We start from the raw sequence: 55,282 nt of genomic DNA, 5'->3' as shown, positions 1-55,282 counted from the left end.
GGCATACGGCAGCCCCACGGCGAACTTCATCAGTGAGGGTAGCCTCGGAACGAGCACGTCGTGTGCCATCGAGTACACCTCATCATCGCTGTGCTCGTAGTGGATGAGGTGGAGCTCATCGCCCTTTCCCATGTCCAGCATGCAGCGTATGAGGTTGTAGGTAAAGTTGCCAATGCCCGCTCTTTCCATGTCTATAATCCATGAGAGTATGCCGACCCTCATTGTCCCACCGATGGTGGATGGCAGTACATGGGCACACTTGAGTTCCACATGACCAAGACCCTACAGCTCCCTCAATGTGGGCCATCTCCTGTCCTTCTCCGAGAGTATGGGCTCGTCGATGGGCCATTGTATGCCCACATCTGGGTCATTCCATATCAGCCCAGCCTCGTGGTCTGGGGCATAGGGCGCGTCCACCTTGTACTGCACCTCTGCGACCTCTGAGAGCACACAGAAGCCGTGGGCAAAGCCCTTGGGCACGTAGAGCATGCGGTGGTTGTGCTCTGAGAGTATCGCCCACACGTGCTCACCGAAGGTGGGGGAGCCCCTGCGGATGTCCACTGCCACATCGAATATCACGCCCCTCGTGCACCTCACGATCTTCGCCTGCTCATAAGGGGGATGCTGAAAGTGCAGACCCCGCAGCACCCCGTGGGTCGAGCGGGAGTGGTTGTCCTGTATGAACTCTCCCCTGATGCCAGCCTCCTCGAACGCCTCCTTTTGGTAGCTCTCCATGAAGAAGCCCCGCTCATCCTCGAACACCTTAGGTTTGATGAGCACCACGTTCTCGATGCGCATTCTCTCGAACTCGAACGGCATAACACATCCCAGCCCTCTTATGAGTATCATGTATTTATACGATGCACACGCTATACGATGCACACGCGTAGGAGCTGTCATTACAGTATCCCCCGTGTATGCTCATACTGGGGGTTAGCTGTGTATCAGAACGCCTTTTATAGCAATGGCGCATCCATTCTGAGGGGGACTCGGATGATAGGGTTGATACTGTGTGGTGGTAAGGGAAAGCGGCTGCGTCCGATAACAGAGGACATCCCCAAGCCCCTCGTGGAGATAAAGGACGGCTACACCGTGCTGGACAGGCAGCTTCTCGACTTCTCTGCCACCGATATCGACACCGTGATACTCATCACGGGGTACCTCGGAGAGAAGATAGAGGAGAGGTTTGGCAGCGAGCACAATGGGCTTGCGCTGGAGTACGTGCACGAGGAAAAGCCCAGCGGTACGCTAAACGCCCTCAGGGCAGGAATCGAGCGTGCGGGGGACGATGTGCTCGTCAGAAACGGGGACGTGGTGGCGGACATCAACCTCTCCAAGATGATGGAGCACCACTATACCTCCGAGCTGCTCTCAACGATGTTCATAACCCAGATGAGAAGCCCGTACGGCATCGTGGAGTTAGCCGATGGCAGGGTGAGGTCATTTAGGGAAAAGCCCCTTCTGGACTACCACATCAACGGGGGCGTGTACTGCCTTGCGTACGATGTGCTCGAGCACTTCGAGCAGTTCACGGGTGGAGAGGTGGAGAACACTGTGTTCCCACTGCTCGCCAGGATGGGGCAGATGGGCTACTACGAGGAGTCCTCCACATTCTGGAAGTCCATAGACACCATAAAGGACCTGGAGGAGGTGCGAAGGGAGTATGCCAACCGCACAGACAAGCCATGGGGCTATGAGAAGGTGCTCATAAGCACCGACAAGTACCTCACCAGGGAGCTGTTCATCTTCGAGGGCTACTCCACCTCGTACCACTACCACCAGAACAAGGACGAGACGATGTACGTGATAGAGGGCAGGGGATATGTGGAGTTCGAGGATCACTCAGAGCCCTTCAGAAAGAACGACACCGTCAGGGTAGAGCCCATGACCCCTCACCGCATCGTGGCAACTGAGAACACCGTGCTGTACGAGGTGAGCACGCCGCACCCAGACGACACCGTGCGCATAAAGGACTACTACAGGGCACGGTAGCTCGCATTGGCTTTTTACAAAAGCCAGCAAAACAGCGCATTAATGGGGATGGCATAGCCATCCTCCATTAATCCACTCACGTCGGCTTTTTACAAAAGCCAGCAAAATAGCGCATTAAGGGGTGTGGCTTAGCCACACCCCATTAATCCACTCACGTGCCAGCTTCGTTAAGCTGTTCCCAACAAGACCGCAAACCCCTTAAATGTGCGGGGAGAGGTGGATACGATGGCGCTGTTTGGAACGAACGGAGTTAGGGGCATAGCCAACGAGTTCTTGACGCCAGAGCTTGCACTCGGGCTGGGATTGAGCTTTGGCACGTTTCTGGGAGAGGGCACCGTGGCAGTGGGCACGGACACGAGGGAGAGCCGCCACATGCTAAAGGCGGCAGCCATCTCAGGGCTTCTGTCTGCTGGCATGCAGGTGGTGGACGTGGGAATCGTGCCCACCCCGTGCCTGCAGCACTTTGTGAGGGAGCATGCGGATGGCGGGCTCATGGTCACCGCGTCGCACAACCCCAGAGAGTACAACGGCATAAAGCTCATCGCTGGGGATGGCACTGAGCTCTCGCACGAGGACGAGCAGAGGATAGAGCAGATATACCATGAGGCGAGGTACAAAAGGGCGGGCTGGAGCGGCTGTGGACACATCGCGAGCGCAGATGCCATCACCCCTTACCTTGACGCCATCATCGAGAGGGTGGATGCAGAGCGGATACGTAGAGCGAGGTTCACGGTTGCCGTGGACACGGGATGTGGGGCAGGAAGCCTCACGCTTCCATTTCTCCTGAGAAGGCTGGGCTGCCGTGTGCTCGCGCTGAATGCACAGGTGGATGGCACGTTTCCAGCCCGCAACCCAGAGCCGGTAGAAGAGGTGTTGGGAGAGCTTTCTGCAGTCGTAAAAGAGAGCGGCGCAGATATTGGTATAGCGCAGGATGGAGATGCCGACAGGGCGGTGTTCGTGGACGAGAGGGGGAAGTTCGTTGACGAGGACTCCATGCTGGCTCTGGTGGCAGACCACGTGCTCTCTCAGCCCTCTCGCAGGCAAAAGGTGGTGGTCACGCCAGTGAGCTCGTCGCTCAGGGTTGTGGATGTTGCAAAAAGGCATGGTGCGAGGGTGGAGTGGACTGGTGTGGGCAGCATATACGTTGAGCAAAAGATGCTCGAGCTCGATGCGGTGTTCGGTGGAGAGGGCAATGGTGGATTCATATTCCCAGACCACCAGTACTGCAGGGATGGCGCAATGGCAGCTGCGGTTGTGCTCGAGATGCTCTCTGCTGGCACCCCGCTCTCAGAGCTCTTAAATAGGGTGCCACAGTATCACTCTGCCAAGACAAAGGTCTCCCTCGATAATCCGAGGCAGGCAGTGGAGGGCATAAAGCCAGTGCTCGCCTCGATGCCAGAGGTGCAGAGGGTGGAGACCGTAGATGGTGTCAAGGCATGGTTCGAGGACGGCTGGGTGCTCATACGACCCTCTGGCACGGAGCCCCTCGTGAGGGTGTTCGCAGAATCAAAGAGCGAGGAGAGGGCAGAGCAGCTCATGCGGCTTGGGGTATCAATGCTCCAGAGGTAAAAGGAATGGCACATGGGCTCTGTGGTGGCTGTGGTGGCTGTGGTGGCTGTGGTGGCGGTGGAGAGCCCACGGGCACACCACCGGGGCGATGAGGAACGCCTTTGGGGAGCTGATACCCAAGGCATGAGCACCTCAACGCTTATCAGAATAATGTTCAAAGGGAGCCGCATGAGACACATAACCCATATCCTGTTCTCTATTCTCATAATAGTGGGAATCTATGAGATGTGTCCCTCTCTGAAGCTCTATGTGCCCTTTGTTTATGCTACGGTTCTTGCACCCATTGGAGCCTTGGTTCCAGACCTCGACCATCCCCATTCATACATAAGTCAGAACTGGAAATTTCTTTCTGTTGTCATTCGGAAGACAACCCCTCACAGGGGCTGGACCCATAGCCTGACAGGTGGTGCGTTTTTTACGGTGGCTCTGGGGGGCATGTTTTGGTACGCTCATGCCAGCACTCTCAACACAATCCCGTTTTTCGTGGGGTACGTATCCCATCTGTTGAGCGATAGCCTGAACCCCACGGGAGTAAACTGGCTGTGGCCCAAGAGCAGGAAGAAATACAGCATCTGCTCAATCAGGACGGGCTCACATGAAGAAAAGATATTTCAGGGAATCGTCTCATTCGGAATCGTGGGGTTATTTGTGTATGATGTGATGTTTAATGCTGGCAGTCTGCTGTCATAATCACTCCACCCGGTATCTGAGCAGCGCCGCCACGCCCCCGAAGGCGTTGTACAGCTGCTCGCCCTCCTCATAGTCGGTGCTGATGAACTGCACCCTCGTGCCCATCTGGTCGGCGATTGCCATGAGCTCCTCCACGATGTCCACCTGCTCCTCTATGGTGAGCTGGGATGCACACTTGGGGCACTCCCCAGCATCGATGCTGCCGCTTGGGGGCACGGGCAGTGTCCTCGTGTTCGCATAGCCACAGCTCGGGCACGCCACCCTCACCCTCGCCCTTCTGAGGTTCTCTGAGAGCAGCAGCACGTCCACCGCCCCCATCTTGAGCGCCCTTCTGACGTGCTCCTCGCCGTACGTGGCAAGCCCTCTGTCGCTCACAAGCTCACGCATGAACCGCTGGGCGATGCGCTTTTCTGCGAACTGCTCCACGTGTGCGAGCGCATCCTGTGCTGCATCCACCAGCTCATACAGCCCGCTCTCGTCGGTGTACGCAGTGTCGAATATGCCTATCACCTTCTTGCGTATCTCGTGGTGCAGGTACTCCCCGTTCAGGAACTCCTCCTTGGTGGGAGAGGGTCCCCCTATGAGCACACCCTGAAGCTCCTCGTGGGGAATCTGCAGGAATATCTCGGATGCCGACTCCGCAACCCGCTTGTAGTAGGCGTCTATCGCGATTAGCCTGAGCTGCTGGAACCTGCGGGCGCTCTGGCCTCCCTTTCTCTGCTTTCCGGGCACCGAGGAGGTGGTGTGCTTTACCACCTCGATGTGCCGTCCCCGAAGGATGCCGATAGTTGCCTCCCGCTTGTCCAGCACCAGAAGCCCGTACACCTTCTTCTCCCTGAGCATGTCGAGCAGGGGCTCGAGGTAGAACTCCGAGGAGCAGTGGTACTTGTACGACGTGATGGGCTCTGGCGGCTCTATCACCGTGGACACCATGGTGGTCCTGCCTCCTCCCCTGTCTATCGTGCCCACGAACAGCACCATACCGTTCTCTGGAGGTGTCCTGTAGTACTTGAGCCTCGAGAGCAGCGATTCTATGGCGCTCTGCACGTTGGTCCTCGTGCTCTTGCTCTTGATGTTGGATGCCTGCCCGTACTCCTGCCGAAGGTGCGATACCACCTCGTGAATCTGCTTGTCTGGTGGGATGTACAGCGATATGAGCTCAGTGCCCCTGCCCACCATGGACTGAAGCTCCTCGAGCCTGCGCTTGAACTCGTATTTTTTGAGTGCCGATTCCTGAGCCATGATGACCTCCAATTATGATAAAACAGGCGGGTCTGGCATCTGGGGGTGGCTGCTAAAACCCGCAGTGTGCCATGCCAGACATCACCTCTCTACCCGTCCCGATTCTATATAAATGTTGGGGGTGCTGTGGGCGCATCGTGGATCGTGGGCACACCATGGGAGTGTTTTTCCGTAATCAACTAGACCAAACATTAAATACCGCGATGTCAATCCAGCATCAGATGACGCTCAGGCTTGCCATATTCGGTTTTGGAGTGGTGGGGCAGGGGCTTGCGAGGATGCTCCAGAGGAAGGGGGCACAGCTCGCCTCCTGTGGCATCGACCTCAGGCTGGTGGCGGTTGCGGACTCGAAGGGGGTGTGGGTCGATGAGGGGGGCATCGCTCCACAGGATGCCATCGAGAAAAAGCGCAAGGAGGGCACCGTTGCCATGGAGCGGGTGCGGCCAGAGCGTGTGGTTGCGGATGTGCCGTGCGATGTGGTGGTGGATACCACGCCCACCAACATCGAGGATGGTGAGCCCGGAATGTCCATCATGCTCTCGGCGTTCGAGAGCGGAAAGCACGTGGTCACCTCCAACAAGGGACCCCTTGCCCTGAGGTTTCACGCGCTCTCTGAGCGGGCAGAGGAGTGCGGGGTGCACCTGATGTACGAGGCGAGCGTGGGGGGTGCGATGCCCATATTCAGCCTCGTAAGGTGCTCGCTTGCCCCGGCCCACATCACGAGCATAGAGGGAATATTCAATGGCACGTGCAACTACATCCTAACCAGAATGCGCGAGACTGGCTATTCGTATGCCGATATCCTCAATGAGGCTCGGGAGCTGGGCATCGCCGAGGCGGACCCCACGTACGACGTGGAGGGCATAGATGCGGCATGTAAGGTGGCGATACTCGCGAACGCCCTGTTCGGTATGGATGTGTGCTACAGAGATGTGAGCACCACGGGCATCTCACAGATAACCCCAGAGGCGATACACCTCGCTGCAGCGGGCGACTTCTCCATAAAGCTCATAGGCAAGGTGAGCCCCACAGAGCTCAAGGTCGCCCCCATGCTGGTGCCCACTGAGCATCCGCTCAACGTGGGGGGCACGCTGAACGTGGCGTCCATTGTCACCGACATAGCGGGCACCATCACGGTGATGGGCAGGGGTGCGGGCGCGGTGGAAACGGCGAGCGCGCTGCTCAGCGACATTGTGTGGATACACAGGAGCGTGAGCCCATGACGAGGTTTGGCTTCATAGAGCGCAGGACGAGAAGGGACATCAACCTCATGCCCCTCCAGACTGGAGGCACCCTCACGCCAGAGGCAAGGCGTGCACTCGTGGAGTGGGGAGATGGCTACTCGGTGTGCGACTTCTGCCCCGGCACGCTCGACGACATCAAGAGCCCTCCCATCGATGAGTTCGTGCACGAGGCGCTTCCCAAGTTCTTGGACATGGACCACGCACGGCTCACCGGCGGTGCACGTGAGGGAAAGTTCGCGGTGATGCACGCTCTTGGTGAGAGGGGAGGATGGATTGTGGTGGACGAGAACGCCCACTACTCCACGTTCGTGGCGGCAGAGCGGGCGGGGCTCGAGGTGCAGGTGGCAGAGCGCACGCCCTATCCAGAGTACAGGATAACCCCGGAGGCATACGAGAGAGCCATCGAGCAGGGCACAGAGCGGTTTGGAAGACCTCCCGTGCTCGGGCTGCTCACATACCCGGATGGCAACTACGGCAACCTTCCAGATGCCGCCTCGATAGGAAGGGTGCTTCACGAGCACGACGTGCCCTATCTCGTGAACGGTGCGTATGCCATCGGAAGAATGCCCTTCTCTGGCAAAAAGCTCGGTGCCGACTTCGTGGTGGGAAGCGGGCACAAGTCCATGGCTTCTGCTGGTCCCATCGGAGTGCTGGGCGTGAGCGATGAGTATGCGCCCATAGTGCTTCGTAAGTCCAAGCGGTTTCCCATCAAGGAGGTGGAGGCTCTGGGCTGCACCGCGAGGGGCGTGGTGGCAATGACGCTCATCGCCTCGTTTCCCCACGTGGTGGAGCGCACCACACCCGAGCGCTGGGAGAGGGAGGTGCAAAACGCCCAGTGGTTCTCAGAACGGCTCGAGGAGCTTGGGATGGTGCAGGTGGGCGACAGACCCCACATGCACGACCTCGTGTTCTTCATCACAGAGCCCCTGTACGAGATATCCAAGCGCACCAAGAAGGGCGGATACTTCCTGTACCGGGAGATGAAGAAGCGGGGCATTCACGGCATAAAGCCCGGGCTCACCCGCCACTTCAAGCTGAGCACCTATGGGGTGGAAAGGGAGAAGCTGAAGATGGTGGTGGACGCCTTTAGGGAGATTATCGAGAAGTACTCGTGATGTCTTTCCGCCACGGCAATCACCTCAATATCCTGGCGATGTCCGGTCCCTCCCTCCCGACGACGTCTGCAAATTCTATGTTGAGGCCAATTTCGTTTTCTGCTGTAATCTGCTCGAGTCCCTCCTCCCGCGCAACTTTTGCATAAAACTATAACGATTTCTTGTCTGACCTTCCCCGACGAACGCCTTCGTCAAGTTTTCAATCGTGGTCTTCATAGCCCCCACCCTATTTACCTGTTTCCATTTTAGCTTATTCCGGAGTGCGCCCTTCCTGAAACGGCCCATCAGCCATTCAGTTTCGGTTCGTTGAACTATTTCCCATAGCCACAATACTTATAATGTTCGGGAGGGAAGCCAATCCTTCACCCAATAGGGGACGAGAGCATGTATGAGTGGAAACTTCATGAAATTGTTGACAGTGGTTTGTGTGCAAAATGTGGAACGTGTGTGGTTGTATGCCCCAACAACCTTTTAAAATTCGAAAATGGTCCAAAAATAATTGAAGAATGCCTAAAAAAGGGAAGTGGAATGTGTTATGAAATATGTCCAAGAGTCTCATCTGATAAATATCAGATAAAAATTAGAGAGGGATTTAAAGAGGAGTGTTACTACGGAAGGGGGGACATAGAAGGTCAGGATGGAGGAGTGGTCTCAACATTTTTGAAGTATCTGTTGAACAGCAAAAAAATAGACGGCGCAATTGTGGTGGGGGACGAGTGCTGGAAGCCAGTTTCGATTGTGGTTCAGAATCCAGACGACCTGATCAAATGTGCAAAATCAAAGTACACGGCATCGATCCTCGACGCCCTGCGGGAAGCGGGGGAGATGGGATTGAAGAGGGTTGCGGCCGTTGGTCTGCCATGCCAAATAGCGGGTCTCAGAAAACTCCAGTACTTCAAGTATCTGGCAAAGCACGATGAAGAGCGTGCAAAAGATGGAAAAGCCGCGAATCTACCAAAAATCGAGTATCTTATTGGTCTTTTCTGTACAGAAAAATTTGAATACGACAGTCTGGTAGATGTTTTAAGCAAACATCATATCCAGATAAAAGATGTAAAGAAATTTGATGTTAAGGGGACAAAATTATGTGTATACGACGGTGAAGAGCATGAAATACCCCTAAAAGAAATAGAAATAACGTCAGGATGCAAAATGTGCAGGGACTTTGACGCGAGCATGGCCGATGTATCCGTTGGCTGTATTGGAAGTCCGGACGGGTGTTCAACGGTCATAGTAAGAACGAAAAGGGGCGAAGATATCAAAAAGGCAATTGAACTGGAAGAGGGCGTAAACGTCGAAGAGATCGATAAGCTGAGGAGGCTCAAAATAAACAGATTTAAAAAAGAGCTTGCGAGGAGGAGGAAAAACAACGAGAAAGTCTCATTCTACTGGCTTGCAGATTATGGTGGTATTGGAAAGAGGGGAGATGGAGATTATTTCGTGAGAATCAGGGCAAAGCCCGGTGGATGGTACAGCTCAGAGGAGATGAACTATATCTCAAAACTGGCAGAAGAATACAATGGAAGGATAAAGCTGACAAACAGGGGCGGAGTTGAACTGCATGGAATCACGGGATATGATGCGGAGGATGTTGCACTGAAGCTCATCGGCCGTGCCCTATTACCCGGCTCCGAGGGGCCACTGGTCAGAGCGACGCTGGCGTGTCCCGGGGAGGGGAACTGCGCAGGCGGGCTGATAAATACAACAGAACTATGCAATCTCATAGAAGAGAAGTTCAAAGAAAGACCTGCCCCCTATAAAGTCAAAATTGCCATAAGTGGCTGTCCGAACAAGTGCGTTAGACCCCAGATCCACGATATGGGCATCGTGGGAGTCAAGTTTCCAGAGGTGGACGAGGAGAAGTGCAACGGCTGTGGCAGATGTGCGGACGTCTGTAAGGTGGAGGCAATAGACGTGATGGGACAGCTGTCGCACACAAATTACAACGTATGCATTGGTTGCGGAAAATGCATAAAGGAGTGCCCCAGCGAAGCAAGAAATGTGAAGGAGGAAGGATATCTGGTCTACCTTGGAGGAAAAACCGGCAGGGAAGTGGTTGAAGGAATAAAGATGGGAATAATGGACAAAGGTGAGATCATCGACACGATCGATAAGGTGCTGCTTGTATACGGCAGATACGCCGAGAAACCTCAAAGGGAAAGGCTATCGGCGGTCATGGAGAGAGTGGGGAAGGGGAAGTTCCTGGACGAAGTCAGGGGGCTGATGAAGGAAGGGGTCAGGACCTGAATTTCTGCCTGTTTTTCGCAGTATGACACATAATTCATCATGGCCTTTTAGCGTTCTGGGTTGTGGGAATCTCCAAGCTTTTCGTAGAGCTTAGCAACGTCTTCCCAGAAAACTCCCTCCTCCGCTTCTTTGAGATAATACTCCCGTGCCTCTCTCCATGCCCTTTCAGACTTGGAAACAGTGGAAATGGCTGCCGTCCACTTGGCTTTTTACAAAAGCCAGCAAAATAGCGCATTAAGCGGCTTTTTACAAAAGCCGGCAAAACAGCGCATTAAGGGGGATGGCTGTGCCATCCCCCATAATCCACTCACGTGCCAGCTTCGTTAAGCTGGCTCATCCGTAAGCGGGTCAGCGTACCACTCACGAGAAGCAAAGCTTTAATAGGTATAACTCAGCTTGAAGGCTCGCTCATATTACTGTGCTGATGAGGTGAGGTATGATGAAATGGCAAGGCAAGTCCAAGAGAAAGCCCACTGGCGGAAGGCTCATCCTCTCAAGGGGCAAGAGAAAATATGAGCTTGGAAGGGAGCCCACCCACACGCATCTTGCACCAGAGAGAAGAAAGCGCATAAGGGGAAGGGGAGGCAACTACAAGCTCAGGCTGCTTCGAGGAGAGTTCGCAGTGGTGAGTGATGAGAATGGCAGAGCCAGAAAGGTGAGGATAGAGAACGTGCTCGAAAATCCAGCAAATGAGCACTATGTTAGGAGGAATATCATTACCAAGGGATGCATAATACTCACCGAGATTGGAAAGGCAAAGGTGGTCAGCAGGCCAGGGCAGGATGGCATTATAAACGCCGTTCTGCTAAATGAGTAGGGCTTGAGTAGGGCTCACCTTCCCCTGATGAGCCTTGCCATGTTGCGCATAAAGTCCATGAGCATGCCCATGTCCCTGTATCTTATGAGGTATAGCAGAGCCCACCTCGGAAGCACAGCCCCGAGCAGCAAGAGGTGATAGTAGTACACCCATCTGGGGAAGTTCCTCCTTATTAGGGTGAAGTAATCTGGAATGTTCCTGATGGATGTGAAGCTCTCCTTTCGCTTGCCCCTCGATATGCCCACCTTGTGCCATACCTTGGAGGAGGGCACATACACCACCCTGTATCCCTCCCGCCTCGCCTCAACACAGTACTCCACATCCTCGTTGCCAAAAAAGTACTCTGGGTTCAGCTGGCGGGTGGGCTGGCGGGTGGCAAGCAGCGCTGTGCTGAGCATGATGGCACAGCCCGTGATCCAGTCCACATCCCGGACTTCATCATACTGCCCCTCATCCACCTCTCCGATGCCCACGTGGCGATAGAGCATCTCCCTCCACACATCAATCTTCCCCCCCGCAAACCACAGCACGTCTCTCCTGCCATCAAAATCGTAATAGTATATCTTGGGCCCCAACACTCCGATGCTCTCGTCCTGCTCTGCCACCTTCACGAGCTCGCTCAAAAAGCGCACATCCACGACGGTGTCGTTGTTGAGCAGCACCACATATTCTGGCTTTAGCACCTTTAAGCAATAGCGGATGGCGATGTTGTTGCCCTCGGCAAAGCCAAAGTTCCTCTCGTTCTTTATCAGTATGAGACGTCTCGATGGTGGAATGGAGCCTGTGCTCTTTGCCACTCCAAGCTCTGCCTCCTCTCTGGTGTACTCTATGAGGTGTATGGGCTTGTTCTCCCAAGAGTGCTCAAAGAACATCGAGTTCACCTTTATCCTGCCCTCACAGTACTCCCTTATCATCTCAACCGATTCATCAACAGAACAGTTGTCCACCACTACCACATCATAACAGGGATAGTCTATGCGATAGAGGGACTCGAGGCACTCGATGGTGTCCTGCCAGCCGTTCCAGTTCAGAATGATGATGGCCACGCGGGAAGTGCGAACGGGCTCTCGTGCACCCATGATGTGGTAAAGAGCGTGAGCGATACTTAACCCTTTAGCAGCTGCTCACGCCAAAGACTATATACATAAAAGCCAAGGGAAAAACGGGATGATATCACTGCTGGAAGCCTACATCTCCGATATCGCAAACGGCACCCTCGTTCTCAGGCTAATAGTGGCCGCCATTGGCCTCGTAGTGATGTACATACTCGGAAGGCTCGCATCCAAGGCAATCGACAGACACTATGAGGCGCTCGTGGATAGGCTGGGTGAGCGGGGCGTGAACATCACGGCGGTAAACCTGATGAGGCGCATAGTCGTCCTATCCATATACCTCATGGGCCTCATGTTCATCATCTCGCTCTTTCCCTCCCTGAATTCCATCTCAATAACGCTGCTCGCTGGTGCTGGATTTGCCGGCATCGTGGTGGGCTTTGCTGCCCAGAAGGTGGTGGGCAACCTACTCTCTGGCGTGGCAATAAGCGTCTTTCAGCCCTTTCGAATAGGAGACTACGTCACCATCCAGGGAGAGTATGGCAGGGTGGAGGATGTCAACCTCCAGTACACAATCATCCAGACATGGGAGAACAAACGGCTGGTCATCCCCAACGCCGTGATCAGCGAGCAGACGATACAGAACTGGACGATTGGGGAGCCTCCAGTGTACTGGACGGTGGACGTGGGGATAAGCTATGACTCTGACATAGACCTCGCGAGGAAAATCATGCTGGAAGAGACCCGCAGGCATCCAGACGTGATGGGATACGAGCAGCTCGCAAGGTATCGCAGGGGGCTGGCACACGGCGATGATGAAATACGGGTGAGAGTGATAGAGCTTGCAGATTCCGCTGTGGTCATGAGGGTGGGCTTTTGGGTTAGAGACCGCCCCACGGCATTTGCCACTGGATGCGACATACGGGAGGCCATAAAGAAGCGCTTCGATGCAGAGGGCGTGGAGATTCCGTTCCCATACAGAACAATCGTGTACAAGATGCCCCGGCCAGAAAAGCTCAAAGAGGAGCTGGGAGAGGGGGGTGCGTCGTAGCCTCAGGGGTGCTTGATGTCCAGTATCTCAGAGACCACGTCTGCCCTCCTCACGAGCTCCACGGGCGCATATCTGCCCGTCAGGATGACCGCCATGTCCTCTGGAAGCTCATCGAGCAGCTCGAGCACCTCATCCACGCCTATGAGCCCAATGTGGCATGCGAGGTTTACCTCGTCCAGTATCAGCATATCTGGCTGCTCGATTTTTGCGAGTTCCTTTGCCCTCTCGAGGGCAGTGTGGGCAAGGTCTCTATCCTGCTGGGAGGGGTTCTCCAGATCCACCCATCCGGGTCTTCCACACTGATACACCTGAAAGTCTGGATACAGCCTTTGCTGGATGAGATATTCCCCTGTTCTGTTCCTGCCCTTCATGAACTGCACCATCACCACCCTCTTGCCCTCCCCCACGAACCTGATGGCTCTGCCCACGGCAGCGGTGGTCTTGCCCACCCCCGTTCCCGTGAACACATATATCCTTGCCCCTCTCAGCTTTGCTCCTTCGCCTTCCATAGCTACCTCCAAAACTACTCAAATATCCTGTCGAGAAGCCACTCGGCATCAAAGGGCACGAGGTCATCGTAACCCTGTCCAGTGCCCAAAAAGATGATGGGCTTTTCAGTCTCGTGGGCAATCGAGATTGCAGCCCCACCTTTGGTGTCGGCATCTATCTTGGTGAGGATGGAGCCATCAAACCCCGTGGTGGCGGCAAACTTCTTTGCTCTCTCCACCGCATCGTTGCCAGCCGTTGCCTCATCCACGAACAGCGTCAGGTCAGGGGGTGCCACCCTGCATATCTTTGCGAGCTGCTCCATCAGGTTCACGTTGGTGTGCATCCTGCCCGCAGTATCGGAGAGCACCACATCCCTGTGCTTCGCCCTCGCATACGCCAGTGCATCATACAGCACAGCAGCGGGGTCTGCCCCCTCCTGATGCTTTATGAGCTTCACCCCGAGCCTGTCCGCATGGGTCTGGAGCTGCTGTATCGCCCCTGCCCTGAACGTATCTCCAGCAGCGAGCACCACTGAATAGCCCCTGTCCATGAGGTACTTGGCAACCTTGGCAATCGTGGTGGTCTTCCCAGTGCCGTTCACACCCACAAACAGGATGTGCACGGGCTTTTCGTGTTCTTTCACAAACGCATCGAAATCAAAGTGCTCTATGGTGAGCACCTCCTCCATGGCCTGCCTCAGGGCATCCTCCACGAGCCCGTGCACACTCTCTCCGATACCTCTCTTCGTGCCCACCAGTCTCTCCTTCACGCTCGCGCATATCTTCTCTGCCACATCGAAGGCAACATCGCTCTCCAAAAGCAGGAGCTGAAGCTCCATCAGCACATCATCCACTGCCCCTTCCGAGATCACCACCTTGCCCTCGAGCAGGCTTTTGGCTTTATCTCTAAGACCCACCTTGGGCACGCGGGGCGGTTCTTTCTCAACTGCCTCCTCAACTGCCTCCTCCAGGGAGGAGGTTAGCTTCTTTAGCTTCTCCTTTAGCGAGCGGAACATCCTCATACTCTCATGTATCTTTCGAGCACCGAGCCAATCTGCTGCATCTGGCTCGTGATGCTGGCGAGGGTGGTGGTGCCTGCCTCATAGTTCTTCGAGAGTGCCTCCTTCCTGCGCTCGAGATATGCCCTGGCCTCATCCAGTGGTCGCTCTATGCTAAAGCCTGCACCTATACTCACCACCACTGTATCGCTCCTTTCCAGCGTTGCCCTCATCATGGCTCCCGAGCCCACTGGAACGAGCACCTCGGCTCCACCTTTTTCTTTCAGAGCATCCAGCCCGTCCACCGCCCTCTGAAGCTCGGCAATGGAGAGCCTCAGGATATCGAGCTGCTGGGCCATGGACTCTGCCTGTGCCCGAAGCTGCTGATACCTGATGTACATCTCACTTATCTCCTCTTTCGAGGGGGCACCCTGTTCACCCTGTTCACCCTGTACCATGTTAGACCTCCTCTACCTCGCGAATCTTGATGAGGTTCCTGTTGAGCTTGTGGTTGCTGCCTATGGTGGAGAGCACCTTCTCGATGGCGTTCTTCTCGTTCTCGCACTCCACGAGCTTGGTGAACCTCTCCCACTCAGTTCCAGCCTTGAAGCTTCCCACTACCCTAAATCTCTTTACAGGCTTCATAACGCCACCTCTCTATTCCACAAACTTGAGAGCCCTCTCGATTCTCCCGAGCTCAAATCCCGTGGTATCGCTACCCGCAAGATAGCCCTTGGTGTTGGCTATTATTCCCGCTCCCACGAGGCTTGAGCCAAAGTTCACGGTGCCCACATCTGCTGGCACCTTCAGCACGTCCTCAACAAGGGATACTTCGCTGCTCGTGGCTCTTGGATGGACGAGTGCGCCCTCGTTGGTGGCAACTGCCGCCATTCCCACCGTGAACAGCCCGCCAACGGTGCCCCTCACCACCCTGACGCCGAGCGTCTCCTCTATGAGCTCGATGGAGGTGTCGGATAGCTCTGGGTGAACGAGGGCACCGTGGTCGTTGGCAAGCACGATGTTGCCGCATGCCGTCATCCTATCGTGCAGGCGCTGTACAGCACACCCCGTGGCTCTCTCCAGCATGGCCACCTCCTCGTCTGATGCAAAGCGAGTGAGCACAATCCCAGAGGAGTTGGCACATGCAAGTGAGCCCACCACCACGCTGGAGCCAAGCGTAATCTCCACCACCTTCACACCCAGCCTCTGCTCAAGCTTGTGCACCACCGCCCTCGGGGAGGGGCACACGAGGACATACTCCTCGGTGCATCTTGCAAACACCCCTATGTTGGAGCTGCCCTCCAGAGATAGCCTTCTGGCCTCAAGTGCCCTCTCATCCATGAGCATACCTTTACTCTGCAAGCTCGGCCTCGAGGGTGCCGTCCTCGAACTTGACTGCCCTCACCCTTATTCTGGATGGGGGTTTTTGGATTCCGCGTTCCCACACCCTGTGATTTATGCTGGGGTCGAGCCTTATGTGCTCCAGAGGAGTCTTGGTATGTCTTGAGAGAAACAGGTAAATCTCCTTTATCGCCCTGTTCGCCCTCTTCCATCTGGGCGCCTTCTTGGCATCCCTCAGCGGAATCGTGTACACTCTCTCGTCCTCTGCCATGCTCCCACCTCACTTGTCGAGGGTCGTTCTTCTCCAGTGCCTGCGCTTTGGATGGGTGCGAACCCTGCGGTTTGTCCTGAGGATCACCCACACTGGCACTCTCGAGTTCTGCTTAGCAGCCTTTGCCAGCCTGAGCTTTACACCCTTCGTGACCTTGCTCATTCAATTCCTCCCTTTCTCATTCCTATCACATGTGATTGCACGTGGTGCTGGGGGAATATCCTTCCCACGGCAGAGGGGCCTCCCATCTCCTCCACCATGGCACGCAGCTCCACCTCGTAATCGGCCTTGCGCACCTGTGGACTCTCGCCCTGCTCGAACTCGAAGAGTGTGCGGGCAAGCTCATTTATCGTGGAGCTTCCAATCCCCCAGAGAGGGCACATATACTGGATGCCGAGCCTGTCCTCCAAGCTCCTCGCCTCCGATATCGTGAGCTTGGGCACCCTGTCGTCCCTCCGTGTGCCATCTGCTATGCGTGTGACGCCCAGCGACGAGAGCAGCTCTATGGAGCGCACATGGATGTGCTGAATCGCCCTGCTGGGATGGCCGTCCTCGAGACACATCTGTGCTGCTTCCTCCACAACATCGCTCGGAAGGTTCACCACCCTGTGGCTCATCCCAAGCGCGCGAGCACTGTCCCTCGCATGCACCCATGCATCACATACCCCAAAGCTCACCGTTATCAGCTCCACATCGAGCAGGTGTGAGAGCATGAGCCCAGCGAGGGAGCTGTCCTTGCCCCCGCTGAACAGCACGGCTACCTGCATCACTTTCTCGTTATCCTGAACTCTCGCTTTTTGGGCTGGAGCTGGAGCAGCAGTGCCTTAATCTGCTTGTCGGTGAGCTTTGCCTGAATCCTGCCACTCTGGGCGAGCGCCACCAGCTGTGCCTCAAGCTGGGCGACGAGCTCTGGCCTCGTGAGCCTGAGTGTGCTCAGCCTCTCCCTTGCCTCTGGTGTGAGTATCGTGCGCAAAATGGCTTGCTTGCGTGCCTCCACCTCAGCACGTAGCTGCTCCTCCCGTGCGGCAGCCATCTGCTCCCGCATCTGCTGCTCCTGAAGCTGGGCAAGCCGCCTTCTTTTCAGCTCCTCGAGTTCATCGTCCCCCATATTCCACCTCAGCAGTACCTCTTTAGCTCCGACCTTTCGACCAGTATTTCCTGCATGACCTCGTAGGCAACGTTGTCCAGAAGGGACCTCCCCTTCGGGCTTATTGCCCTTCCGCGCTCGGTGCTGACGACCAGTCCCGCTGCCTCGAGCTGCTGGAGGGCATGCCTTATCACCGAGCCGCTTCCTTTCGCAAACTTCGGGGGACGCACCCCCCGCCTGTGCCTTCCTCCATAGTACGTCCTCAGCCGAGACACACCCACCTGTCCATCCACGTACAGCCTCCTCAGCAGTGAGGCACATCTAACGTACCACCAGTCTGGGTCGTGGGGGGAGAACTCCCTATGCACCCCTGTCTTCACATACGCTGCCCACTCGGGAGGCTCTATCCTATATCCAGCCTCCCCGAACTCGCCCTCCTTCAGCTTCTTTGCGAGGGCCTCTATGAGCTTTCCCGCTGGAACGTCATAAACCGTGACCATGTGTTCACCCAGTGCGAGCCTTCAAGTTGGGGTTGAATGCGTATCTTGATATAAAAGTGTTGTGTATGAGGTGTCGTATATTGATGCATTGATGCGAGCCCCATAGTGAGGTGTGCCATCGGCGATGATATCCACTGACCCACACGTGCAAAAAAAGGTGCTCGAGATACTGCACATAATCAGAGAGAGCAGTGGCTCTGTGGGTGCTGGAAAGATAGCGGATAAGCTCAGGGAGAGGGGGTACGAGATTACCGAGCGGGGTGTGGGATACTACCTGAGACTGCTGGACGAGATGGGACTCACGAGAAAGGTGGGACATACGGGCAGGACAATAACCTCACGAGGGATACGAGAGCTCGAGGAGGCTCTGGCAGTCCACAGAGTGAGCCTCACGCTCTCGAGAATAGAGGAAAAGGTGTACATGACCAACATCGACATCGACTCCGGAAGGGGAGATAGTGTGGTCAACGTCACCTACATCCCCAAGGAGGCTTTTGAGCGAGCGTGGGACTTGATTCGAAGGGTGTGCTCGAGCGGGTTTGTTGTGTGCAGGCGGGTTGGGATAGAGGATGAAGACTCCGAGGTCGTGCACGTTCCGCCTGGCAATGTGGCCTTGCTCACCGTGTGCAGCATGACTGTGGATGGAATACTGACCAAGCACGGCATTCCTGTGGACACTCAGTATGCTGGCACGCTGTACGTCAGAGATGGAGAGCCCCAAGCGTTCGTGGAGCTTATAGGCTATGGAGGGGTATCCATAGACCCCATGAGGGTGTTTCTTGCAAGGCACACCACGTCGGTGCTCTCGGCACTCGACGGCAATGGGATAGTGCTCGCAAACGTCAGGGAGGTGCTGTGCACCAGTGTTGAAAAGACGAAAGCGGTGCTCGCCAAGGCACAGAGAATCGGCATCGGGGGTGTTGTGGGCTATAGTGAGAGTGGAAAACCCTATCTGAGGGTGCCCGTGAGGGCGCGCAAGGTCGCACTGCCCATATATGCCGGAGTCAATGTGGGTGCAGCCCTCAAGGAGGGGGGCATTGAGGCCGAGACATACCCAGTGTATACAGTGCTGGATTACGGCAGGCTAAGGGATGTGGATGATGCGGTGGGCTGAACATAGGGACCTCGAGGCAATCGTGGAGGTGCTAAAATGCGCGGATGATCTGTTCTTTCCACCCCTCTCCAGCCGAAGACGGGGCATCGAGGAAAGAGTGATGGAAGTGCTAAACGACGAGAACTCTGGCTATCTGCTCTTTGAGGAGGATGGAAAGTGCGTGGGGGTGGCAGGATACACACTCGGGAAGAATGGACGGGAAGGTGCATACATCAACATGCTGTGTGTTGTGCCCCATGCACAGGGCAAGGGAATTGGGGGGTGCATGCTGGACTCGCTGGAGCAAAGGCTGTATGAGATGGGGGTGAGGAGCGCATGGGTGTGCACATGGTCCACCAACGAGCGGGCGCTCACCTTATACCTTCGAAGGGGGTACACCATAGAGAGGATTATGGAGCACCACAGGGCAAGAGATGTGCACACAATCGTGCTATCCAAGCCTCTTGGAGGGATGGGCGATGGATGAAGATGTGCTGCTCCCATCCTCGAAAAGCAAAGAGTCCATGCTGAAGGCACAGAGGCTGGTAAGGGAGCACGTGAGGCTCGATGATGAGCTCGGGGAGGTGAGGAGGGTGGGCGGAGTTGACTGTGCATACACGTCGTACAACACGGTGGCTGCATGCGTGGTGCTCGATGCCCGCACATTTAAGGTGGTGGAGAGTGCATGGGCGATGGCTCCCACAGAGTACCCCTACGTGCCCACATTTCTCGCCTTCAGGGAGTGCAGGGCGTGTGCGAGGGCAGTCCGCTCGCTCGAGGCTGTCCCAGACGTGCTGTTCGTGGATGGTGCTGGAGTGAACCACCCCCGCATGGCAGGTCTCGCATCCCATCTTGGTGTGCTTCTCGACCTGCCCACCATCGGAATCACCAAAAAAGTGCTGTGTGGTACGGCACGCACCCCCACAAGAGTGAGACAATCCCACCCCCTACTTTACGGGGGGAAGGTGGTGGGCCATCTCGTGCTCACGAAGGCGAGATGCAAACCCATCGTGGTGGCGGCTGGACACAGGACGACCCACGAGAGGGCTCTGGCACTCTGCCTCGAGATGCTCGATGGCCACAAGCTTCCAGCCCCCATAAGGCTGGCAGATGCGATGTGCAGACAAATCAAAACACACTTAAACACGAATACAGATAATGAGCGTGGCGATAGGTGGCTGAGGTGGCGTTTTTAGAGCAAGTGACCTCTCCCCCTCGCTTCGCAAGGAGAAGTGAGGTAAGAAGATGGTAGATAGGATGGCAATCAACATACTGAGCCGTGATGAAAAGGGTCTGCTCAGAAACATCACGTCTGCCATATTCGAGCATGGTGGAAACATCACCTATACCCAGCAGTTCATCATCGACAGGGGCAAGCACAGGGGAAAGGCCGACATCTATATGGAAGTCGAGGGAATAGCCCATCCAGAGCAGCTGGTGGAGGAGCTAAAAAGACTGCCCACCATAGAGGAGGTATCACTACACGCTCCTCTCGAGCAGATATATGGCGGCAGAGTCATCATCATAGGAGGGGGGGCACTCGTGGCGCAGGTTGCACTGGGAGCAGTGACCGAGGCAGACAGGCACAACATAAGGGGTGAAAGAATCAGTGTGGACACCATCCCGCTCGTGGGAGAGGAGGCAATTGCAGACGCCGTGGGAGCAGTCTCGCGGCTTCACAGGGCTCAGGTGCTCGTGCTCGCTGGCTCTCTCATGGGTGGTAAGATTACCGAGGAGGTGGAGAAGCTCAAGGAAGAGGGAATACCCGTGATAGCCCTCAACATGGCTGGGAGCGTTCCCGAGCACGCAGACCTCGTGGTCACTGACCCCATACAGGCTGGAACGTTTGCAGTGATGCACATAGCCAAGACCGCATCCTTTGATATCGGAAGGGTGAGGGGGAAGAGGTTTTAGGAGTAAGGAGTAGGAGGAGGGGAAAACCGCCAAGGGTCGGCGGTGTCCCATGGCTTTAGAAAATTTTTTTGTGTTAAATAAAACTTATTTGTTTGTGGGTGGTCATTGTATTTAAAGATTGCGCTTATTAGCTGCTTTGGGAGGCTGTGCTGTCTTCCTTGCCACCACCGCCTCTGCTATCTGAAAATCCCTGTAGAACAGCACCTCGCATCCCCTCTCCAGTATGTGGGGCAGCAGGTCGGCTCCCCTCGCCCTCCATGCCCACGAGTAGAACCTGCTAAACAGTCCCATGGGGTCGAGGTATCTCTTCGTTCGCTTAAGATGCACGAAGCTCATCGTCCCCCCGACCTTGAGCACCCTCAATGCCTCGGCGAGCACCACCTCCGGTGCGTCCACTGTGTCCATTCCATATGTGCAGAACACGGCATCGAACGCCCCATCGGCAAAGGGCATCCTCTGGGCCATGCCCTGCACTAAGGAGAGCCTGTGCTGCCCCCTGTTTCTCATGGCGTTGATACGAAGGGTTGCTCTGGACACATCAAGCCCCACCACACAGCCATCCTCCACGTACCTTGAGAGCAGCTTGGCGTTTCTCCCCGTTCCCGTGCTGATATCGAGCACCCTCGCGTCTCTTCCAAGTCCAGTGAGGGAGAGGAGGCGCTTGCGGTAGTACTGCTTTATACCCAGCCACAGCACATCGTCCAGGTCATACAGGAAAGCGAGCCTGTTGTAGTGCCTCCACGTCTTTCTGATCTCCTCATAATCAGCGGCAACCATCTGAAAACCCCCATGCAGTGATGGTGTGAGCTGCCACATGCCACATCCTACAACAGCCGCTCTGGCAGGAGCTGGTTTGCGAGCAGATCGTCCACACCCTCCGCCCTTCGTATCAGCTCAGCCCTGCCATTGCTCACGAGGACCTCCGCGCATCTCGGACGTCCGTTGTACTGAGAGCTCATCGAAAAACCGTATGCTCCGGTATCCAGCACTGCGAGCACGTCCCCTCTCTCGATGGCGGGCAGCCACCTGTCCTTTGCCAGTATATCGCCGCTTTCACATATCGGTCCCACGATTGTGTACTTTTGTGCTGCTGGTGCGTCCGCCTTGTTGGCCACCACCACGTGATGATATGCATCGTACATAACGGGCCTCACCAGCAGGTTGAAGCCCGCATCCACGGCCACGAAGCTGGCATGGGCATGCTTTATAGTGTTCACACGCACAAGCAGCACTGTGGAGTCTGCCACCACATATCTTCCTGGCTCAAGGCACAGGGTGGGCGAGATGCCAAGACGCTCGCACTCCTCCCTAAAGATGGGGAGCACGGCACGTGCGAGGTCAGATGGTGAGGGGGCAGGTACCCGCTTGTCATATGGAATGCCAAGTCCAGAACCGATGTCCACGAACTCGAGCTCGATTCCCAGCTCACCCACCTGCTCCACGAGGGTCATCATCCTCCGCACAGCCTCAGCAAAGGGCTCGGTGGACAGTATCTGCGAGCCTATGTGACAGTGGATGCCCACGGGAACGATGCCAGGAAGGGACTGGGCAAGCTCGTATGCCCTTCTCACGTGCTCATGGGGTATGCCAAACTTGGAGCTTCTGAGGCCAGTGGCAATGTTGGGATGGGTCATGGGGGAGATGTCGGGATTCACACGAAACGCAATCCTGACCTCGCTGCCATGCTCGTGTGCTATGCTGGAGAGGCGCTCTGCCTCCATCTCCGAGTCCACGGAGACCATCACACCGCTCTCCACCGCTGCCAACAGGTCATGGTCGCTCTTGGAGTTGCCATTGAACAGTATTTTCTCCCTCGGGATGCGGGCGAGCAGCGCCAGATACAGCTCCCCTGCCGAAAACACGTCTGCCCCCATCCCCTCCTGAGCCACAATCCGCAAGATGGCAAGGTTGCCGTTGGCCTTTACAGCATACAGCAAATGTGCCTCTGGAAATGCCCTCTGTATGGTGCGGATGTTCTGCCTTATACGCTGCTCATTACTCACATACAGGGGGGTGCCAAAGCGCTCTGCGAGCTCCACACAATCCACATCCCCAATGTGAAGATGCCCATCCCTAACCTCCAGATGACCTGCAATCTCGAACTCTGCTGGCATTGATGCTGGATTTCAAAAAGCAGTATATAGGGCTTTGCACCCACCTTTCAAAGGGTTTTTATCCTCATCCCCGAGAGTAGTAAGCATGTCCAGCACTACCTATGAGAACATAGAGATCACATGGCTTGGTCATGCCTCCTTCAGGCTGAGCGGTGTCGGGAAGGTAATGTACATCGACCCATACGTGTTGGATGATGAGCCCCCCATGGCCGACATCGTGCTCGCCACCCACGAGCACTACGACCACTGCCCTCGCGACAACATCATGCGCATCCTCAGGGAGGACGGCGTGGTGATTACAACGAGGGGGTGTGCAAGCTCCCTTGTTGGCATTCAGTGCCGCAGGGTGAAGGACGGTGATGTCATTGATGTCGATGGCGTGAGGGTGGAGGCAGTGCCAGCATACAACATCGGCAAGCCCTTTCATCCAAGAGGGCTCGGTGTGGGCTTCATCATAGAGATGGGTGGTGTGCGCATCTACCACGCTGGCGATACCGACCTCGTTCCCGAGATGGAAAATGTGAGGGCAGATGTCGCCCTTCTGCCCATAGGGGGCACATACACCATGAGCCCCACGGAGGCTGTGGAGGCTGCGTGCAAAATCAGCCCCAAGGTGGTCATTCCCATGCACTACAACTACCTCTCAGGTCTCGAGCAGGACGCCCATAGCTTTGCGCTACAGCTCAAGCAGCGCGCCCCACATATTGAGGTGAGAATACTCGAGTGAGTGACATGAGGACGATACTGTACACTGGCAAGGGAGGAGTGGGCAAGACCACCGTGTGCGCTGCCACTGGAATACGGTGCGCAGAGCTTGGCAAACGAACGGTGGTCGTGTCCACCGACACCGCCCACAGCCTCTCAGACTCCTTCGATGTGGAGCTGCACGACGAGCCCACCAAGATAACGGAGAACCTGTGGGCAATGGAGGTCAACCCCATCGAGGAGCTGAAGAAAAACTGGGGTGCGATTCAGGACTACTTCATGACGTTCCTCAGGGCCCAGGGCGTGGAGGGAATGGAGGCAGAGGAGTTCATACTGTTCCCGGGGATGGAGGAGCTCTTCAGCCTCATGCGGTTAAAGGAGTTCGATGAGAGTGGAAGGTTCGATGTGGTGCTCGTGGACTGTGCCCCAACGGCAGGAACGCTGCAGTTTCTGACGTTCCCAGATGTGATTGAGTGGTATATGGAGCACCTGTTCGACATAGAGCGCAAGGCAGCAAAGGTGCTAAGGCCAGTGACCAAGCATGTAGGCATACCGCTTCCAGAGGACAGTGTGTTCGACTCGCTCGAGGACGTGTATGAGCAGGTGAGGGCGTTTGCCAGCATCCTCAAGGACCCCTCGAGGACCACCATCAGGTTCGTGCTCAATCCAGAGAAGATGGTGATCAAGGAGACCCACAGGTTCTACTCATACCTCTCCCTCTACGGGCTCACGGTGGATGCCGCCATAGTGAACAGGGTGATTCCCCCAGAGGAGGCAAGAGAGGGGTACTTTTCCAAATGGGTGAGGCTGCAGCAGGAGTATCTAAGGCTGATAGAGGAGTCGTTTTCGCCCCTTCCCATCTTCAAGGTCAAGCTGTTTGAGAGGGAGATGGTGGGCATCGAGATGCTGAAAAGGCTGGCAGGAGAGCTGTACGGCGATGTGGACCCCACGGGGGTGCTGCACACCGAGCCCCAGTTTACAGTATCCTCATCCGATGGGACGTACACGCTGAGAATGCACCTCCCCTTTGTCACCAAGGAGAGGGTGGAGCTCTTTCAGAGGGGCGAAGAGCTCGTGGTGGTCGTGGGTACATACAAGCGAATAATCGCCCTTCCGACCACGCTGGCGGGCAGACGTGCCACAAAGAGCACCCTCAAGGATGGAATACTCGATATAACGTTTGTGGAGGGATGAAATGGAGAAAGAAAGGACAGAATGCTGGCAGCTGTGCCCACTGTGCTGGCTTATAAACACGGTGTACAGCCCAGAGGCGGCAAGACATCTCAAGAACGCCAAGAGGGAGATGCTGCTGGCACTTAGGGCAATGGCCGCCAAGCAGCTGAGTGAGGAGAGGAGGGAAATCAAGAGGATAGACATCGAGGAGGAGTGAGTTACTCCCTCCCGCGGAGCACCTCGAGCTGTGAGAGCAGGTGCTCTCTCGCATCGTGATGGTTGCTCTGGATGAGTATCCTGCCATCCTCCATCACCTTTTCGAGCACTGGCTCCATTCCATCCACGTGTGCTCCAAAGGGCGTAATCCGCCCCTCAAGCGTATCCCAGTTCCTCCACACCTGCTTTCTTCCACCCCATTTACCCCGCTTGGCACACGGCACACCCTCTTTTTCCACGATGTCGAGGGCGAAGTCTATGGGAGGTGCTGCAGACACGCTGGTGCCCACCCCAAAGCCGTCCACAATGTCGGCAAGCTCTGCCACCGAGTGTTCGTCCATGCTTCCGCTGACGAATATGCCCACATGTGAAAAGCCCCTGATGTCGAGCTCATACCTCACCTCCTCCACTATCCTACGGATGTTTCCTCTTCTGGACGAGGTGGTGTCCAGCCTCACAGCGCTCAGCCTATCCCCAAGTGTCTGTGCCGCCATGATGCTCTCCAGCTTCTCGTCCCAGTACGTATCGCACAGACACACCCTTGGCACGTCCTCCTCCAGCACCTCATCGAATGCCCTCCATGCCGCCACCTGATCCCCAAAGCATATGATGAGGGAGTGGGGCATCGTGCCGCTCGCTGGAATGCCGAGAGCCTGTGCAGCACTCACGTTGCTCACACCATCCATGCCCCCAATCCATGCACTGCGCTCCACCACGTGGGCAAGGGCGGGATGCACCCTCCTCGTTCCAAACGAGATCACGGGCTTATCCCCGGCAGCCAGCTTGATACTCGCCGCCCTCGAGGCAATGCCGCTCGCATGGCACAAGAACCCCAGCAATGGGTTCTCATAGCGCGCGAAGGAGAGGTATCTTCCCACGATGTACAGCACGGGCTCCCTTGGATAGAATATTGTGCCCTCCCGCATGGCATACACGTCGATGGGCAGCCCCTCGAGAAGCTTGAGGGCATCGTGAAGTCCAGCAAACACGTTCAGGTTCGTGGACGAGGATGTCACCTCGGCAACCACGGAGGGGTTTACCCCCTTCTCCTCGAGAACTCTCTCGGTCCTGATAAAGTACACATCGGTGGTCCTCCCAGCTTTTATGTCGTCCTCTGATGGCATCTCAAACATGGCTCAGCACCTCTCACCCCTTTCCCTCAGCAACCTCTCAGCTATCACAACATCCTCTGGACGATTGATGTTCATGGCAGCGTCCTCCCTCTCCACGATGAAGTGAAAGTCCTCCTGCTCCTCCTCGATGTAATCCGCATCGAGTATGTTGATGCCGCTGGGCACGATTAGCTGCCCATTGTAGTTGAACACCGTGTCGGGATATATGCCAAGCCTCCTGCACAGCTCAAGCGGAACGTGCACCGAGAGGGCTCGGCTGCCGCACTCCATGTATTTGCCTATCACGAGGTCCACGAGCTCGGTGTTCATGAGGGGAAGGTCTCCCATGGTCATGAAGAACGGTCCCCTCATGTTCGCCCTTCTGACTGTGTGCCGCATATCGGTGATGTAGCCTCTACCTTCCGCAGCCAAGACGTGCACCTCTGGGTAGTGCTCCTCTATCCACCGCTTGGTGTTGGGCACGTTGGGGGATGTCGCCACCACCACCCTGTGGATGTGTGTGCTCGCCACCACGGCATCGAGCACCCTCTGCACGAGGGGCTTGCCGCACACCACGAGTATCGGCTTTTCTCCCATCCTCAGGCGGGTTCCAAGCCCCCCAGCCATCACAAGAGCCTCCATGCACCACCTCCCACCGCTGCGCCAACGCCCATGCACAGCAGTGCCGCAAGCCTTCCAAGCTCGTTGGATGCCCCGAGCACATCACCACTCACCCCCCCAAAGTGGGCACTTGCCCTGTGCACCACCATCACCGAGGTCAACGTGGCTGCAAGCACTGCAATGATGCCCACCATGCCCGCGATGAGGGCTCCAATGAGCACGCTGAGCACGAGAGATGTCAGAAGACTGGAATATCCCGTGTGCCTTACGAACACCGAGCCGAGCCCCTCGTGCAGTGGCGTGCCCATGGCCGCCACGCCCACCATGGTGTGCTTGGCACACACCTCTGACACCGTGAGGGCAGCTGCAAGCACCAATGGACTCACACTCTCCACAAGTGTGAGCAGCACGGCATACAGGGCGATAAGATACATCACCACGTATCCCATCCCACCCACGCCAATGGAGGTATCCTTCATGGCACTCACCTTCTTTTCCCTTGCCCCATGGGCAGTCATCCCATCTCCAAGGTCAGAGAGCCCGTCGAGGTGGTTGAGGCCACACAAAAAATATATGGCGTACATCACGGCAAGGGGCATGAGGGGCGTGGCTGCCTCTGGAAGAAGATGTGCCACTGCGCCAGCACATCCAATGAGCGCCCCGAGCACAACTCCCACGGGCACAAACACAAACATGCGCTTGGATAGAGCATCCACATCTGCATCAGAGCACCTGACGGGAATTGTGGAGAGCACCCCAAAGCCGGCTCGAAAGGCATCCACAAAGCCACTCATCGACATCCCAGCGTAGATACTCAAGCCAATGTGCCATCACTTAAATAATTTTTCAATTTTTCAAGTCCTCGGGTGTCGGAGAGCGTACCCCCCCCCTTAGGTTTCATCGTTGGCGTTGCCACCCAGGGGTGAGGTAATTATAAACAAAAATGCGAAAGGTATAAGTTAATCGGTAGGATGTGTGCTCAATACAACGATTACAGTCCACAAAAAGCGCAAAGGGTGTGTGTACAATGAATGGTTATCACCTGTTTCTGATGGGATTTGCTGCCTACATCCTGCTGCTCGTGGCCATAGGGCTGCACTTTGTGAGAAGACAGAGGGACATGGTGGATTTCTGGATAGCGGGCAGGCAGGTCGGCTGGCTCAACGTGGGCTTTTCTGCAGCGGCCTCATGGCTCACCGCTGGGGCGATGCTGTTCGTCACTGGGCTGTTTGTGATACGCGGCGTGGGCTCGATGTGGCTCTTCGTGGTGCCCAATGTGCTCGCCCTCATCGTGATTGCCCTTCTCACCGGACGCATCAAGCGCCTTCCCACCATCACCCAGCCAGAGCTGCTGGAGATGCGCTACTCCCCCCTGCTCAGAGCTCCCATTGCCGTCTTTATAGCCATGATGATGGTGATGTTTGCAGTCGCCGACTTCAAGGGCTTCTCATACGTGCTCTCAGTGTTCTATGGCGTGCCCGAGGTATATGCAGTCCTCCTAATGGCGGTGGGCGTTGCGATATACACGTCCCTCGGCGGCTTTAGAGCAGTGGTATGGACTGATGCCATCCAGTTCGTTCTACTCGCACTTCTTGCCCTCGTGGTCGCCCTGTTTGCGTGGAATGTGGCTCCCCACCCCATCCCAATGGCAACCATTGAAGAGAAATGGTGGAATCCCCTCTCGCTTGGCAGTGTGAGTGCCATCATCATAATGCTCATCGCCCTGCTGCCCGGGTGGATTACAGAGCAGGACACATGGCAGAAGGTATGGGCTGCGAGAGATGTGAAGGAAGCAAGAAGGGGAATGCTTTTTGGCGCGCTCCTCATGGGGCTGGTGTTCATGAGCCTGTTCATCACCGCCATGGCATTCAGGATGCTGTATCCCGTGCCAGCGAGCGAGCCAGAGAGTGAGAGGCTCTACCTGCAGTTCATCCTCACCAGCACACCCCCATGGTTGCTCCCTCTGTTCGCCCTCGGGTTTGCAGCAGCAGCCATGTCGTGCACAGACACCTTTGCCACCTCTGGAGCATCGTGCATCTCGAGGGACGTGTACCAGCGATTCATGCACCCAGATGCCCCCATGTCGAGGATGCAGATGATAAACCGCATAGTCGTGGTGGGCATAGTGGCGTGTGCTGCCATAATCTCGCTCTTTGTGGACAGTATATTCGACGCCATCGTGATGGGTACGGTAATCGGCTCTGCCTCTGTGTTCTTCCCCCTGCTCGGTGGTATATACTGGAAGCGCGCCACAAAATGGGGTGGATTCTTTGCAATGGTGCTGGGTGGTAGCACGCAGGTGGCGCTGCTGCTGCTCGAAGCTCTCATGGGGATACCGCTTGAAAGCATAAACCCCCTGCTCGTGGAGCATGGGGTGCTGCTCTCACTCGGTGTGAGCATGCTCTCGTTCGTGGGCATCTCGCTGGCAACGAGTCCAACGAGTGCGATAAACCTCGCTCCCTTCTTTGAGGATGTGGCAAGGAGGCTGTCTGGCGCGCAGCACGTGCTGGTCTCTGAGGACGAGTACAAGGCATTTCTCACCATGCTCGAGGAGAAGAGGCTGGGAGACGTGGTGTACATGCATTACTCCCTGCACCTTCCAGAGCCCATAGACTGGGGCGCCCTCGTCTCCCGTCTGGTGCTCAAGGCAGGGTGGATCGCCCCCACGGGCGAGGATACGGTGTACCGTCTCAGTGGCGATGACCTGCTCTCCAGCATACAGGCGGTCAGGGGAAGGGAAAACGAGATATGGCTTTCTGTGGAGTACCCCGTGCACTCCACGCGTGATTACAGGAGAGAGATGTTCAGCGCCATCCAGGACATCAGGAGCACTCTTGGGATGAGGGGAAAGGGCGTCGAATAGACGCTACACATACCCCCTGGATGAGGGGGCTTCTCTCCCCTCACCACTGAGCTTGGTGGCAGCGTACTCGTGGATGAACACCGCCATGTTGAGCAGCCTCGTAAAGCACCTCATGAACTCTGTCTTCGTGAGACCATCCTCATACAGCTCGTATCCCACCGCAAACCTCACGTTTCCCCCCTCCTTCAAATCTGACATGTACACACACTCTGGAAATCTCGAGCACAGCTCCATCCTCAGGGTTCCCACGGGCTCTGTTCCCCCCTCCTCAAACAACTGATACATATGCTGGGGCATGCTCAACAGCTTACCGAAGCTGGCACGTGAGTGGATTAATGGGGTGTGGCTAAGCCACACCCCTTAATGCGCTATTTTGCCGGCTTTTGTAAAAAGCCGACGTGAGTGGATTATGAGGGGATGGCTGTGCCATCCCCCTTAATGCGCTGTTTTGCTGGCTTTTGTAAAAAGCCATCGAGAGGTAGAGCGTTATCTTATCTGGTCTCCCCTTCTCCTGAACGATTGTGAACTGCACACCGCTCATGTGGACGATGCCCATGCTGAGCTCGAGCTTTGGGTCATCGTGCACCACCACCCCCAGCCCCTCCTCGCCAAGCCACCGCTCGAGCCTCTCTCTGACTGACTGCATCTACTTCCCCGTGGTCTTTAAACTCCCCTCTATCTCGCTCAGCAGGGAGTCCACGTTCTTCATCGCCACTGCATACCCCTCGAGGTCCCCCCTCTCCAGCTTCTCTCTGGCAACATCGTATGCCGCGATGAGCTCTGCGAGCAGCTGGTCGAGGGTGGGCTTGCCGCTCTCCCGTGGAGCGACGGTGACGTTTTCAGCCCCGATTGCCGCCTTCACAGCCTCCTCGAGGGTATCCTCGAACGCCACCCGGTCTCCATATACCGCGATGACCTTCTTCAGCTCTGGCAGGCTTCCCTGCTCAGCAGCTATATAGAGGGGCTCTATGTATATAATGGTGCCATTGATGGGTATCACCAGCAGGTTGCCCCTTATCACGCTGGAGCCCACCTGCCCCCACAGTGTTATGCTCTTGGATATCTCCTCATCTTGGTCTATCCTTGCCTCCACCTGAAACGGTCCGTAGATCAGCCTGTCCTTCGAGAACTTGTAGAGAATGAGCTGCCCGTACCTGGGCGGGTCCTGATTCACTGCCATCCACGCAATCATGTTGTCCTTATTCACGGGCGTGAAGGGCATCATGAGAACAAAGTCCACGGACTTGTAGCCCGGTAGCTGAAGTATCAGGTTGTATGGCTCCACCTCCATCACATTCTGCTCATACTTCTCCTTGGGTATCTGCCACCTGTCTTCCTTGTTGTAGAACACCACGGGGTCCTTCATGTGATATATTCTGTACACGTTGAGCTGGACACGGAACAGCTCCTCAGAGTACCGCAGATGGGCCCTGTATGAGGCGGGCATCTCGGCGTACGGCCTGAACACCCCGGGATATATCCTCATGTACGTCTTGAGGATTGGGTCCTCGTTCATCACGTAAAACTCCACAGTGCCATTATAGGCGTCCACTATCGCCTTCACGCTGTCCCTGATGTAGTTGAAGCCCCCAGAGGGCTCTGAGTATGGGTAGCGGTCGGAGTGCACGAACATGTGCACCATCCACTTCACCCTGCCCTCGTCATCCAAAAACACGTGGGGGTTGGGGTCGGTGTAGAGATATGGAGCGATGTGCTGGGTGCGCTCTATCACGTTTCTCCTGATGTGAAGCCTTGAGCCATCGGTGATGTAGTTGGATGTGAGCAGCTTGAGCTGGCCAAGATAGATGGTGGCTGCGAGCCTATTCAGCCCGCTAAGCTGTATGCCACCCGTTCCCTTATATGTGGTCTGAACATTGGAGTCGCCGAGCGGATAGTCGAACTCCTCCCTCAGGGTGTTGGTGATGATGTAGTCGTTGGTAACCTCCCCATAGTAAATTCTGGGCTGGCTCACATTGAGCCCCATGGTGCTCACCGGAGGGATGTCCTTGATGTAGAACACGGGCCCACCCTCTGGGGCCACTTCGGTCACGGGCGACATCACCACACCAAACCCATGAGTGAATATGAGGTGGCGGTTGAGCCACGTGGCTGTGCCTATCTGGGAGGTGTACATCTCCCTTGCCCCAATCCACACCTGTGTATATTTGCCATTCACGTAGTACCTGTCCACATCGAGCGAGTTGAATCCATAGTATGTGCGTATTGCCTGCTTTTGTCGGTACACGGCTGTGAGGGGACGGTAATCCCACAGCCTCGCATTGCGTATCGAGGGCGAGCTTATGCTCTCTGGGGTGAGGGTGTCTGAGACGTTGTACTGCTGCTCCACTATGTGGGTGAGCCCATATGCCTCGTTGGTCATCTCTATGTTGTGCTCTATGTACTGCTCCTCCAGCGTGAGCTCATTGGGAGACACCTGATACGCCTGCACTATCCCAGACACCACGCCGCCCACTATGAGTATTCCCAAAATCACAGCCACCGTGATGCCCACTATCGAGAGGGTGCCCTTATGGGTAAAGCCCCCCTCCTCACCCCCTGGTGCCCTGTACCACAGCACTGCTATGCCGCTGACCACCAGCACCAAGGAGATTAGCACGGGAATGTACTGGTTCACGTGCACATCCACAAACCCTGCCCCATACACCACTCCTGTGGAGCTGTACAGTATGTCGTATCTGGCAAGATACACCCTGAACGCCAGCACCACCATGAAAAGGAAATAGCCCACCTTGAAGAATGAGGGGACCATGGAGGCATCCAAAATCAGCCGCCTGTTCGTGATGAGCAGCACGAGGGCCGAGCCCAGAAGGGAGAAAAAAAGCAGCATGAGGACAAAGTTGAAGACTATACTCAGGAAGGGAAATGTGAAGACGTAGAGTGAAAGGTCATGATTGAATATGGGGTCGCTCACCCCGAAGGGCTCCTGATATAAAAACCTGAGCACTGTGTCCCAGTTGCCCATCATGGAAAGGGCGAACAGGAAGGAGAGCAAGAGCGCACCCCCCAGCAGGAGGGGCTTCATCCTCTCCAGCACCACCTTGACCTCCGCAACGCCCTCCTCTGGAAATCCAAAGAGCCCTTCGATTGCGGGATTTGCCCACTTTGTGGTGGCAAGCACCCTTTTCCTCGAGAGCACCCAGAAGGCGTACATCACTCCCAAGGAAAGGGCAAAGGATGCTAAGAAGAGCAGCGCCTTTGCATACAGCCTCACGAAGAACACCTGTGCATACCCGAGGGAGCGAAACCACTCGTAATCTATTAGCAGACCGCTGAGATACGGTATGCCCACGATTAATGCCAAGAATAGGATGGCTGCGCCTGTAAGTTTCAAATGACCACTGCTCATGCTCATCCCTCATCACACCCTCAATGAAGATTCTCTCTTAATACTATTTAAACTTTGGATTGGGCACATATTGGCGTGAGCACCAACCCTATATGTAGAGGTGCTGAAGGTTTCATCATGCGCTGCGATGTGGTCATTGTGAGGTATGGGGAGGTGGGCATCAAGCGCCAGCGGGCAAGGAGCAGATATGAGCGCACACTGGTGCGCAATATCGAGGCGAGGCTCACGCATCTTGGCATACCCTATGAGCGCATTGTGCGCGAGTGGGGAAGGCTGTTCATAATCACCAAGGACGAGAGGGCGGCGGCAGAGGCTGCCAACGTGTTTGGTGTGGTCTCTGCGAGCCCTGCGGCACGATGCGCTCCAGTGCTCGACGAGGTGGCAGAAGTGGCAGCGAGCGTGGCTGCCGAGCATCTCAAAGAGGGAGATAGCTTTGCCATCAGAGCAAGGCGAGCTGGTGAGCACCCCTTCACATCTCAGGAGGTGGCAGTGGTGTGTGGCGATGCCGTGCGCGAGAGGGTGAAGGGGGTACACGTTGACCTCAATAGTCCAGACGTTGAGGTGTTCGTGGAGGTAAGACAGGGGGCAGCCTATGTGTACACCCACATCGCAAGGGGTGTGGGTGGGCTTCCCATTGGCACGCAAGGAAAAATGGTGGGGCTGGTCTCAGGGGGCATAGACTCGCCAGTGGCGTGCTGGCTCATGATGAAAAGGGGATGTGAGCTCGTGGGGCTCTACATCGACCTCTCTCCCTATGCAGACGTGAGAACAAAAGAGAGAGCCATGGATACCCTCAGACGGCTTTCTGAGTGGTGTGTGGGCCACCCCATACGGGTGTACGAGGTACCAGTGGGGCGCATAATGGAGCAGATTAAAAAAACGCTTCCGCCGGGAATGACATGCGTGCTCTGTAAGCGAATGATGTACAGAATAGCGGCATGCGTAATGAGGAGAGAGGGAGCACTTGGCATCATCACGGGAAGCTCCCTTGGCCAGGTGGCATCTCAGACTGCGATGAACATGACAGCCGAGGTACATGGGATGGGAGTTCCCATATACCATCCCCTCATAGCAATGGACAAGACCGAGAGCATAGCACTCGCCAGGCAGATAGGCACCTACTCCATATCCACTGAGCCTGTCGGGGGATGCACGGCCGTGCCAGCCCACCCGAGAGTGAGTGTGAAGCCAGATGAGGTCACTGAGGCCGAGCGAAAAATAGGCCTACAGGAACTCGTGGAGATGTGCATGCAGGAGGCAACAGTGCACACCCTTGACCCCCGCAATCAGTAGGTGTCGTAGTTCATGTCCACGGTCTCTATCTTGAACAGCACTCCCATCCCCTGCAGACTGCTCTTCACCTTGTCGGCAAGGGAGAGCACATCATCCACACTGACGTTTGATTCGCCCCAATCGTACACATAGTCATAGTTGCCCGTAAGCGGCTTGAAGCCGAGAGATACGAGTGTTCTCGTGACCTCAGAGGGGTTTCCACCATCGCTCGAAAACCACACCAAGAGATAGCTCTTCATGGACACTCCTCGTTTCTGGGTGTGCTGCTTACTGTGTAAGCAGCAGTTGATTACAGAGTAATCAACTCTCCACTACTTCATACTATAAATCTCCATCGCTTCAGATGTCCAGCTCATCGGCCTCATCGAATTCGAGGTCGAACAGGTCATACTCGCCTTCCTCGATTTCTCCTCCAAACTCGCTGAACTGCTCTTCCTTTGTCTCTTCTACCGCGGGAGGCACCTCTTTTTCGGATGGCTCTATGGCCGAAAGGGTGGAGAGGGCATCGTACACCACCTTGGCATAATACACCACATCGGTGTGATAGTGCTCGAGTGCCCGCTGGGCCGTCTCTGTGGAGCGCTCTCTTATCGCCTCGAGCCTGTCCAGCGTTTGCACCGCAGTTTCCAGCACCCATCTGTTTCTAACGTCCTCATCCACCTCTGATATGAACTCTGGCCTGATGGACGTTCTCGTATCCCCTCCCTCGGCAGTGTACGTGCTCACCTTGCCCACCACAGCTATGAAGGTGGGCGGCTCTATCTCGGCCAGCGAGTGCATTGCCTCTGGCTGATACTGCCCTGCGTATATCGAGAACACGCCAGTGGGATCCACCACCCTCCCCCTCCAGTACTCCACCTCAACACCAATGTCCTCCTTCTCCGTGAGCACGCCCACTATGAACAGCCTGTTGACCTCGGCACCTGTGGGGGTGAGCACATAGTTGGGCGAGTATTTGTCATCCCCCCTCTTATATGAGAGGTCGGACTCGTTGAACTCCTGTGCAAACACCCTTCTCGAGACCTCCCTCATGATGCCCATTGCCATCATCTCGCCTCCATCAGCTGCATTGCCCTCGCCCTCACATCCTCTATTTCCTCACCCTCTATCGGAGGAAGGGGCTCCACCTCATCGACGAGCAGGTACTGACCCACGACGTTTCCCCTGACCTTGAAGTACCTGCCGAGCACCCTCTTGGCAATCTCGCCCTTCACGACCTCCATATCAAATTCCCTCTTTGCCATCTCCTTTGCATCCTCGAGAGTGATGCCCGTGGTGATTTCTGTCAGCTCCCTGTTGAACAGCACGTCCTGTGTGCGCACGCCATCGTCGAGTACCGCCTTGATTCTAAGGTCGTATACCCCCTCCACCTTTCCATGCTCGTTGCACGTGTTCTTTATCAGCGCCCTCTTGCACTCTGGACATCGCTTGATGAGTCCAGAGCCCTGCTGCACTGCCACAATTGCGCCCACCATGGTGTTCTGCTGGGATGCCACCTCTATGTCTTCATCGAGGGGGATTATTTCGGAGTTTTTGTTGAGTTTTATGCTGTACTGTCCCTGCCACACATCGGTGACCACATTCTTGAACAGGTACACACCATCCAGCCTCACATCGGGAAGGCCCGCACTCGTCCACTTGACGAACCTGACCACCCCGGAGGAGTCTCCTATGAGCCCGACCTGTGATACCGCCTCGCTCTTGTTATCCCACAGCTGCACCACCTTTCCCTTGACGTTCACCCATCTTCCCGGAGCGTCGATGTCCTTTATGTGCTCGAGAGTCTGGGTTTCGGCACTCATGAGCTGCGTTCGTGGTATCTTGTGCTCCTTGAGAAAGTAGTTCACCACGCTTCTTTTTGCTTCCTGCTCTGGAACGTGAAACTTCTCTATGAGCAGCTTCAGTCGCTCCTCGATTTCGCCTATATCTATGTCCACTCCCGCCTCTTTAAAAACAGACTGGATCTCTTCTGCCATCTTTCTCATCCAGATCATCTCTGATGCTTTCAGGGTGCGTTGATGTATCGAGCACCCATGAGTTATGTGAGAGATGAGAATAAAAATGTTCGCTCACGTCTTAAGCACGTGAGAGAGCACCTGCTCAACACCCATCGCTATGCCGTCCACCTCTATCCCACCCCTTCCTTTCACACCATCGCCCACGAGGTACAGCCCATCGAATGGAGTGAAGGGAGAGACGTCGAGCCCTGAGCGGCAGCGGTTGACGGGCCACCCATCGCTGTAGCTCTGTGCCATGAGCAGCCTTGGTCTCGCATGGGGAAACATCTGCCTCACATCCTGCACCCCAAGCCTAATCTCAGACCTTACATCCGAGGAGAGCACGCGCTGATGACTCATCAAAAGATGCATCCCCTCTGGCGCCAGCGAGGGGTCGGCATGGGACACCTCCACAACACCACACACCCTTTTCGCATATGGTGTGAACACGATGGCATGATGGCCAAGCAGGGGCTCTCGTGAGGCGAATGAGAGCTTGATTCCACTCGATGGGGTGCACCTTTCCACCTGCTTTGCATACCACTGAGGAACGGCACAGCTCAGCATGGAGAGGGTGTGGGTGGGCCCTGCATTGCTCACCACAATATCTGCGTTGTGGGTACCATCAGGGCTTGCACACCCCACGACCCTCCCATCCTCCACGAGTATCTCCTTCACCTCCACCCCCTTGCTCACCCTTCCTCCCTCTTCTTCTATGACCTCCACCAGCCCATCGATTATAGCACCGCACCCACCCCTGACGAGGGCGGGCATGCCAAACCTCCGTATATTCTGAAGCACTGCGACCATCTCTGCTGCCGACACCTCATCACACCCAAGGGAGAGCGCCCATCCGCAAAAGCTGTCAGATACCCTGAGCAGGTAATCGTCCCGTATGCGGGGATAAAACCACTCTCTGAAGGTGCGCTGTGATGGTGGTCTCAGCATTGCGAGCAGCGAGAGTATGCCAAGCTTCACCCTGTTCACAGTGCTAAGACGCTTTGCAAAGTCCACAAATGGAATGTGTGTGCCATCCTCCAGCCGAAGAAGGGCGGGTGGATCCTCATACACCATCTCCGTGGGCACCCCAAGCCGGCGCAAAAGCATTCCAAGAGGGCCCGTCGCCCCGTGGGGCACCATGTGTAGCGCCCCAGTGGACAGAGTGTATCCCATGTAGGGAAGGTTGGCAAACCTCCCCCCAACCCTCGGAAGCCTCTCGAGCACGTGCACGTCCACCCCCTCCCTCGCGAGTCCGGCTGCCGTGAGCAGCCCGCCAAGCCCAGCCCCGATGACCACCGCCCTCAAGTTATCCCTCCACCCGTATCGCCTGCACAGGACAGTACCGCACACACAGCCCACATTGTGTGCATCCCTTCCCCACCACGGCTCTGCCGCACACCCTTATTGCATGCACTGGACAGAATGCCGCACACTCACCACACCCCACGCACCTCTCCGAGACCACGGGCATGCCCCATCCAATGGGCACTGCACAAAAATATAATTTACGGCAGCACAAGGTTTAATAGAGATTAGTTAAGAGATATGCTTGGGGCATAATGAGCGAACTTTTGATGGAAGTAAAGGGTGTGTATGCCACTGATAACGGACCATTTGTGGCTTTGGTAACCGATGAGGAGGGCTATCGGGACTTCATTCTTCCGATATTCATAGACGAGGCTCAGGCTCACTTCATCTCAATTGCCCTGGAGGGCAGAACGATGCCAAGGCCCCTGACCCACGACCTGATGGTCTCCATCATCAATGAGATGGGTGGAGCGGTGGACAGGGTGGTGATAGACCACCTCGATAACAACGTGTTTTATGCGAGACTCTACATCGAGGAGTACTTTGGAGAGGAGAGGAGAGAGGTCTGTGTGGATGCCAGACCGAGTGATTGCATTGCGCTATGCATAAGGGCTGGAGCCCCCATATACGTCAGCAAGGAGGTCATGGAGAAGGCTGCTGTGAAGATAGGCGGCGAGAACACCACATAGCAGTTTTCGAAAAGCTCTTAAGGATGGCATGGTGTAGAGGGTCGTAGCAGCACTGTGAGTTGGAGGAATCTCCATCACGAACTCAAAGACAGCAGACATCCAAGAAGATGTAAAGGAAAGGGGCGAGCCTGACCTCGAGCCAGAGTACCTCGTGCTGGGAGGAGGGACGATGGGTTTTGCGATTGCCAAGGCCCTCTCAGAGCGAGGGAAGGTGCTCATCATAGACAATGATTCCACCAAGGTGAACACGTTCGTCGAGCAGGACCTGGATGCGCTGTTTGGCGACTTCACCGACGAGAGCATTCTGAAGGGGATGAGGCTCGGGAAGCTCAGGGCGGTGCTCATCACAACATCACAGGGCGCAGTGAACAAAAAGGCCCTGTCTATCGTGAAAAAGCTTGTCCCCCACGCGTACGTTATATGCAGAGCAGAGAGCCTCCAGCAGAGAGAAGCGCTTGAGAACATGGGAGCCGACCTCGTTCTCGTGCCCCACCTGGAGATTGCCAAGGTGGTAAGGCACACCATCGAAAAGGAGGAGGTGCACACAAGGGCAAAGCTGCTTCTCGACGTGCTCATGAGGGCACACGGTAAAAGACTGGGCATCATCGTGCACGACAATCCAGACCCAGACGCAATAAGCAGTGCACTCGCCCTGCAGGAGATGGCAGCCCTCATGAATGTGGAGTCCACCATCCTATACCATGGGGAGATAGGACATCAGGAGAACAAGGCACTCGTCAACCTGCTTGGCATCGAACTCGAGAAGGTGGAGGAGCACGAGCTTGCGGAGTTTTCCATGCTGGCATTGGTGGATTGCACTAAGCCGGGTGTGAACAACGTGGTGCCCGAGGATGCCCACGTGTCCATCGTAATCGACCACCACCCGCATGAGGGTGAGGTGCATGCCGAGTTCGTGGATATAAGACCCGAGCTTGGAGCCACCGCCACCATAATGGCAGAGTACTTCACAGAGCTTGGACTTCCCCTCGATGAAAAGCTCGCCACAGCCCTGTTATACGGCATCCGCACTGATACGAAGGGCTTCACAAAACAGATAACTCCCCAGGACTTCATGGCTGCAGCCCACCTATACCCCTATGCAGACCACGAGATTCTCTCCCAGATAGAGAACCCCTCCATCTCCACCGAGACACTGGATGCCATTGCCATTGCCATATTCAACAAAAAGATCAGGGGCAGCTATCTGATCTCGAACGTTGGAGTAATAAAGGACAGGGATGTGATTCCTCAAGCTGCCGAGAACCTGCTGAGGCTAGAGGGGATACTGACAGTGCTGGTGTTCGGAATCACGGATGACATGATATACATCTCATCGAGGACAAAGGACATCAGGCTCAACCTCGGCGAGGTGATGAGGCGGGCTTATGGTAAGAATGCGGGGGGGCACTCCACCGCTGCTGGAGCACAGATACCCCTTGGTCTTTTCAAGGACATCAAGGAGAAAGACAGGCTAATCAAGCTCGTGGACGAGGTAATCACGCGCAAGTTCTTAGAGGCCGTGGGGTTAGAGGAAAAGCCTCAGCCCATCCCAGCCAATGGCAAGGAGGGGGTCCCCTCAGAGGCTGAGTCAAATCAGCTTAACGAAGCTGGCACGTGAGTGGATTAATGGGGTGTGGCTAAGCCACACCCCTTAATGCGCTATTTTGCCGGCTTTTGTAAAAAGCCGACGTGAGTGGATTAATGGAGGATGGCTGTGCCATCCCCCTTAATGCGCTGTTTTGCTGGCTTTTGTAAAAAGCCACTATACGCCCACGGCATTGATGAGCGAGATGAGTTCGCACAGCTGCTCCCTCTCGAAGGCAAGCACCTCCTCCTTTGTCATGGAAATACTCATCTCCCCATCGAGGGTGAGCTTGTCGGGACCCCGGCGGATGAGCCTGTCCACGCCATCGGCACACAGCATCCTCTTAAGCTCTGCGTCGTGCACGAGAACCCTCCCGGGCACGATTACAGTCTCCTTCAGCTCTGAGAGGTTCACTCTCGCTAAGTCCCTCGCCGTGATGAGGTCGGCGATGTCCACATCCACCCCCACCACATTCACCTCTTCTGCGCCGAGCAGCTCGAAAAGTGCTGCGAGCATGGGTCGTGCCACCCTGCCAGTGATGAGGGTCGCCCCCTTCCTCACCTTGGGGAGGCTTCTCAACATCTCCTCGTCCTCGAGGATTGAGAAGGGGGAGCCCACCTGCGCATCGAGCAGGGGGGTGCCCACCACCCTGAAGGAAAACTGCCTCGCCACATCCAGCACGATGTCCCTGAACTGCTCCACTGTGTGGGGAATGATGCCGGGCAGGATTGGAGCGTTGTTGAGTATGAGCCCCTGAGAGGGTTCGTTTGCAAATCGCATCAGGATGAGCCCTGCAACGCCCATCTCCTCAAGACGCTCACACGTGCGATACAGCTCTGCCCCATCGTTCACGCCGGGTATGAGCACCGATGCGGCATACACATCACATGACTGAGAGAACCTCTCGAGGCACTCGATAGATGCACTGGGACTCTGGTCCCCCATCCATCTCTTCCGAAGTGCTGGCTCTGTGGAGAACACTGTGAACGAGACCTCGCTCACACCATGACTGATGAGCCTCTCTGCACAAGAGACATCATCAAATCCCTTGCCGCTGGTGTAGCCAAGGTGAATGGGTATATCAAGCTCCCCCATCAGCTCTGTGAGGGTGAAAAGCGCGGGATAGCAGCTCAAATCTCCGCCTCCGCTGATTGTGAACTTTTCCACCGATGGGGCTGTCCGAAGGGTGCGGTTCACCTCAGATACCACCATCTCCAGTGGCTTGAAAGAGGGATAGCGCTCGATGATGCTGCTCTCACAGTATGCACACCCTTTCTTGAAGGGCAGACAGTGCCTACACCCAAAGGGCTCGGTGAGCTTTGCTCCCTTGAAGTAGCAGTATGCACAAAAGCCCCGACAGTCGTGCCCAGGACGACCTCCCACATCGGCCAGGATGTTCATGCAGTGCTCAGCATCCTGCTCAACCTATTTAAGATGTAGTATGGGGGGAAACGGAGGACTTTATAACGGAGGACTTTATATAAGTGGGGCTCGAAGTTGAGCCCGATGCTCTCGTGCACCCTGACGAAACTTCAGCTCAAAAACCCCCTCATCCTCGCCTCGGGAATCATGGGCAGCTCGGCATCTGCCCTGCTGCGCATGGCGAGGGCTGGAGCTGGCGCAGTGGTAACAAAGTCGCTGGGCCTTTTGCCAAGGGAGGGATATCCCAACCCCACGGTGATAGAGGTGGAGGGTGGGCTGCTCAATGCCATGGGACTCCCCAATCCCTCGGCAGAGGCGTTTGCAGAGGATGTGGAGAGGGTGAAGCAAGAGGGGGTCGTGGTGATAGCCTCGATATTCGGCTCTACCCCCGAGGAGTTCGCGCTTGCGGCCAGCGTGCTCTCTCCTCACGCATTCGAGCTCAACCTCAGCTGCCCACATGCGGAAGGGTATGGGGCAGACATAGGAGCCGACCCCAAGGCGGTAAGGGAGGTTGTGTGTGCCGTGAAGGACGTGGTGGACGTGCCCGTGTGGGCAAAGCTGACGCCCAATGTTTCCAGCATATCTGCCATAGGGCTGGCCGCGCAGGAGGGGGGTGCCGATGCGGTGGTGGCAATCAACACGCTCAAGGCGATGGCAATCGACATACACTCTGGACATCCCATTCTCGCAAACAGGTTTGGGGGGCTATCGGGGGCTGCCATAAAGCCCGTGGGGGTGCGGTGCGTGTATGAACTCTACGAGGTGCTGGACATACCCATAATTGGCGTTGGGGGGGTAAATGAGTGGCAGGACGTGGTGGAGTACATGATGGCCGGAGCGCGTGCCGTGCAGATAGGCTCTGCGGTGGTGAGGGATGCCGAGGTGTTCTCCCACATCGCCACAGGGCTCGAGCAGTTCCTCAAAGAAAGGGGCTTGACCCTCGAGGACATAACAGGGCTCGCCCACAGGGTATAGAGATGTCCCGACCGGGAATCGAACCCGGGTCAAGGGCTCCGCAGGCCCTCAGGATATCCGCTACCCCATCGGGACACTTGTGGGTTAAAATCGCTTGCAACATATCGTTTTGGCTTTGCATAACTTTATGCAATCCTCCCTTACCGTTCCACTATTTAGGGGTTTTGGAGAAGTGTTGATTGACAAATCAACAGCCTATTTTGGCTTATACTCTATGACCCTTAAGATGGGGCACATTGTAAAAATCACTGTCAGAGGTTATTATCCACTGTCAGAGGTTTATCCAGCTGTCAGAGGTCATTATCCAGCCATCATGCCATAATGTTAGAGCTGCGATGAGCTCATCAAACTCTTAAAATTTCAATGGGCTTGAGAAGCTCCCTAATGCGTCCTCTAACTCCTTCATCTTCTGGATGACTTCATCTGTCCCCCTCAAGACATCCACCAGAAATGATGTGTCCATCACTGGCATGAGGTTCACTCCTCCTTCTTGCCCATCCTGTGAGGCTCCAAGCCAGCCTCTATGGCATCTGCAAGCTCTGGGTTGGGCTCAAGTGCTGCAAGTATCTCCTTGATGTTCCTTCTCTTGGGATAATACTTGAGTATCACATCAGAGAAGCTCTCCTTTCCTGTCTTAAGGCTCTTCAGCCTCTCATATGCTTCCTCACAGATGCTGATGGTCTTTGTTGCCATGCTCCACAGTGTGTATGTATGTGTATTTTAGGGTTTGGGGGCAGTGTTTATGGTTAGCACAAAAAGATGGGGGGAACTCTGCAGGCCCTCAGGATACTATCCCATCGGCTCATTGGCGTATGTGCCTGCAACAAAGGCAACAATGTTGTAGCAATTGTATAGAGGTGAAAAAAGGTGGGAGACTTACTCGAAGTCTCCCGTGCCGCCCTCTCCACCTATGTCGGGCGTGCCGCCCTCGCCGCCTTCCTTCTCCTTGCTGGCGGCAATCACATCGTCTATCCTCAGCACCATCACGGCAGTCTCTGCTGCCGAGGAGATGGCCTGGGTCTTGACCTTCAGGGGCTCGATTACGCCCTTCTCCCACATGTCCACGACCTCGCCCGTGAACACGTCCAGCCCTGCATTGACCTTACCATCCTCATGGGCACTTCTGAGCTCAACCAGCTTGTCGATTGGGTCAAGCCCTGCGTTCTCCGCGAGCATCCTCGGAATGATCTCCAACGAGTCGGCAAATGCCTGCACTGCGAGCTGCTCCCTGCCCTTCAGGGTGTTGGCGTACTCCCTGAGTCTGAGAGCCAGCTCTATCTCGGGCGCGCCACCGCCAGCCACGAGCTTCTCGGTCTCGACGGCTGCCTCGACCACCCTGAGGGCGTCGGTGAGTGCTCTCTCGACCTCATCGACCACGTGCTCTGTGCCTCCCCTCACGAGGATGGACACAGACTTGGGGTTCTTGCAGCCAGTCACGAAGATCATGTCCTCGGTGCCCACCTTCCTCTCCTCTACCAGCTCTGCTTCTCCGAGGTCCTCGGGCTTGATGTCATCGAGGCTCGTGATGATCTTGCCACCCGTCGCTCTGGAGAGCTTCTCGATGTCGCTCTTCCTCACTCTTCGGACGGCAAGCACCTTAGCCTTGGAGAGGAAGTGCTGAGCCATGTCGTCGATGCCCTTCTGGCAGAACACCACATTGGCGCCCACATCTACAATCTTCTGCACCATGTCCTTGAGCATCTTCTCCTCTTGGTCGAGGAACTGCTGGAGCTGGTCTGGAGAGGTGATTTGAATCTCGGCGTCCACCTCGGTGTCCTTGAGCTCGATGGCACACGACAGCAGGGCAATCTTGGCATTCGATACCTTCTTGGGCATGTTGGCGTGCACTCTTTCCTTGTCGATGATCATGCCGTTGACCATCGTGGTGTCCTCGATGCTGCCGCCCACCTTCTTCTCGACCTTGATGTTGTCGATGTCCACGTCCTTCTTGCCATTGCTCTCCTCGACCACGGCCCTCACGGCGTCCACACATATCTTGGCAAGCTTGTCCCTTGCACTCTCTGCACCCTTTCCGGTCATGGCGGTGACGGCAAGCTTGGTCAGCACCTCCTCATCGTCGGCAGACACTGGGGTGGCAAACTCATTGAGAATCTCCTCTGCCTTCTTGGAGGCAAGCCTGTATCCAGATGCGATGATGGTGGGGTGAACATCCTGCTCGAGCAAGTCCTCGGCCTTCTCCAGCAGCTCTCCAGCCAGCACGGCGGCAGTGGTCGTGCCATCGCCCACCTCATCGTCCTGTGTCTTGGCGACCTCCACCACCATCTTGGCGGCGGGGTGCTCGATGTCCATCTCCTTGAGGATGGTCACACCATCGTTGGTGATTACGATGTCGCCCAAGGGGTCCACGAGCATCTTGTCCATACCCTTTGGACCAAGGGTGGTCTTCACGGCATTGGCAACTGCCTTGGCCGCCATGATGTTGTTATACTGGGCATCCCTGCCCCTCGTTCTCTGCGTTCCCTCCTTCAGAATGAATATAGGCTGTCCCATGTACTGTGCCATTTTTTATCCCTCCAATGACTTTGAAGCGGTTTATGGGATGTTTGTCCTTCTATAAAAAGTTTGCTGTTGGGTGTGCCATCCATTGAGGCATCTCAATGAGCTACACCACCACACCAACCACCATGGAGCAAAACACTGCACCCAGCGTAATGCTCGCAAGCCTGTACATTCCTCTTGCCTCCTCCCTCGATGGAGAGAGGGCAAACCTCACAGAGCGGTAAAGCAGATACGACGTAATCAGCACCGAGGTCAGAAGATAGGCGTAGCCAAGGGGGAGCAGCAAGAACACCACTCCCACGAGCACCAGCATGGTGGAGACACCAATCACGATCATCCACGATGTCCTCTCCATCCCCACAACGAGGGGAAGCATGGGCACCCCAGACAGGCGGTAATCCTCCTCAAAGTACATGGATAGGTACCAGATGTGGGCGGGAATCCATACCAGCACTATGAGGGAGAGCACAATTCCAGCAGGCTCAACAGCCCCACGGGCAGCAGTCCAGCCGGCAAGCGAGGGCATCGCCCCAGCCACGCCTCCAAGCACAATCGAATAGGGGCTCTTGCGCTTTAGAATCACGGTGTACACGAGGATGTCGAAGAGCAGCCCGAGGGCGAGCACGGCTGCAAGAGAGATGCTGAGCATCAGCCCAAAAAACATGCCAGCTGCAAACAGGGCAGAGCCGTACAGGGCACATGCCCATGGGGCAAGCCTGCCAGACGGCAGGGGTCTGTTTTTCGTTCTGGGCATTAGCACATCGATGTCCATGTCCAGCCACATGTTGAGAGCCGTGGTGCCCGCAACCGCCAGCAGCACCGCCAGCATGCTCAGAACAAAATGGGCTGCACTGATGTTGTGTTCGGCGGCAACGAAATACGCCACCGCACAGGTGATCATCAGCAGGGTGGTCTGCTTGGGCTTTATTAGCTCTATAAAGGGGGCGAGCCTCGACATTGCGTTCTGGCTTTTTCTGGCACATACTTCAACGTTTCGAAAACTGGGCACCCTCAAGTTGCAATGATTCAAACGGGGAGGTACCATTCACATCCCAATGGCTTTCTGCCCCCTCTACTGATTTTTCAGCTCCCAATATCATTTAAATAGCGATGGGGGCTCCAAACATTGTTAAGAGTAAAAATGATGTGTGAATCGGTGTGAACTAGCTTTGATGTTAGTCTGTGCAGGATGGACAAAAAGAGCCATAAAACCAACTCTCTTTTCCTGAGGGTGTGGATTTCAATCCACAATCCCAATGCGCCAGTCGGGATTCGAACCCGAGTTTAGGCGTTGGCAACGCCTAGTGATAACCGCTACACTACTGGCGCGCACGTATCCCCACTATCACACAGGTATATAGATTTTTCCTCAGAATCGGCCAAGGAGCCTTGAGAGCAGCGTTCCCCTTGTTGGGCACTCATCCTTAAGAGGACATCTTGCACATGCCCTGTAGTTGGGCTTTGCCCTCTCGTTCAGAGTGTGGATACCCTCTATGCACCTCAGGCACTCCCGCCTCTCTGCTGCCCTTATGGGAAACCTCCTCACTACGCCCGCCGAGGCATACTCAACCTGTGCCCATTTGGGCCTTTCCCCCTCTTCCTCCATCAGCAGGGCGTATCCCGTAGCCTGCAGCCTGTCCATCGCCCACACACCCACCGATGGGGCATTCCCAGTCCTTATGATGGATGGAATGAGTCCATCATCACCATCCCCAACGAGCTTATCCACCGTCCCGCTGAGTCCCAACTCATCGCTATACATCGTGTGCTGTATCTTCAGCGGCTCTATCATCCAGCCCCTTCCATCTTTTGCGAGCACTTCAAGGCCCCTTGCCACCTCACCAGCCAGTGCGGCAAGCTCACTTGCCACATGAGATAGCGTGCTCTGCTCGATCTCTGGATGAATGCGAGCGACGTTGTCCTTCACCCACGAGAGCTCGCGAAGAAGCCCCTCCACAATAGAGGCTCTGTCATCGGCAAGGGCAAGGTGGTATCGAAGCGCCCACTCCTTGTGCACAATACGAAGGGCGTGCCTTTGCTCGTCTCCCCACAGGTGCCTTCCCTCACGCACGAGCCTTAGCCTCAGGGGGCACGCAGCGTATATGGGTATCTCCGAGACCCTTGCCATCATAGCTCCCTGTACCCCCTGACACTGATTGCCGCTCCATAGGTGGAGCTTTGCATCTCGGTTGCACCCATAAGCGCCGTGCCAACCCCCATGCATCTTTCGCCGTAGAACACCACCTCGTCCCCTGCCCTGACCTCGGGGCTCACCGATGTGATGCCACGCACCGTGATTGAGCCATGGGGCACGAACTCCCCTATGCTCACCTTGTAGGCATCGCATTGAAGCAAGCGCTCCCCAGCAAGTACCGAGAGCGAGAGCTTCCCATGCTCGGGCACAGTGCTAAACAGGTGCCTGCCCTGCTCGTACACCCGAAGACGTGGATACCTGCCCTCCAGCCTCATATTCCCTTGTATGAGGTGCTCAGAGAGCCCTGCTCCGAACTGGTAGTCGCACATGGCGCGCACAGCATCACCCATCCCCCTTCTGGGAGCTGGCTGTGCCATCCGCTCGAGGGCCTCCTTTAGCGCCCTCAGGGATTCTGGACTCGTGGGGGCTCCCTCACAGGTGTAGATGGGCTCATAGCCCATCTCTCGAGTAGCCCTCCTGCACACCTCGAGAAAGCCTCCCTCTGCATGCACCACGATGTTCTCATAGTGTGTGCGCTCCAAAAAGCGAGTGAGGCAGCGGGTGCCCCACGCAATCTCATCCTCACTCCATATCCCGCTCACGGGTATGTCATAGTGCGCACAGGGATACACCAGCTCAAGCTCACGGGGCACCACCCCAAGGGGTGAGGTGATTACCACCTCCTGCACATCAAACCTGCCAGTGATGCGCATGAATGCCCTGTGGCTGGGCGAGGTGGAGTAGGGCTTTCTGGCAGAGCATGGCAGCAGCACCAGTGTGTCGCATGTGCGGGGCGTGAACCTCTCCATCACCCTGCTGGCAAACCTAAGCACCTCCACCCTTCTAAGGCTAAGCTCGGTGTTTGCCCGCAGGGGTGTGGCTGAATAGACGTGCACGAAGGGCTCCACCCTCCCATACATGGAGTCGAGAATGCTCATCGCCACGCACGCCCAGTTGCTAAAGCCCCTCTTGGCCTCTGCATACTCCCTGAGCCTTCCCATGGCAAGGTGATGCCTGACGGACTCCATCTCCTCTCTCAGCATCCACAGGTTGTGCCGATAAACACTCTCCAGCCTCTCCTCAAAGGATTGCTCGTCCTCCTTCCTCTCATGGCACTCTGGGCAGTGACACACGAGCTCTTCCCGCTGTAATCTGCCCTCGCGCGTGAATGCCTCGCCCTTCATGGCGGCATCGAGGCACGCCACATCGTCCACGAGGTCAACCCCACAGAGCACCAGAACTGCGAGGTTTGCGGGCTCGGCGAGGGCTGGAGCATATACAGGGACGTTGTAGGGCTGGCGCTCCCTGAGGGCAAGCATGCACTCCACGAACAATCTTGGCTCCCGTCTCATGCTCTGGGCAGCGCCCAGCACGTACAGCTCCCTTTCTGGTACCAGCTCTGGTGTCGCAGGACACACCACCTCTCCCTTTGGGCCCGGGCTCTCACACAGTTCGGCATACAAAAAATCGCCTTTCAACGCTTTCAACGAGCGGTAAAACGACGTGGCCTCTTCCCTCAGAGACGCTGGAGGGCACTTGTGAGGAAGCACGAGCACATGCTCGCCCCCCTCCCTCTGGGGCACGCTGGGAGCCCATGCACTCTTCGTCTCCAGTATCCTGTGCTCGAGCGCCGAGCCACGCTCGATAATCATCGGAGTGTAGTACGTCTCACCGAGAGTGAGCCTGCCCAGCCTGGCAAGGTAGTGCCTTGCGAGCACCTCAAACATACACCTTCCTCTTACCCAACCATTTTAAGCATTTGTGATGTAACATTCAAGAGATGTTCATAGGCATCGACGACACCGACTCCCCAGATGGTATGTGCACCACATACCTGTGTGCCCACTTAGTGAAGGCTCTCGGCAGCGTGGGAAGGGCGAGCCATCCAATGCTCATCAGGCTCAACCCAAATGTGAAGTTCAAGACGAGGGGCAATGCCGCCGTGGCATTCCACTTTTCTGGAGCGGTAAAGGAGGCGATGGACATCGTGATCGAGGAGGTGTCCCACCTCTCCATGCTCTCCTGTGAGAACACACATCCTGGCGTGGTGTTCATACAGGACGAGCTGCTTCCCCACATTCGCACCAGCCCGGAGCTGCTGGGATTTCCCATGCGGGCAATTCGCCACCTCGTGTCCCTCGATGAAGTGGAGCGTCTCTTGACCAAGCATGGTATCCAGAGCTTTCATCTCAAGCTGGGAAGGGGGAGGATTGGGGCGCTGGCGGCTGCAATCACATGCCTCGTGGATACACACCTGCCAGAGTTCACAAGCCAAGTGCTGCCAGAGCACACCTATGAGCTCATCGCCTACAGGGACAGAAAGATGTGGGGAAGACCAAGAGTGGTGAATGCCAGCTCGGTGTTCAGGGCAGATGCCAGCTCATACCCAAGGACATGGGACACCGTGGACATTGCCAACAGGGAGCTCGTGTGCGTGCCCAACACCCGATGTCCCGTGCTGCTTGGCATCCGCGGAGAGAGCGAGGATGCCGTGCTGGAGGTGTTCTCCAAAATCGAGTGTGAGAGGGCGGCCCACGTGATGGTGTTCAAGACCAACCAGGGCACCGATGTGCACCTCCAGGAGGGCACCATTGGGCACCTCGTGGAGGGTGAGAGCTACATCGTGAGGGGTGTGGTATCAAAGCCACCCTACACCATAAGAGGAGGGCACGTGTTCTTCTCCATTGCAGATGGCGAGAGAGAGCTGATGTGTGCAGCATTCGAGCCCACCAAGCAGTTCAGAAATATCGTGAGGAAGCTCATAGCTGGCGATGTGGTCAGAGTGTGGGGTGCATATCAGGAGGGGGTGTTAAACCTCGAAAAGCTCGAGGTGGTCGAGCTGGTGAGGGCGGTGCCCAAAAACCCCACGTGTCCCGTATGCAACAGGAGCATGGAGTCCGCAGGCAGAAACAAGGGGTTCAGGTGCTCAAGATGCCACACCCGCCATCCCTCAAGGGTGTGGGCTCCACTGGAAAGGGGGATTGAGAAGGGGCTCTATGAGGTGCCACCATGTGCCAGAAGGCATCTTGCCAAGCCGCTGGTGAGGTTTGAGAGAGAGGACGTGCATCCCATGCGATGAGTTAATAAGGCAAGGTGCACAGGAGAGTGCATGGACTTTGATGGGGTGGTGGAAAAGCTCGTCGAGACCATACGAAGGGCACAGCTTTCACTGCCAGATGATGTGAAGGCTGCCATAGTGCGGGCACATGCAGCAGAGAGCCATGAGCCCGCCAAAATGTGCCTTGAGGCCATTCTGAGGAACATCGAGCTTGCAGAGCAGATGGGAGTTCCCATCTGTCAGGACACCGGCCTTCCGATATTCTTCGTTGAGCTCGGAAGGGAGCGTGTTCTCGAGATAGACGTTGAGCGCGCAATCGTGGAGGCGGTAAGGCGGGCCACGCTCGATGTACCACTCAGACCCAACACCGTACACCCCCTGACAAGAGAGAATGCGAGGGACAACACTGGCACGGGAATGCCAGAGATAAAGTACCACCTCACAGAGGGAGATGGGCTCCGCATCACCTACATGCCAAAAGGGGCAGGCTCTGAGAACATGAGCTGTGCAACGATGCTCAAGCCCAGTGAGGTGGACAATGTGGAGCGATTCGTGGTGGAGTGTGTGCACAGGGCTGGGGGGCTTCCCTGCCCACCTGTGGTTGTGGGTGTGGGTGTGGGGGGCTCGTTCGATGGGTGTGCACTCCTGGCAAAAAGGGCACTGCTCGAGCCCATCGGCACCATGGATGAGCTGGAGCACTCACTGTATCGGAAGATAAATGCCCTCGGGATTGGTGCCATGGGGCTCGGAGGAGACATCACCGCGCTGGGCGTCAGGGTGATGTATGCCCACTGCCACACGGCGTCGCTTCCAGTGGCCGTTAACATTGGGTGCTGGGCAAACAGGAGGGGTACGCTCGAGCTTTAGCACACGCTCTTTTCCACCACATCGCCCCCTGGCTCGACCTCCTCGAATATCTGCCCTTCAAAAGTGCACACCTCAGTCCTCTCATCCAGCCACATGTCGGGGCTCAAGCCAGCCTTAAGACACGTGTGGCAGAGAAACTCCACCTCATCCATGCCGTGCTCTGGAGCCACCTGGGGCAGCAGCAGCCCCTGATGGGGGCCATACCTCACCATCAGACCGTGTTTTCCAATCTCGATGTGCTCTGGAAGCTCGCGTGGGCTGCATCTTACGGGTGTCGGCTCTGTGAGCACCGTGAGCTCCACCACGATGTGCTCCAGCTCCGATGCACTGACGGGAGGAAACCTTGGATCAGAAATGGCAGCGCTTATCGCAGCCTCCACGATTGCCTCCTTCAGGGGGTGGATGGGGTATGGAAAGCCTATGCATCCCCTAAGCTCCTTGCCATCCCCCACTCTGTGGAGAGTAACGAACACTCCCCTTTTCTCCTCGAACACCTTGGGAAGCCCAGAGGGCTCTATTCGCCTCCCCTCTTTCAGATAGCTCTCTATCGCCTCTCTTGCCAGAACCACTGCCAGCCTTCCCTCCTCCTTCGTGAGCATGTACATCCCAACACACGTTTGGTTGGAGCTATATAAGGACTCTTTGGGACAAAGCATATATTGGCATCGTCCAATTCAGTGTCCAAGATGAGCTGTGAGAAGAGACCATCGCTGGACGAGTACTTCATGAGGATTGCGGAGGTGGTATCGAGCCGCTCCACCTGCCTCAGAACGAGAGTGGGTGCTGTGCTGGTGAGAGATAAGCGCATTCTCTCCACGGGCTACAATGGTGTTCCCTCTGGAATGGTGCACTGCCTCGAGCTCGGATGTCTGCGCCAGCAGAGCAACATTCCCTCTGGAGAGCGCCACGAGCTGTGCAGAGCTGTGCACGCAGAGCAGAACGCCATCATACAGGCAGCGCTTCATGGCGTGAGCACCGAGGGTGCAACGCTGTACTGCACCCATCAGCCCTGCATCCTGTGTGCCAAGATGCTCATTAATGCCAAGATAAAGCGGGTGGTGTTCAAAAACAGCTATCCAGACACCAAGGCCTTGGAGTTCTTCGAGAATGCGGGCGTGGAGGTGGTGCAGCTTCCCGAGGGGGACGTGCCCGAGGAGGGTATGGATGAAAAAGAGGCGAAAGAGGGGAAGGCCTGAGCTTGGAAAAAACCACCTGCACTGGTGTGAGCACTGTGGCGTGCCCGTGCTGGATAAGGTATGCGGAATATGTGGCGGCGCCACGAGGCAGATAGGGCTAACGCCTCCATACGACGTCAGGCCCGCCTTCGAAACCGACATACGCCGCATCAACGAGTGCACCCAGAGACAGTTTGGATGCGAAATTCTGAGTCCCCATGAGCCAGTGGTGCTCTCCAAGGTGCCCTACGTGGACAGAATGGACGAGGTGATAGCGCGTGGATGTGTGCTGGGCTCGATGAGATTCGAGCTCGAGGGGATGAGGTGGGTATTCCTTCCGAGGCTGGAGGCTGCCAGAGCTATGGAGCCCAGCCGGGGGGTGGTTGAGGTGGATAAGGGAGCGATGGAGTCCATATGCTCGGGGGGAAGTGTGCTCGCCCCCGGTGTGCTCTCCGTGAGCCCGGAGGTCAGGGCAGGGGACGAGGTGGTGGTGTACTGTGGCGATACACCCATCGCGTGCGGCAGGGCGAGGATGGATGCAGGGCACATGCGAGGTGGCAGGGGTGTTGCGGTAAAGGTCAGGTGGCGAAGGGGTGGGGTGCCCCTCGAGGCTGTGCACTTCGGCAGCGAGCGCGAGCTCAGAGGGGCGCTCGTGAGAGCAAACTCTCACGTGATGAGTGCATTTCGGGAGGAGGCACTGGCGTTCATCCAGAGGATGGTCGAGCACTCGTCTCTACCCATCACGGTATCCTACTCTGGAGGAAAGGACAGCCTTGCAGTGCTGCTGCTGTGCCTTGAGGTGCTGGACAGGGTGGATGTGCTGTTTGCCAACACGGGCCTCGAGTTTCCCGAGACCCTCGAAAACGTGCATGAGGTGGTGGATACCTATGGCTTAAGGCTCGTGGAAAGCAACGCAGAAGACGCATTCTGGCAGTCCCTGTCAACGTTTGGCCCCCCTTCGGTGGACATGAGGTGGTGCTGCAAGGTGTGCAAGCTTGGACCGCTGGCAAGGCTGATAGCAGAGCACTATCCAGAGGGATGCCTCTCCTTCATCGGACAGCGAAGATATGAGTCCGAGGCGAGGGCGAGGAGTGGCAGGGTGTGGAAGAATCCATGGGTCATCAATCAGGTGGGCGCATCGCCGATACAGCACTGGACGGCAATGCACGTATGGCTCTATCTTTTCTCCAAGAACGCCCCATACAACCCTCTCTACGAGGTGGGCTATGACAGAATAGGGTGCTGGATGTGCCCCTCCTCCAGCGTGGCAGACCTGCACTCCCTGAAACACACACATCCCCAGCTCAGCAGGCGATGGGAGGAGGCGCTGCTCCACTATTCAAACACTCATGGGCTGAGCGATATGTGGGCAATGCTCGGGCTCTGGAGATGGAGTGAGCCACCCCAGGAGCTCGCACAGCTCGCACACAACCTCGGGATTGAGACGAGACCAACTCCATCCTCCACAACCCTCGAGTTCTCCATGACCTCTGGTGGCAGGACGTGCACTGGCGGGATCAGTGCCGAGGGCAGGTTCTCCTCTGGACTGGACATACCCATGCTCGCCGAGAGTGGACAGCTTCGCCCGCTTGGAAGGACGGTGTGCACGGAGGAGGTGGTAATCGTCCATGGAAAGAGGGCAACAGTGCACATATACGCCTCTGGCGCAGTGGTGGCAAGGGCTAAGGACGAGAAGGATGCCAAGAGGGCGCTGGAGCTTGCCGAAAAGCTCATCAGAAGGGCTTATGCGTGCACTGGATGTGGCGTGTGCATACCATACTGTCCAGTGGGAGCTATCTCAATCGAAAAGAGGGCAATGACCTCAGAGGAGTGTACATCGTGTGGCAGGTGCCTTGTGGCATGTCCAGCCATCCGATACGACCCTCTGAGCATATCAGAGGTGTAGCTCACATCTTTGGTGGGGGCTCCATAAAATCACCTCGCAAGGGGACCAATTTCAATGGGTGGGGGAATTGGGCTCTGGGGGGAATTGGGCTCTGTTAACTTATTGTTGGTGAGGTAGGGTGGGGTAGTAGGTAGCAGTAAACGTTAAAAACTTCATAGAAAAAGAGAATAGCTGTAAAGTGATTGTCGTACATTATTTAGTCAAATTGAGACCATTTAGACAGTCTGACTCTGAGACATCGGTAATAATTATGAAGAAAGGTGAACAAACTGAACGAAACAGCATAAAATTCATGGGTGTGAAACTTGTTTGAGACTAGTTTCAAACATGTTTCAAACATCTTTCATGGTGATTTCGAATAATGTTCTGTGAATTTTAGCCTTTACCAAGCTTCTTGGACAAACACAATATCATAGCTATATCTATCAATGTAAATGTCAACAATATAGTCTACAGCAACCTCTGGCGTAGGATCGTACCAATGAATCACCCAACAGTAATGATCTTCGCCGTCAACAGGTTTGCCACCGATACTAGCAACGCTTTCAAAATCTTTTATCTTCTATTGTTCATCAACTTGGTACACCATGCCATCAGATGTCAGATATACTCTCCTCGTATGTCGCATTGGGGTGCATCTCGAGGTATTTTTTAACAGCTGAATGCTGTTTGGATATTTCTACGAGTTTCTGAACGTTTGTGTTATTTAAACCATATCGTTGAAGGTTAATGAAGTTTTCAACTTCACTTATCCAGCTTTTATCTATTTCGTCATTTCTCATAATTGCCCAGCACCCATATCCTTTTTCGCCAACACTCTTAGTTAATATATGACCTTCTAAGTTACCTTCCAAAACAAACACGATTTTCTCGACACTCGTCAAGATTCTGTAACCTTTGTCATTAGTTATATGGCCGAGCGATAGCGAGGCGAAGAGCGAAGCGACGAAGCGTTCTGCCCCGAAGCCGCTAAATAAATCAATTCATCCAATAATTTTCATACATACACCGTGTCCCGGTGCAACAAACTTAGGTTTGAGAGATCTTAATTCCTTAACCAACTTTTCCCGGACATCTGGAACAGGAATATGATCCACTCCACTAATCTTCAGAGCATCTTTACTTTTGTGGCATATAAATGTGGACGTTCAAGAGATGGTTGAAGGAATTAATCGCTTGATTGATGATGCAATAGGTTTCTGGGAAAAACATATGGAGGAATCCCCATGAAGATCGTCAGAAACGGCTCGAAAGGTGTTGCGAAGGGTACAGATGAGCTGTTCACAGGAAGTGCGTTCATCGAGCTCGTCCTTCTTGGGCCGGAAAACCCCCAGGGTAACGGTTGCATTTGTGACGTTCGAACCGGGCTCAAGAACCGCATGGACCGCATGGCACACGCATCCAGCGGGAC

At 55.8% G+C, this 55,282-nt stretch carries 60 protein-coding genes and 2 tRNA genes (1 of these 62 cut by a window edge); 25 read left to right on the top strand and 37 right to left on the bottom strand.

What is annotated here, in order from left to right; translation table 11 throughout:
• Together BP07_RS05560 and rfbC are read right to left on the bottom strand one after the other, a co-directional pair.
• Positions 1 to 222, bottom strand: the 5' end (the start) of a protein-coding gene (locus BP07_RS05560; RefSeq protein WP_042686793.1) for a glycosyltransferase family 4 protein. It extends 903 nt beyond the left edge of the window; only the first 222 of its 1,125 coding nucleotides appear in the window; it begins with the start codon at positions 220 to 222; its stop codon lies off the left edge, out of view.
• Between the two features lie 60 nt (positions 223 to 282).
• Positions 283 to 849 (bottom strand): dTDP-4-dehydrorhamnose 3,5-epimerase, encoded by a 567-nt coding sequence (rfbC, locus tag BP07_RS05555; RefSeq protein WP_245597060.1) that lies wholly within the window; start codon positions 847 to 849, stop codon positions 283 to 285.
• 144 nt (positions 850 to 993) lie between these two features.
• On the opposite strand from rfbC, the gene BP07_RS05550 reads away from it, so the two are divergent.
• The 3 genes from BP07_RS05550 to BP07_RS05540 all read left to right on the top strand — a co-directional run bounded on the left by BP07_RS05550 (position 994) and on the right by BP07_RS05540 (position 4,251).
• Positions 994 to 1,992, top strand: coding sequence for a sugar phosphate nucleotidyltransferase (locus BP07_RS05550; RefSeq protein ID WP_042686730.1), 999 nt, complete (start codon positions 994 to 996; stop codon positions 1,990 to 1,992).
• Positions 1,993 to 2,217: 225 nt separating this feature from the next.
• Complete coding sequence (gene glmM / locus BP07_RS05545) at positions 2,218 to 3,561, top strand: phosphoglucosamine mutase (RefSeq protein ID WP_042686729.1); 1,344 nt, start codon at positions 2,218 to 2,220, stop codon at positions 3,559 to 3,561.
• Between the two features lie 12 nt (positions 3,562 to 3,573).
• Entirely contained in the window at positions 3,574 to 4,251 is a 678-nt protein-coding gene (locus BP07_RS05540; protein ID WP_211247060.1) for a metal-dependent hydrolase, read from the top strand.
• Here BP07_RS05540 and prf1 read toward each other — a convergent pair whose 3' ends face one another.
• Positions 4,252 to 5,493 (bottom strand): peptide chain release factor aRF-1, encoded by a 1,242-nt coding sequence (prf1, locus tag BP07_RS05535; protein WP_042686727.1) that lies wholly within the window; start codon positions 5,491 to 5,493, stop codon positions 4,252 to 4,254.
• 221 nt (positions 5,494 to 5,714) lie between these two features.
• On the opposite strand from prf1, the gene BP07_RS05530 reads away from it, so the two are divergent.
• From BP07_RS05530 to BP07_RS05510, 4 genes are all read left to right on the top strand, one after another.
• Positions 5,715 to 6,716: a homoserine dehydrogenase gene (locus BP07_RS05530; protein WP_042686725.1), complete on the top strand. Its 1,002-nt coding sequence runs from the start codon at positions 5,715 to 5,717 to the stop codon at positions 6,714 to 6,716.
• Positions 6,713 to 7,852 (top strand): O-phospho-L-seryl-tRNA:Cys-tRNA synthase, encoded by a 1,140-nt coding sequence (gene pscS, locus BP07_RS05525; RefSeq protein ID WP_042686724.1) that lies wholly within the window; start codon positions 6,713 to 6,715, stop codon positions 7,850 to 7,852. The genes BP07_RS05530 and pscS overlap by 4 nt, the downstream gene beginning before the upstream one ends.
• Before the next feature lie 384 nt (positions 7,853 to 8,236).
• A complete protein-coding gene (locus BP07_RS05515; RefSeq protein WP_042686720.1) occupies positions 8,237 to 10,099 on the top strand; it encodes a Coenzyme F420 hydrogenase/dehydrogenase, beta subunit C-terminal domain in 1,863 nt (620 codons plus the stop codon).
• A gap of 439 nt (positions 10,100 to 10,538) precedes the next feature.
• Positions 10,539 to 10,916 carry a 30S ribosomal protein S8e gene (locus tag BP07_RS05510; RefSeq protein WP_211247066.1) on the top strand — a complete coding sequence of 126 codons (378 nt, stop codon included), beginning with the start codon at positions 10,539 to 10,541 and terminating at the stop codon, positions 10,914 to 10,916.
• A 14-nt stretch (positions 10,917 to 10,930) separates the two neighbouring features.
• Here the strand turns inward: BP07_RS05510 and BP07_RS05505 are convergent, their stop codons facing one another.
• A complete protein-coding gene (locus BP07_RS05505; protein ID WP_042686716.1) occupies positions 10,931 to 11,995 on the bottom strand; it encodes a glycosyltransferase family 2 protein in 1,065 nt (354 codons plus the stop codon).
• Positions 11,996 to 12,083: 88 nt separating this feature from the next.
• Here BP07_RS05505 and BP07_RS05500 point away from each other — a divergent pair, with 88 nt between their 5' ends.
• Positions 12,084 to 13,019 carry a mechanosensitive ion channel family protein gene (locus tag BP07_RS05500; RefSeq protein ID WP_042686714.1) on the top strand — a complete coding sequence of 312 codons (936 nt, stop codon included), beginning with the start codon at positions 12,084 to 12,086 and terminating at the stop codon, positions 13,017 to 13,019.
• 2 nt (positions 13,020 to 13,021) lie between these two features.
• Here the strand turns inward: BP07_RS05500 and BP07_RS05495 are convergent, their stop codons facing one another.
• Genes BP07_RS05495 through BP07_RS05450 form a run of 10 tightly spaced genes read right to left on the bottom strand, consistent with a single transcriptional unit; the run spans position 13,022 to position 17,704 of the window.
• A complete protein-coding gene (locus BP07_RS05495) occupies positions 13,022 to 13,528 on the bottom strand; it encodes a cob(I)yrinic acid a,c-diamide adenosyltransferase (protein ID WP_084174130.1) in 507 nt (168 codons plus the stop codon).
• Positions 13,529 to 13,542: 14 nt separating this feature from the next.
• Positions 13,543 to 14,529 (bottom strand): signal recognition particle-docking protein FtsY, encoded by a 987-nt coding sequence (gene ftsY / locus BP07_RS05490; RefSeq protein ID WP_338045904.1) that lies wholly within the window; start codon positions 14,527 to 14,529, stop codon positions 13,543 to 13,545.
• Entirely contained in the window at positions 14,526 to 14,963 is a 438-nt protein-coding gene (gene pfdA, locus BP07_RS05485) for a prefoldin subunit alpha (RefSeq protein WP_052353277.1), read from the bottom strand. The genes ftsY and pfdA overlap by 4 nt, the downstream gene beginning before the upstream one ends.
• A 1-nt stretch (position 14,964) precedes the next feature.
• On the bottom strand, positions 14,965 to 15,150 hold the full coding sequence (rpl18a, locus tag BP07_RS05480) for a 50S ribosomal protein L18Ae (protein ID WP_042686711.1): 186 nt from the start codon (positions 15,148 to 15,150) through the stop codon (positions 14,965 to 14,967).
• A 12-nt stretch (positions 15,151 to 15,162) separates the two neighbouring features.
• Complete coding sequence (locus BP07_RS05475) at positions 15,163 to 15,846, bottom strand: translation initiation factor IF-6 (RefSeq protein WP_042686785.1); 684 nt, start codon at positions 15,844 to 15,846, stop codon at positions 15,163 to 15,165.
• A gap of 10 nt (positions 15,847 to 15,856) precedes the next feature.
• Positions 15,857 to 16,117 carry a 50S ribosomal protein L31e gene (locus BP07_RS05470; protein WP_042686709.1) on the bottom strand — a complete coding sequence of 87 codons (261 nt, stop codon included), beginning with the start codon at positions 16,115 to 16,117 and terminating at the stop codon, positions 15,857 to 15,859.
• A 9-nt stretch (positions 16,118 to 16,126) separates the two neighbouring features.
• Entirely contained in the window at positions 16,127 to 16,279 is a 153-nt protein-coding gene (locus BP07_RS05465; RefSeq protein WP_042686707.1) for a 50S ribosomal protein L39e, read from the bottom strand.
• Positions 16,276 to 16,884, bottom strand: a complete 609-nt coding sequence (locus tag BP07_RS05460; RefSeq protein ID WP_042686706.1) for a DUF7411 family protein — start codon at positions 16,882 to 16,884, stop codon at positions 16,276 to 16,278. Before BP07_RS05460 ends, BP07_RS05465 begins: the two co-directional genes overlap by 4 nt.
• The gene (locus tag BP07_RS05455) at positions 16,884 to 17,240 is read right to left on the bottom strand and encodes a DNA-binding protein (protein ID WP_042686783.1); all 357 of its coding nucleotides are present in this window, start codon (positions 17,238 to 17,240) and stop codon (positions 16,884 to 16,886) included. The genes BP07_RS05460 and BP07_RS05455 overlap by 1 nt, the downstream gene beginning before the upstream one ends.
• Complete coding sequence (locus BP07_RS05450) at positions 17,234 to 17,704, bottom strand: 30S ribosomal protein S19e (protein WP_042686704.1); 471 nt, start codon at positions 17,702 to 17,704, stop codon at positions 17,234 to 17,236. Before BP07_RS05450 ends, BP07_RS05455 begins: the two co-directional genes overlap by 7 nt.
• A gap of 124 nt (positions 17,705 to 17,828) precedes the next feature.
• Between BP07_RS05450 and BP07_RS05445 the strand changes: the two genes are divergently transcribed.
• From BP07_RS05445 to BP07_RS05430, 4 genes are read left to right on the top strand one after another with little or no spacing between them, the layout of a single operon-like run.
• The gene (locus BP07_RS05445; protein WP_042686702.1) at positions 17,829 to 18,818 is read left to right on the top strand and encodes a DUF128 domain-containing protein; all 990 of its coding nucleotides are present in this window, start codon (positions 17,829 to 17,831) and stop codon (positions 18,816 to 18,818) included.
• The gene (locus BP07_RS05440) at positions 18,802 to 19,284 is read left to right on the top strand and encodes a GNAT family N-acetyltransferase (protein WP_169736252.1); all 483 of its coding nucleotides are present in this window, start codon (positions 18,802 to 18,804) and stop codon (positions 19,282 to 19,284) included. Before BP07_RS05445 ends, BP07_RS05440 begins: the two co-directional genes overlap by 17 nt.
• Positions 19,277 to 19,993, top strand: a complete 717-nt coding sequence (locus BP07_RS05435) for an endonuclease V (RefSeq protein ID WP_052353276.1) — start codon at positions 19,277 to 19,279, stop codon at positions 19,991 to 19,993. The genes BP07_RS05440 and BP07_RS05435 overlap by 8 nt, the downstream gene beginning before the upstream one ends.
• Positions 19,994 to 20,042: 49 nt before the next feature.
• On the top strand, positions 20,043 to 20,711 hold the full coding sequence (locus BP07_RS05430; protein WP_042686699.1) for a DUF5612 domain-containing protein: 669 nt from the start codon (positions 20,043 to 20,045) through the stop codon (positions 20,709 to 20,711).
• A gap of 111 nt (positions 20,712 to 20,822) precedes the next feature.
• Here the strand turns inward: BP07_RS05430 and BP07_RS08395 are convergent, their stop codons facing one another.
• Both BP07_RS08395 and lysA read right to left on the bottom strand, forming a co-directional pair.
• Positions 20,823 to 21,488 carry a methyltransferase domain-containing protein gene (locus BP07_RS08395; protein ID WP_169736251.1) on the bottom strand — a complete coding sequence of 222 codons (666 nt, stop codon included), beginning with the start codon at positions 21,486 to 21,488 and terminating at the stop codon, positions 20,823 to 20,825.
• Between the two features lie 47 nt (positions 21,489 to 21,535).
• The gene (gene lysA / locus BP07_RS05420) at positions 21,536 to 22,825 is read right to left on the bottom strand and encodes a diaminopimelate decarboxylase (protein WP_042686697.1); all 1,290 of its coding nucleotides are present in this window, start codon (positions 22,823 to 22,825) and stop codon (positions 21,536 to 21,538) included.
• An 85-nt stretch (positions 22,826 to 22,910) separates the two neighbouring features.
• Here lysA and BP07_RS05415 point away from each other — a divergent pair, with 85 nt between their 5' ends.
• From BP07_RS05415 to BP07_RS05405, 3 genes are read left to right on the top strand one after another with little or no spacing between them, the layout of a single operon-like run.
• A complete protein-coding gene (locus BP07_RS05415) occupies positions 22,911 to 23,552 on the top strand; it encodes an MBL fold metallo-hydrolase (RefSeq protein ID WP_042686695.1) in 642 nt (213 codons plus the stop codon).
• 5 nt (positions 23,553 to 23,557) lie between these two features.
• Positions 23,558 to 24,724: an ArsA family ATPase gene (locus BP07_RS05410; RefSeq protein ID WP_042686693.1), complete on the top strand. Its 1,167-nt coding sequence runs from the start codon at positions 23,558 to 23,560 to the stop codon at positions 24,722 to 24,724.
• A 1-nt stretch (position 24,725) separates the two neighbouring features.
• A complete protein-coding gene (locus tag BP07_RS05405; protein ID WP_042686691.1) occupies positions 24,726 to 24,920 on the top strand; it encodes a hypothetical protein in 195 nt (64 codons plus the stop codon).
• A gap of 1 nt (position 24,921) precedes the next feature.
• Here BP07_RS05405 and BP07_RS05400 read toward each other — a convergent pair whose 3' ends face one another.
• From BP07_RS05400 to cobS, 3 genes are read right to left on the bottom strand one after another with little or no spacing between them, the layout of a single operon-like run.
• Positions 24,922 to 26,052, bottom strand: a complete 1,131-nt coding sequence (locus tag BP07_RS05400) for a nicotinate phosphoribosyltransferase (protein WP_042686689.1) — start codon at positions 26,050 to 26,052, stop codon at positions 24,922 to 24,924.
• A gap of 3 nt (positions 26,053 to 26,055) precedes the next feature.
• The gene (locus tag BP07_RS05395) at positions 26,056 to 26,673 is read right to left on the bottom strand and encodes an NTP transferase domain-containing protein (protein ID WP_042686687.1); all 618 of its coding nucleotides are present in this window, start codon (positions 26,671 to 26,673) and stop codon (positions 26,056 to 26,058) included.
• Positions 26,658 to 27,470, bottom strand: a complete 813-nt coding sequence (cobS, locus tag BP07_RS05390) for an adenosylcobinamide-GDP ribazoletransferase (protein WP_157203102.1) — start codon at positions 27,468 to 27,470, stop codon at positions 26,658 to 26,660. The genes BP07_RS05395 and cobS overlap by 16 nt, the downstream gene beginning before the upstream one ends.
• A 209-nt stretch (positions 27,471 to 27,679) precedes the next feature.
• Here cobS and BP07_RS05385 point away from each other — a divergent pair, with 209 nt between their 5' ends.
• Positions 27,680 to 29,515, top strand: a complete 1,836-nt coding sequence (locus BP07_RS05385) for a sodium:solute symporter family protein (protein WP_042686684.1) — start codon at positions 27,680 to 27,682, stop codon at positions 29,513 to 29,515.
• Positions 29,516 to 29,518: 3 nt separating this feature from the next.
• Here BP07_RS05385 and BP07_RS05380 read toward each other — a convergent pair whose 3' ends face one another.
• From BP07_RS05380 to BP07_RS05370, 3 genes are all read right to left on the bottom strand, one after another.
• The gene (locus tag BP07_RS05380) at positions 29,519 to 29,791 is read right to left on the bottom strand and encodes a type III secretion system chaperone family protein (RefSeq protein WP_169736250.1); all 273 of its coding nucleotides are present in this window, start codon (positions 29,789 to 29,791) and stop codon (positions 29,519 to 29,521) included.
• 70 nt (positions 29,792 to 29,861) lie between these two features.
• Complete coding sequence (locus BP07_RS05375) at positions 29,862 to 30,161, bottom strand: type III secretion system chaperone family protein (RefSeq protein WP_042686681.1); 300 nt, start codon at positions 30,159 to 30,161, stop codon at positions 29,862 to 29,864.
• Positions 30,162 to 32,888, bottom strand: a complete 2,727-nt coding sequence (locus tag BP07_RS05370) for a UPF0182 family membrane protein (RefSeq protein WP_052353274.1) — start codon at positions 32,886 to 32,888, stop codon at positions 30,162 to 30,164.
• A 111-nt stretch (positions 32,889 to 32,999) separates the two neighbouring features.
• Between BP07_RS05370 and thiI the strand changes: the two genes are divergently transcribed.
• The gene (gene thiI, locus BP07_RS05365; protein WP_042686679.1) at positions 33,000 to 34,175 is read left to right on the top strand and encodes a tRNA uracil 4-sulfurtransferase ThiI; all 1,176 of its coding nucleotides are present in this window, start codon (positions 33,000 to 33,002) and stop codon (positions 34,173 to 34,175) included.
• Here thiI and BP07_RS05360 read toward each other — a convergent pair.
• The 5 genes from BP07_RS05360 to BP07_RS05340 all read right to left on the bottom strand — a co-directional run bounded on the left by BP07_RS05360 (position 34,169) and on the right by BP07_RS05340 (position 37,643).
• Positions 34,169 to 34,414 (bottom strand): hypothetical protein, encoded by a 246-nt coding sequence (locus tag BP07_RS05360; RefSeq protein WP_042686677.1) that lies wholly within the window; start codon positions 34,412 to 34,414, stop codon positions 34,169 to 34,171. The genes thiI and BP07_RS05360 overlap by 7 nt on opposite strands.
• 100 nt (positions 34,415 to 34,514) lie before the next feature.
• Entirely contained in the window at positions 34,515 to 35,225 is a 711-nt protein-coding gene (locus BP07_RS05355) for an RPA family protein (protein WP_338045902.1), read from the bottom strand.
• Positions 35,222 to 36,151, bottom strand: coding sequence for a replication factor A (locus BP07_RS05350; protein ID WP_169736249.1), 930 nt, complete (start codon positions 36,149 to 36,151; stop codon positions 35,222 to 35,224). The genes BP07_RS05355 and BP07_RS05350 overlap by 4 nt, the downstream gene beginning before the upstream one ends.
• 93 nt (positions 36,152 to 36,244) lie before the next feature.
• Complete coding sequence (locus BP07_RS05345; protein WP_245597061.1) at positions 36,245 to 37,468, bottom strand: phytoene desaturase family protein; 1,224 nt, start codon at positions 37,466 to 37,468, stop codon at positions 36,245 to 36,247.
• Between the two features lie 10 nt (positions 37,469 to 37,478).
• The gene (locus BP07_RS05340) at positions 37,479 to 37,643 is read right to left on the bottom strand and encodes a 4Fe-4S binding protein (RefSeq protein WP_042686671.1); all 165 of its coding nucleotides are present in this window, start codon (positions 37,641 to 37,643) and stop codon (positions 37,479 to 37,481) included.
• 103 nt (positions 37,644 to 37,746) lie between these two features.
• On the opposite strand from BP07_RS05340, the gene BP07_RS05335 reads away from it, so the two are divergent.
• Positions 37,747 to 38,169, top strand: coding sequence for a bifunctional nuclease family protein (locus BP07_RS05335; RefSeq protein ID WP_052353272.1), 423 nt, complete (start codon positions 37,747 to 37,749; stop codon positions 38,167 to 38,169).
• Positions 38,170 to 38,320: 151 nt separating this feature from the next.
• A complete protein-coding gene (locus BP07_RS05330; RefSeq protein WP_277352328.1) occupies positions 38,321 to 39,787 on the top strand; it encodes a DHH family phosphoesterase in 1,467 nt (488 codons plus the stop codon).
• A gap of 144 nt (positions 39,788 to 39,931) precedes the next feature.
• On the opposite strand, the gene mmp10 is transcribed toward BP07_RS05330, so the two are convergent.
• Complete coding sequence (gene mmp10 / locus BP07_RS05325) at positions 39,932 to 41,155, bottom strand: methyl coenzyme M reductase-arginine methyltransferase Mmp10 (RefSeq protein WP_042686667.1); 1,224 nt, start codon at positions 41,153 to 41,155, stop codon at positions 39,932 to 39,934.
• 105 nt (positions 41,156 to 41,260) lie between these two features.
• Between mmp10 and BP07_RS05320 the strand changes: the two genes are divergently transcribed.
• A complete protein-coding gene (locus BP07_RS05320; protein WP_042686665.1) occupies positions 41,261 to 42,151 on the top strand; it encodes a dihydroorotate dehydrogenase in 891 nt (296 codons plus the stop codon).
• Between the two features lie 3 nt (positions 42,152 to 42,154).
• On the opposite strand, the gene BP07_RS05315 is transcribed toward BP07_RS05320, so the two are convergent.
• From BP07_RS05315 to arcS, 7 genes are all read right to left on the bottom strand, one after another.
• Positions 42,155 to 42,226 (bottom strand) — tRNA-Arg (locus tag BP07_RS05315).
• 402 nt (positions 42,227 to 42,628) lie between these two features.
• Entirely contained in the window at positions 42,629 to 42,844 is a 216-nt protein-coding gene (locus BP07_RS05310) for an antitoxin VapB family protein (protein WP_052353039.1), read from the bottom strand.
• Positions 42,845 to 43,027: 183 nt separating this feature from the next.
• A complete protein-coding gene (gene thsB, locus BP07_RS05305) occupies positions 43,028 to 44,674 on the bottom strand; it encodes a thermosome subunit beta (RefSeq protein WP_042686664.1) in 1,647 nt (548 codons plus the stop codon).
• A gap of 100 nt (positions 44,675 to 44,774) precedes the next feature.
• The gene (cyoE, locus tag BP07_RS05300; RefSeq protein ID WP_042686662.1) at positions 44,775 to 45,629 is read right to left on the bottom strand and encodes a heme o synthase; all 855 of its coding nucleotides are present in this window, start codon (positions 45,627 to 45,629) and stop codon (positions 44,775 to 44,777) included.
• Positions 45,630 to 45,928: 299 nt separating this feature from the next.
• Positions 45,929 to 46,000, bottom strand: a tRNA-Gly gene (locus BP07_RS05295).
• 40 nt (positions 46,001 to 46,040) lie between these two features.
• The gene (locus BP07_RS05290) at positions 46,041 to 46,802 is read right to left on the bottom strand and encodes a PD-(D/E)XK nuclease family protein (protein ID WP_157203099.1); all 762 of its coding nucleotides are present in this window, start codon (positions 46,800 to 46,802) and stop codon (positions 46,041 to 46,043) included.
• The gene (gene arcS, locus BP07_RS05285) at positions 46,799 to 48,592 is read right to left on the bottom strand and encodes an archaeosine synthase subunit alpha (RefSeq protein ID WP_042686658.1); all 1,794 of its coding nucleotides are present in this window, start codon (positions 48,590 to 48,592) and stop codon (positions 46,799 to 46,801) included. The genes BP07_RS05290 and arcS overlap by 4 nt, the downstream gene beginning before the upstream one ends.
• Before the next feature lie 53 nt (positions 48,593 to 48,645).
• On the opposite strand from arcS, the gene BP07_RS05280 reads away from it, so the two are divergent.
• Together BP07_RS05280 and BP07_RS05275 are read left to right on the top strand one after the other, a co-directional pair.
• Complete coding sequence (locus BP07_RS05280; RefSeq protein ID WP_042686656.1) at positions 48,646 to 49,944, top strand: tRNA(Ile)(2)-agmatinylcytidine synthase; 1,299 nt, start codon at positions 48,646 to 48,648, stop codon at positions 49,942 to 49,944.
• Positions 49,945 to 49,974: 30 nt separating this feature from the next.
• Positions 49,975 to 50,790, top strand: coding sequence for a fumarate hydratase (locus tag BP07_RS05275; RefSeq protein WP_042686654.1), 816 nt, complete (start codon positions 49,975 to 49,977; stop codon positions 50,788 to 50,790).
• Here the strand turns inward: BP07_RS05275 and BP07_RS05270 are convergent.
• Positions 50,787 to 51,389, bottom strand: a complete 603-nt coding sequence (locus tag BP07_RS05270; RefSeq protein ID WP_211247064.1) for a TIGR00296 family protein — start codon at positions 51,387 to 51,389, stop codon at positions 50,787 to 50,789. The genes BP07_RS05275 and BP07_RS05270 overlap by 4 nt on opposite strands.
• An 87-nt stretch (positions 51,390 to 51,476) precedes the next feature.
• On the opposite strand from BP07_RS05270, the gene BP07_RS05265 reads away from it, so the two are divergent.
• Entirely contained in the window at positions 51,477 to 51,986 is a 510-nt protein-coding gene (locus tag BP07_RS05265) for a deoxycytidylate deaminase (RefSeq protein ID WP_052353271.1), read from the top strand.
• Positions 51,955 to 53,871 (top strand): phosphoadenosine phosphosulfate reductase domain-containing protein, encoded by a 1,917-nt coding sequence (locus tag BP07_RS05260; RefSeq protein ID WP_042686650.1) that lies wholly within the window; start codon positions 51,955 to 51,957, stop codon positions 53,869 to 53,871. The genes BP07_RS05265 and BP07_RS05260 overlap by 32 nt, the downstream gene beginning before the upstream one ends.
• 593 nt (positions 53,872 to 54,464) lie before the next feature.
• Here the strand turns inward: BP07_RS05260 and BP07_RS08810 are convergent.
• The gene (locus tag BP07_RS08810) at positions 54,465 to 54,755 is read right to left on the bottom strand and encodes a hypothetical protein (protein WP_157203098.1); all 291 of its coding nucleotides are present in this window, start codon (positions 54,753 to 54,755) and stop codon (positions 54,465 to 54,467) included.
• 342 nt (positions 54,756 to 55,097) lie between these two features.
• Between BP07_RS08810 and BP07_RS05250 the strand changes: the two genes are divergently transcribed.
• The coding region (locus BP07_RS05250; protein WP_042686646.1) for a hypothetical protein at positions 55,098 to 55,282 on the top strand (185 nt) is incomplete at its 3' end.

The sequence above is a fragment of the Methermicoccus shengliensis DSM 18856 genome, assembly GCF_000711905.1.
Taxonomy (GTDB): domain Archaea; phylum Halobacteriota; class Methanosarcinia; order DSM-18856; family Methermicoccaceae; genus Methermicoccus; species Methermicoccus shengliensis.
The sequence above is the reverse complement of the archived record's forward strand: the minus strand, read 5'-3'. Positions and strand labels throughout refer to the sequence as shown.

Excerpts from the sequence above, each read along its gene's own strand:
- glmM (WP_042686729.1), top strand. The coding sequence starts at position 2,218 with ATGGCGCTGTTTGGAACGAACGGAGTTAGGGGCATAGCCAACGAGTTC.
- BP07_RS05410 (WP_042686693.1), top strand. The coding sequence starts at position 23,558 with ATGAGGACGATACTGTACACTGGCAAGGGAGGAGTGGGCAAGACCACC.
- thsB (WP_042686664.1), bottom strand. The coding sequence starts at position 44,674 with ATGGCACAGTACATGGGACAGCCTATATTCATTCTGAAGGAGGGAACG.
- BP07_RS05355 (WP_338045902.1), bottom strand. The coding sequence starts at position 35,225 with ATGATGGCAATGGGCATCATGAGGGAGGTCTCGAGAAGGGTGTTTGCA.
- thiI (WP_042686679.1), top strand. The coding sequence starts at position 33,000 with ATGCGCTGCGATGTGGTCATTGTGAGGTATGGGGAGGTGGGCATCAAG.
- BP07_RS05495 (WP_084174130.1), bottom strand. The coding sequence starts at position 13,528 with ATGGAAGGCGAAGGAGCAAAGCTGAGAGGGGCAAGGATATATGTGTTC.
- BP07_RS05405 (WP_042686691.1), top strand. The coding sequence starts at position 24,726 with ATGGAGAAAGAAAGGACAGAATGCTGGCAGCTGTGCCCACTGTGCTGG.
- BP07_RS05375 (WP_042686681.1), bottom strand. The coding sequence starts at position 30,161 with ATGCAGTCAGTCAGAGAGAGGCTCGAGCGGTGGCTTGGCGAGGAGGGG.
- BP07_RS05465 (WP_042686707.1), bottom strand. The coding sequence starts at position 16,279 with ATGAGCAAGGTCACGAAGGGTGTAAAGCTCAGGCTGGCAAAGGCTGCT.
- BP07_RS05460 (WP_042686706.1), bottom strand. The coding sequence starts at position 16,884 with ATGCAGGTAGCCGTGCTGTTCAGCGGGGGCAAGGACAGCTCCCTCGCT.
- BP07_RS08395 (WP_169736251.1), bottom strand. The coding sequence starts at position 21,488 with ATGGTTGCCGCTGATTATGAGGAGATCAGAAAGACGTGGAGGCACTAC.
- BP07_RS05415 (WP_042686695.1), top strand. The coding sequence starts at position 22,911 with ATGTCCAGCACTACCTATGAGAACATAGAGATCACATGGCTTGGTCAT.
- BP07_RS05370 (WP_052353274.1), bottom strand. The coding sequence starts at position 32,888 with ATGAGCATGAGCAGTGGTCATTTGAAACTTACAGGCGCAGCCATCCTA.
- rfbC (WP_245597060.1), bottom strand. The coding sequence starts at position 849 with ATGATACTCATAAGAGGGCTGGGATGTGTTATGCCGTTCGAGTTCGAG.
- BP07_RS05280 (WP_042686656.1), top strand. The coding sequence starts at position 48,646 with ATGTTCATAGGCATCGACGACACCGACTCCCCAGATGGTATGTGCACC.
- BP07_RS05275 (WP_042686654.1), top strand. The coding sequence starts at position 49,975 with ATGGACTTTGATGGGGTGGTGGAAAAGCTCGTCGAGACCATACGAAGG.
- BP07_RS05475 (WP_042686785.1), bottom strand. The coding sequence starts at position 15,846 with ATGGATGAGAGGGCACTTGAGGCCAGAAGGCTATCTCTGGAGGGCAGC.
- BP07_RS05395 (WP_042686687.1), bottom strand. The coding sequence starts at position 26,673 with ATGGAGGCTCTTGTGATGGCTGGGGGGCTTGGAACCCGCCTGAGGATG.
- BP07_RS05265 (WP_052353271.1), top strand. The coding sequence starts at position 51,477 with ATGAGCTGTGAGAAGAGACCATCGCTGGACGAGTACTTCATGAGGATT.
- BP07_RS05435 (WP_052353276.1), top strand. The coding sequence starts at position 19,277 with ATGGATGAAGATGTGCTGCTCCCATCCTCGAAAAGCAAAGAGTCCATG.
- BP07_RS05540 (WP_211247060.1), top strand. The coding sequence starts at position 3,574 with ATGGGCTCTGTGGTGGCTGTGGTGGCTGTGGTGGCTGTGGTGGCGGTG.
- rpl18a (WP_042686711.1), bottom strand. The coding sequence starts at position 15,150 with ATGAAGCCTGTAAAGAGATTTAGGGTAGTGGGAAGCTTCAAGGCTGGA.
- BP07_RS05550 (WP_042686730.1), top strand. The coding sequence starts at position 994 with ATGATAGGGTTGATACTGTGTGGTGGTAAGGGAAAGCGGCTGCGTCCG.
- arcS (WP_042686658.1), bottom strand. The coding sequence starts at position 48,592 with ATGTTTGAGGTGCTCGCAAGGCACTACCTTGCCAGGCTGGGCAGGCTC.
- mmp10 (WP_042686667.1), bottom strand. The coding sequence starts at position 41,155 with ATGAACATCCTGGCCGATGTGGGAGGTCGTCCTGGGCACGACTGTCGG.
- BP07_RS05340 (WP_042686671.1), bottom strand. The coding sequence starts at position 37,643 with ATGCCCGTGGTCTCGGAGAGGTGCGTGGGGTGTGGTGAGTGTGCGGCA.
- lysA (WP_042686697.1), bottom strand. The coding sequence starts at position 22,825 with ATGCCAGCAGAGTTCGAGATTGCAGGTCATCTGGAGGTTAGGGATGGG.
- BP07_RS05320 (WP_042686665.1), top strand. The coding sequence starts at position 41,261 with ATGCTCTCGTGCACCCTGACGAAACTTCAGCTCAAAAACCCCCTCATC.
- BP07_RS05260 (WP_042686650.1), top strand. The coding sequence starts at position 51,955 with ATGAAAAAGAGGCGAAAGAGGGGAAGGCCTGAGCTTGGAAAAAACCAC.
- BP07_RS05470 (WP_042686709.1), bottom strand. The coding sequence starts at position 16,117 with ATGGCAGAGGACGAGAGAGTGTACACGATTCCGCTGAGGGATGCCAAG.
- BP07_RS05335 (WP_052353272.1), top strand. The coding sequence starts at position 37,747 with ATGGAAGTAAAGGGTGTGTATGCCACTGATAACGGACCATTTGTGGCT.
- BP07_RS05360 (WP_042686677.1), bottom strand. The coding sequence starts at position 34,414 with ATGAAGAGCTATCTCTTGGTGTGGTTTTCGAGCGATGGTGGAAACCCC.
- BP07_RS05270 (WP_211247064.1), bottom strand. The coding sequence starts at position 51,389 with ATGCTCACGAAGGAGGAGGGAAGGCTGGCAGTGGTTCTGGCAAGAGAG.
- BP07_RS05350 (WP_169736249.1), bottom strand. The coding sequence starts at position 36,151 with ATGGCAGAAGAGATCCAGTCTGTTTTTAAAGAGGCGGGAGTGGACATA.
- BP07_RS05400 (WP_042686689.1), bottom strand. The coding sequence starts at position 26,052 with ATGTTTGAGATGCCATCAGAGGACGACATAAAAGCTGGGAGGACCACC.
- BP07_RS05510 (WP_211247066.1), top strand. The coding sequence starts at position 10,539 with ATGAAATGGCAAGGCAAGTCCAAGAGAAAGCCCACTGGCGGAAGGCTC.
- cyoE (WP_042686662.1), bottom strand. The coding sequence starts at position 45,629 with ATGTCGAGGCTCGCCCCCTTTATAGAGCTAATAAAGCCCAAGCAGACC.
- BP07_RS05505 (WP_042686716.1), bottom strand. The coding sequence starts at position 11,995 with ATGGGTGCACGAGAGCCCGTTCGCACTTCCCGCGTGGCCATCATCATT.
- BP07_RS05385 (WP_042686684.1), top strand. The coding sequence starts at position 27,680 with ATGAATGGTTATCACCTGTTTCTGATGGGATTTGCTGCCTACATCCTG.
- pscS (WP_042686724.1), top strand. The coding sequence starts at position 6,713 with ATGACGAGGTTTGGCTTCATAGAGCGCAGGACGAGAAGGGACATCAAC.
- BP07_RS05310 (WP_052353039.1), bottom strand. The coding sequence starts at position 42,844 with ATGGCAACAAAGACCATCAGCATCTGTGAGGAAGCATATGAGAGGCTG.
- BP07_RS05530 (WP_042686725.1), top strand. The coding sequence starts at position 5,715 with ATGACGCTCAGGCTTGCCATATTCGGTTTTGGAGTGGTGGGGCAGGGG.
- ftsY (WP_338045904.1), bottom strand. The coding sequence starts at position 14,529 with ATGAGGATGTTCCGCTCGCTAAAGGAGAAGCTAAAGAAGCTAACCTCC.
- BP07_RS05290 (WP_157203099.1), bottom strand. The coding sequence starts at position 46,802 with ATGATGGCAAGGGTCTCGGAGATACCCATATACGCTGCGTGCCCCCTG.
- BP07_RS05500 (WP_042686714.1), top strand. The coding sequence starts at position 12,084 with ATGATATCACTGCTGGAAGCCTACATCTCCGATATCGCAAACGGCACC.
- BP07_RS05445 (WP_042686702.1), top strand. The coding sequence starts at position 17,829 with ATGATATCCACTGACCCACACGTGCAAAAAAAGGTGCTCGAGATACTG.
- BP07_RS05450 (WP_042686704.1), bottom strand. The coding sequence starts at position 17,704 with ATGGTCACGGTTTATGACGTTCCAGCGGGAAAGCTCATAGAGGCCCTC.
- BP07_RS05515 (WP_042686720.1), top strand. The coding sequence starts at position 8,237 with ATGTATGAGTGGAAACTTCATGAAATTGTTGACAGTGGTTTGTGTGCA.
- pfdA (WP_052353277.1), bottom strand. The coding sequence starts at position 14,963 with ATGGTACAGGGTGAACAGGGTGAACAGGGTGCCCCCTCGAAAGAGGAG.
- prf1 (WP_042686727.1), bottom strand. The coding sequence starts at position 5,493 with ATGGCTCAGGAATCGGCACTCAAAAAATACGAGTTCAAGCGCAGGCTC.
- BP07_RS05440 (WP_169736252.1), top strand. The coding sequence starts at position 18,802 with ATGATGCGGTGGGCTGAACATAGGGACCTCGAGGCAATCGTGGAGGTG.
- BP07_RS05430 (WP_042686699.1), top strand. The coding sequence starts at position 20,043 with ATGGTAGATAGGATGGCAATCAACATACTGAGCCGTGATGAAAAGGGT.